A 57,048-nucleotide genomic window follows, 5' to 3' on the forward strand; every position below is an offset into this window, starting at 1 on the left:
ATATGGTGATTAAACGTCGGCTGACTGAATTGTGCACAATCATGTGCAATACCGGATGGAAATAGTCCAGTTTTTGGGCATCCGTCCGGTTCTTCCGTGGGGTTCCGATGACGAATGTCACCAAAAGCCGGCCGCTCTCGCCGCACTTGCAAATCTACAAGCTAATTCCGACCATGGTCATGTCGATTGTGCACCGCATTACCGGCGCCGCACTCTATTTCGGCACCATCCTCGTCGCCTGGTGGCTGATCGCCGCTGCGACCGGGCCGGAATATTACGACTGGGTCATGTGGGCCTTCGGCACCATCATCGGCCAGCTTATCCTGTTCGGCTATACTTGGGCTTTGGTACACCATCTTTTCGGCGGCCTGCGCCATTTCATCTGGGATCTCGGCTATGGCTACGAGAAGCATTTCGCCACCAAACTCGCCATCGCCAATCTGGTCGGTTCGGTCGCGGTGACGCTGCTGATCTGGATCATCGGCTATACGGTTCGCTGAGGGGAGAATTTCCATGGATATGCGCACTCCCCTCGGCAAGGTTCGCGGTCTCGGTTCGGCCAAGGAAGGCACCGATCATTTCTGGCGTCAGCGGCTGACGGCGGTCGCCAACGTGCCGCTGATCATCTTCTTCGTGCTGTTCCTGATCAGATATGCCGGCGCGCCGCATGCGGATGTCGTCGCTGCCATGTCGAACCCCTTCGTCGCGGTCATCATGGGGCTAATGGTCATCTCCGGACTGATCCACATGAAGATCGGCATGCAGGTCATCATCGAGGATTATGTACACGGTGAGGGCACCAAGATCGGGCTTCTCATGCTCAATACGTTTTTTGCGATCGCAGTTGGCGGGCTCTGTCTTTTCGCCATCCTGAAGATCGCGTTTGCAGGGTAATTCAAAATGGCACCCAACATGTCGCCTGTTATCAACGGCAGAGCCTACACCTACGTCGACCATGCCTATGACGTGATCGTCGTCGGTGCCGGCGGTGCCGGACTTCGCGCAACGCTCGGCATGGCCGAACAAGGCTTCAAGACGGCCTGCATCACCAAGGTCTTCCCGACGCGCTCCCACACGGTCGCAGCGCAGGGCGGCATCGCGGCCTCGCTGCAGAACATGACGCCGGATAGCTGGCAGTGGCATCTCTACGATACCGTCAAGGGCTCCGACTGGCTGGGCGACGTCGATGCCATGCAGTATCTCGCCATGGAAGCGCCGAAGGCCGTCTATGAGCTCGAGCATTACGGCGTGCCCTTCTCGCGCAATGCGGAGGGCAAGATCTATCAGCGTCCGTTCGGCGGCCACATGCAGAACTACGGCGAAGGCCCGCCGGTACAGCGCACCTGTGCCGCCGCCGACCGTACCGGCCACGCCATCCTGCACACGCTCTACGGCCAGTCGCTGAAGCACAACGCCGAATTCTTCATCGAGTATTTCGCGCTCGACCTGATCATGTCCGACGACGGCAGCCGTTGCACCGGTGTCGTTGCCTGGAACCTCGACGACGGCACGATCCATCGCTTCGCCGCCAAGATGGTGGTGCTGGCGACCGGCGGTTACGGCCGAGCCTATTTCTCGGCCACCTCCGCCCATACCTGCACCGGCGATGGCGGCGGCATGATTGCGCGCGCCGGCCTTCCGCTGCAGGACATGGAGTTCGTGCAGTTCCACCCGACCGGCATCTACGGCGCCGGCTGTCTCATCACCGAAGGTGCGCGCGGCGAAGGCGGCTATCTCGTCAATTCCGAAGGCGAGCGCTTCATGGAGCGTTATGCCCCGTCGGCCAAGGACCTTGCCTCGCGCGACGTGGTCTCGCGCTGCATGACGCTGGAAATCCGCGAAGGCCGCGGCGTCGGCAAGAACAAGGATCATATCTACCTGCATCTCGACCATCTTGATCCGGCCGTCCTGCACGAGCGCCTGCCGGGCATTTCCGAGAGCGCCAAGATCTTTGCCGGCGTCGATGTCACCCGCGAGCCGATCCCGGTCCTTCCGACCGTCCACTACAACATGGGCGGCATTCCGACCAACTACTGGGGCGAGGTGCTGAACGCCGACAGTGCCAATCCGGAGCGGATCATCCCCGGCCTGATGGCCGTCGGCGAAGCCGGCTGCGCCTCGGTGCACGGCGCCAACCGTCTCGGCTCCAACTCGCTGATCGATCTCGTGGTCTTCGGCCGAGCCGCCGCGATCCGCGCCGGCGAAGTGATCGACCGTGCTTCCGCGATCCCGGCGATCAACGAGAAGGCAAGCGAAAAGATCATGACGCGCTTCGACAGGCTGCGCCATGCCGATGGCGGAACGCCGACCGCGGTGCTGCGTGAAAAGATGCAGCGCACCATGCAGGAAGACGCCGCCGTGTTCCGCACGCAGGAATCGCTGGAATCCGGCTGCAAGCGCATGAGCGCGATCTGGACGGAACTGCCGGATCTCAAGGTCACCGACCGCTCGATGATCTGGAACTCCGACCTGGTGGAAACGCTGGAACTCGAAAACCTGATGGCCAACGCCATCACCACCGTCTACGGCGCCGAGGCCCGCAAGGAAAGCCGCGGCAGCCACGCCCGCGAAGACTATGCCAGCGGCCCCTTTGCCGGCCGCGACGACGTCAATTGGCGCAAGCACACGCTGTCCTGGGTGAACGAGGCGGGCGAGGTCAAGCTCGACTACCGTCCGGTGCATACGGAGTTGCTGGCCGAGGGCATCGATCCGTACAAGATCGAGCCGAAGGCGCGTGTGTATTGAGGCGGGTTGTGGCAGGATGGCCGGCAACGGCCAGCTGAGACAGGATGCGTTGTTATGGGCGAAATGAACGTGAAGATCGATGAGAGCTTGTTGATGCGGCTTGAAGATCGCGCCCGTGCTCATAATCGCTCGCTGGATGACGAGGTGAAGTTCCTTCTTGAGCGGGCTCTCGAAAAGCCCGAACGGGAAAGCCTCTACGATGCAGCACGTCGGATTGCGGCGATGACTCCGAAGGGCATCAAGCAAACCGACAGCGTGGAGATGCTGCGAGAGGATCGCGATCGGTGATCTACGTCATCGATGCCTCGGTTGCCATGAAATGGTTCGTCGACGAGGGGGATCAGGCGATGGCAATGGAAATAACCAGGTATGAGGGCCGCCTCATTGCACCTGACGTGATATTTGCTGAAGTCGCAAATGTTTTGCGAAGAAAGATCCGTCTCGGGCAGGTAACCGAAATTCAGGCGAAGGAATCTTTGCAAATCCTGCTTAGAACCTTTCCTGATGCAGTACCATCCGCTGATTTGCTGGAAGATGCATTCGCGATTTCCTCGCAACTGGATCATTCGGTCTATGATGTGCTGTATCTGGTCTGCGCGCTTCGAAAAGGTGACGCGAGCCTGATCACGGCGGACAGGAAGTTTGCGGCAAAAGGTGCCGATGCCGGTTTCGGCGAAAAGATTTTAAGTTTGGAAGCCGCTTATGCGCGCCTCGTGACGGGACAGGAAGACAGGAATGGTTGAACTCGCTCTCCCCAAGAATTCGCAGATGACCGAAGGCAAGGTCTGGCCGAAGCCGGCTGGCGCCAGGAACACCCGCGAATTGCGCGTCTATCGCTGGAGCCCGGACGACGGCAAGAACCCGTCGATCGACACGTTCTACATCGATGTCGACGATTGCGGCCCGATGGTGCTGGATGCGCTGCTCTATATCAAGAACAAGATCGACCCGACGCTGACGCTGCGCCGCTCCTGCCGCGAAGGCATCTGCGGCTCCTGCGCGATGAATATCGACGGCACCAACACGCTTGCCTGCACCAAGGGCATGGACGAGGTGAAGGGAACGGTAAAGGTCTATCCGCTGCCGCATATGCCTGTTGTCAAGGATCTGGTGCCGGATCTCACCAATTTCTACGCCCAGCACCGCTCGATCGAGCCCTGGCTGAAGACCGTTTCGCCGACGCCGGCCAAGGAATGGAAGCAGAGCCACGAGGACCGCCAGAAGCTCGACGGTCTCTACGAATGCATCCTCTGCGCCTGCTGTTCCGCCTCCTGCCCGAGCTACTGGTGGAACGGCGACCGCTATCTCGGCCCGGCGGTTTTGCTGCAGGCCTATCGGTGGCTGATCGACAGCAGAGACGAGGCCAAGGGCGAGCGCCTCGACAACCTCGAAGACCCGTTCCGCCTCTATCGCTGCCACACCATCATGAACTGCGCCCAGACCTGTCCCAAGGGCCTGAACCCGGCCAAGGCGATCGGCGAGATCAAGAAGATGATGGTCGAGCGGCGGGTTTGATTGTCAGGCGACGGTTCCCTGCAGTCCGATCGCCGGGTATTGCCCGGCGTTTTACTGTCCGCCAATCGGCCGAAATTCGAGAGTTCGAATTGAAATTCCTGCATTGCGGCATAGGTTTCGCCGGAATGAGCGGCGTCAAACGTGCTGACGAGTCGTCTCGACAACCTCACGACGTAGCAGGATCAACCGTTTCAATCATGTCACAGGCGTCAAAGAATTGCCGTTCTCTTGAATTGAAAGGTGGTTTTAAGTTAATTCCGCCTATATGTCAGTCGATAACGCGGTGGCAGAGATGATCGGGAGCAGGAATATGCGGACAATACATGCGGTGGCGGGACTGGCCGTGGTGCTGGCGCTGGCTGGATGTCAGAGAACGTCCATGAGCGATTTCGGCGGCAACAGCATGTCGCCGGCGCCGTTGCAGGCGCAGCCTGTGCCGACCGTGTCTTCCGGGCAGCTTGACGCCCCGGCGACGACGGACACCTCGCAGTTTCCGGCAGCACCCGTCAGCGGCACCGCGACGGTCGGTGGCGTGCAGCAGCCGGCAGGGACCGAGGTCGCGGCGGCCACCAATGCGCTCGATGTCACCAAGGAATCGATGGTCGGCAACTGGCGCGTCTCGAATGCCGGCAGTTCCTGCGACATGTTCCTGACGCTCACCAATCTCGGCAGCGGCTCGCGCGGCGGCACGCGCGGTTGCGCCGGCGAACTGACGGCCATGGGTTCCTGGGAAGTCGCCGGCAAGCAGGTCTTGCTCAAGGATCGCAACGGCAATCCGCTCGCTCGCCTGTTCAAGACCGCCGATGCGCGTTTCGACGGCTCGACCAATAGCGGTCAGCCGGTCAGCCTCAGCCGTTAATCATTAGAGCCCGGCATTCGCCGGGCTTTTTCGTGTCGCCAGCCTCTAGAGCATTTCCGCTTTTCTCCGAGTCACGAAAATGCTCTATCTCTTTGTTTTTACGCATTTCCGGACGGAAAACCGTTTCACACTTTTCCTGGAAATGCTCTAACCGGTCGAGCGCGTGCCAAATCCCGAAGACAGCATTTCGCGAAAACTCGAGGCCTTGATCGCCGCTGAAACCGTGCGTCACGATCCGGCGCAGCTCGGCATCGCCAGGCGCTTCGACCATCTGCTGATGGAGCTTGCCGGGAACCGCGCGCAGCGCAAGTCGAATGCGCTCGGCTGGTTGTTTGCCTCGCGCAAACACGAGCATCCGCCGCTCAAGGGGCTTTATCTCTACGGCGGCGTCGGTCGCGGCAAGACCATGCTGATGGATCTGTTCTTCGAAACGGTGCCGATCCAGCGCAAGCGCAGGGCGCATTTCCATGAGTTCATGGCCGATGTGCATGAGCGCATCTTCAAGCACCGGCAGAAGCTGAAGAACGGCGAGACGCGCCAGGCCGACCCGATGCCGCCGGTTGCTTCTGAGATTTTCGCCGAGGCCCGTCTCCTCTGCTTCGATGAGTTCTCCGTCACGGACATTGCCGATGCGATGATCCTGTCGCGGCTGTTCAGCGAGCTTTTCGCCAAGGGCTGCGTGCTCGTCGCCACCTCGAATGTCGAGCCGGGCAATCTCTACAAGGACGGTCTAAACCGCGGGTTGTTCCTGCCGTTCATCGATCTGTTGAAGACCTACACCGAGATCGTGCCGCTGGATGCCGGGACGGATTATCGCCTGGCAAAGATGGAGGGCTTGCCGGTCTGGCTGTCGCCGATGGGGCCGCAGGCTGACGCCGCGCTCGGTCGGGCCTGGATCCATGCGACGGCCGGGCTTTCGGTTGCTGCCAGCGAGGTTGCGCACAAAGGCAGGAAGATCAAGGTTCCGGCGGCGGCCAACGGTTGCGCCCGGTTCTCCTTTTCAGACCTCTGCGAGCGGCCGCTGGGAGCAGCCGACTACCTCGCCATCCTCTCGCATTACCGGACGATTTTCATCGATCATATCCCGCATCTCGGGCCAGAGCGCCGCAACGAGACCAAGCGCTTCATCATGCTGGTCGACACGATCTACGATCACGGCGCTCGTCTTTTCGCCACGGCGGCCTCCGCGCCGATCGATCTTCTGACGGCAAAAAAAGGCACGGAAGGCTTCGAATTCGACCGTACGGTCTCGCGCCTGATCGAGATGCAGAGCGAGGAATATGCGCGAAATCATCGTGCGGAAACAGTCACTTCGTGACAATATTGAGACGAAATTTCTTACGTTTACGTAAGAATTTATTGATCTAACCGATTGAAATTGTTCCACCCAAAAGTATCGGTTGATATTTTAGATTTTGAAGGTTAATTCCTTGCGCCGAAAGGTTTGCCACAGCTCGCGCCTCAAGGCGCCACGTCAGGCCTTGTCAGATTTGGATCGCAAGAGGGAAGCACTTTCATGGCGCGCAACAAGATCGCACTTATTGGTTCTGGAATGATTGGTGGCACGCTGGCGCATCTCGCCGGCCTGAAGGAGCTCGGCGATATCGTCCTGTTCGACATCGCTGACGGCATACCGCAGGGCAAGGGCCTTGATATCGCCCAGTCCTCCCCCGTCGAAGGCTTCAACGCCAATCTGACCGGCGCCAGCGACTATTCGGCCATCGAAGGCGCCGATGTCTGCATCGTCACCGCTGGTGTTGCCCGCAAGCCCGGCATGAGCCGCGACGACCTGCTCGGCATCAACCTGAAGGTGATGGAACAGGTTGGCGCCGGCATCAAGAAATATGCCCCGAACGCCTTCGTCATCTGCATCACCAACCCGCTCGACGCGATGGTCTGGGCGCTGCAGAAGTTCTCCGGCCTGCCGAAGAACATGGTCGTCGGCATGGCCGGCGTGCTCGATAGTTCGCGCTTCCGCCTGTTCCTGTCCCAGGAATTCAACGTTTCGGTCCAGGACGTCACCGCCTTCGTTCTCGGCGGCCATGGCGACACGATGGTGCCGCTTGCCCGTTACTCGACCGTCGGCGGCATTCCGTTGACCGATCTGATCAAGATGGGCTGGGTTACCAAGGAGCGCCTCGAAGAAATCATCCAGCGCACCCGTGACGGCGGCGCTGAAATCGTCGGCCTCTTGAAGACCGGCTCGGCCTACTACGCCCCGGCTGCATCTGCGATCGAAATGGCCGAATCCTTCCTGAAGGACAAGAAGCGCGTTCTGCCCTGCGCCGCACACCTCACCGGCCAGTATGGCGTCAAGGACATGTATGTCGGCGTTCCGACGATCATCGGTGCCGGCGGCGTCGAGCGCATCATCGAAGTCGAGTTCAACAAGGCCGAGCAGGAAGCCTTCGACAAGTCGGTCGCTTCGGTTGCCGGTCTTTGCGAAGCCTGCATCACCATTGCTCCAAGCCTGAAATAATGGCCCTGAAATAATTGCCGTTCGGCTTAAACAGGAAATTTCCCCATGAACATTCATGAATATCAGGCCAAGGCCTTGCTGAAGAGCTTTGGCGCACCGGTCGCGGAAGGTGTCGCCATCTTCTCTGCCGATGAAGCCGAAGCCGCTGCGAAGTCGCTTCCAGGCCCGCTCTATGTCGTCAAGAGCCAGATCCACGCGGGTGGCCGCGGCAAGGGCAAGTTCAAGGAACTCGGCCCGGATGCCAAGGGTGGCGTTCGGCTCGCCTTCTCGATCGAGGAAGCCAAGGCGCATGCCAAGGAAATGCTCGGCAACACGCTGGTGACCAAGCAGACCGGTGAAGCCGGCAAGCAGGTCAACCGCCTCTATATCGAGGACGGCGCCGACATCGAGCGCGAACTCTACCTGTCCATCCTCGTCGACCGCGCGGTCGGCCAGGTCTCCTTCGTGGTTTCCACCGAGGGCGGCATGGACATCGAGACCGTCGCGCATGACGCGCCGGAAAAGATCATCAACGTCGCGATCGATCCGGAAACGGGCGTCACGGCTGAAAATCTCAAGGAACTGACTTCGGCCCTGAAGCTCGAAGGCGAAGCCAAGGCCGATGCCGAAAAGCTCTTCCCGATCCTCTACAAGGCCTTCGTCGAAAAGGACATGAGCCTGCTGGAGATCAACCCGCTGATCGTCATGAAGAACGGCCGCGTGCGCGTCCTCGACGCCAAGGTCTCCTTCGACGGCAATGCGCTCTTCCGTCATGAAGACGTCGTCGCACTCCGCGACAAGACGGAAGAAGACGAGAAGGAAATCGAAGCCTCCAAGTACGATCTCGCCTATGTCGCCCTCGACGGCAACATCGGCTGCATGGTCAATGGTGCGGGCCTTGCCATGGCAACCATGGACATCATCAAGCTCTATGGCGCCGAGCCGGCGAACTTCCTTGATGTCGGCGGTGGCGCCTCCAAGGAGAAGGTCACCCATGCCTTCAAGATCATCACCGCCGATCCGGCCGTGAAGGGCATCCTGGTCAACATCTTCGGCGGCATCATGAAGTGCGACGTCATCGCCGAAGGCGTGATCGCAGCCGTCAAGGAAGTCGGTCTTCAGGTTCCGCTCGTCGTGCGCCTCGAAGGCACCAATGTCGAACTCGGCAAGAAGATCATCAACGAGAGCGGGCTGAACGTCATTTCCGCAGACGACCTGGACGATGCCGCCCAGAAGATTGTAGCCGCTGTGAAGGGTGCCTGATTCATGTCCATTCTGATCAACAAAGACACCAAGATCCTGGTTCAGGGTCTGACCGGCAAGACCGGTACCTTCCACACCGAACAGGCGCTCGCTTACAACGGCACCAAGATGGTCGGCGGTATCAACCCGAAGAAGGGTGGCGAGACCTGGGAAGGTTCCAAGGGCGAAAAGCTGCCGATCTTCGCAACCGTTGCGCAAGGCAAGGAAGCGACCGGCGCTGATGCATCGGTGATCTATGTTCCGCCGGCGGGTGCCGCGGCTGCGATCCTCGAAGCCATCGAAGCGGAAATCCCGCTGATCGTCTGCATCACCGAAGGCATTCCGGTTGCCGACATGGTCAAGGTCAAGGCCCGTCTCGACAGGTCGCAGTCGCGCCTGATCGGCCCGAACTGCCCTGGCGTTCTCACCCCGAACGAATGCAAGATCGGCATCATGCCGGGCAACATCTTCAAGAAGGGCTCGGTCGGCGTTCTCTCGCGCTCCGGCACGCTCACCTATGAAGCCGTGTTCCAGACCACCAACGAAGGCCTCGGCCAGACGACAGCGGTCGGCATTGGCGGCGATCCGGTCAAGGGCACGGAGTTCATCGATATCCTCGAAATGTTCCTCGCCGACGACGAGACCAAGTCGATCATCATGATCGGCGAAATCGGCGGCTCGGCCGAGGAAGATGCGGCCCAGTTCATCAAGGACGAAGCCAAGCGCGGCCGAAGCAAGCCGATGGTCGGCTTTATCGCCGGCCGCACGGCTCCTGCCGGCCGCACCATGGGCCATGCCGGCGCGGTCATTTCCGGCGGCAAGGGCGGCGCGGAAGACAAGATCGCTGCGATGGAATCGGCGGGCATCCGCGTGTCGCCGTCGCCGGCGCGCCTCGGCAAGACGCTGGTCGAAGTCCTCAAGGGCTGAGACACTGCGATGCGATCGGGCCTGCCATCGCGGCCGGCCCGGTTGCCTCCACCCGAAGAAGGGCAGCGGCGCTTCCGGCGCCGATGCCACCCAGGTCGACCGGGACCAAAAGAGCCGGCAAGAGTTAACAAGTCAGGAGGCGGACGGACAGGTCCGCGAAGCACCATGGCAAGGCAAGAAGCCAACGAGCAATTTCTGCTGACCTCGTTCCTCGACGGAGCGAATGCCAGCTATATCGAGCAGCTTTACGCGCGCTACGAAAGCGATCCCTCGTCGGTCTCCGGCGAATGGCAGTCGTTCTTCAAGGCACTGCAGGACCAGCCGGATGACGTGATCAAGGCGGCCAAGGGCGCCTCCTGGAAGAAGCCGAACTGGCCGATCGTCGCCAATGGCGAACTCGTCTCGGCGCTCGATGGCAACTGGGGCACGGTCGAGAAGGTCATCGAAAAGAAGGTGAAGGCCAAAGCCGAGGAACAGGCCGCCGTCACCGGCGTCGCGCCGAGTGCTGCCGATGTCCACCAGCAGACCCGTGACAGCGTTCGCGCCATCATGATGATCCGCGCCTACCGCATGCGCGGCCATCTGCACGCCAAGCTCGACCCGCTCGGCATTGCAGCGCCTGTCGAGGACTATGACGAGCTGTCGCCGAAGTCCTACGGCTTCGAGGAAAGCGACTACGATCGCCGGATCTTCCTCGACAACGTGCTCGGCCTCGAATACGCGACCATCCGCGAGATGCTCGAAATCCTCGAGCGCACCTATTGCTCGACGCTCGGCGTCGAGTTCATGCATATCTCCGATCCGGAAATCAAAGGCTGGGTCCAGGAGCGCATCGAAGGTCCCGACAAGGGCGTCGAATTCACGCCGGAAGGCAAGAAGGCGATCCTGCAGAAGCTGATCGAGGCGGAAGGCTTCGAGCAGTTCATCGACGTGAGGTACAAGGGCACCAAGCGTTTCGGCCTCGACGGCGGCGAATCGCTCATCCCGGCGCTGGAGCAGATCATCAAGCGCGGCGGCCAGGTCGGCCTCAAGGAAATCATCCTCGGCATGGCCCATCGCGGCCGTCTGAACGTTCTGACCAACGTCATGGGCAAGCCGCACCGTGCCGTTTTCCACGAGTTCAAGGGCGGTTCCGCCGCACCGGACGATGTCGAAGGTTCGGGCGACGTGAAGTACCATCTCGGTGCCTCCTCGGACCGCGAGTTCGACGGCAACAAGGTTCACCTGTCGCTGACGGCGAACCCGTCGCATCTCGAAATCGTCAATCCGGTCGTCATGGGCAAGGCGCGCGCCAAGCAGGACCAGATGGCGAAGGTCTTCGAGGGCGACATCATTCCGCTGTATGAGCGGGCCCAGGTCATGCCGTTGCTGCTGCATGGCGATGCCGCATTTGCGGGCCAGGGCGTGACGGCGGAAATCCTCGGCCTGTCGGGCCTGCGCGGTCATCGCGTTGCCGGCACTGTGCATTTCATCATCAACAACCAGATCGGCTTCACCACCAATCCGGCCTTCTCGCGCTCGTCGCCCTATCCGTCGGATGTGGCCAAGATGATTGAAGCGCCGATCTTCCACGTCAACGGCGACGATCCGGAAGCAGTGACCTACGCGGCCAAGATCGCCACCGAATTCCGGATGAAGTTCCACAAGCCGGTCGTCATCGACATGTTCTGCTACCGCCGCTTCGGCCATAACGAAGGCGACGAGCCCTCGTTCACGCAGCCGAAGATGTACAAGGTCATTCGCGCCCATAAGACGGTCGTCCAGCTCTATGGCGAACGCCTGATCGCCGAGGGCCTGATTACCGAAGGTGAACTTGAGAAGATGCGCGCCGATTGGCGCGCCCATCTGGAACAGGAATTCGAGGCGGGACAGGCCTACAAGCCGAACAAGGCCGACTGGCTGGACGGCGTCTGGTCGGGCCTGCGCGCTGCCGACAACCAGGACGAACAGCGCCGCGGCAAGACCTCGGTGCCGATGAAGACGCTGAAGGAAGTCGGCCGCAAGCTGTCGGAAGTCCCGGCAGGCTTCAACGTGCACAGAACCATCCAGCGCTTCATGGATGGCCGCGCAGGCATGATCCAGAGCGGCGAGGGCATCGACTGGGCGATGGCGGAGGCGCTTGCTTTCGGCACGCTCGCCACCGAAGGCACCAAGATCCGCCTCTCGGGCCAGGACTGCGAACGCGGTACCTTCTCGCAACGCCATACGGTTCTCTACGATCAGGAGACCGAGGAACGCTATATCCCGCTTGCCAACCTGTCGCCGACCCAGGCGCGTTACGAGGTCATCAACTCGATGCTCTCGGAAGAGGCAGTCCTCGGCTTCGAATATGGCTATTCGCTCGCCCGTCCGAATGCACTGACCCTTTGGGAAGCGCAGTTCGGCGACTTCGCCAACGGTGCGCAGGTCGTCTTCGACCAGTTCATCTCGTCGGGCGAACGCAAGTGGCTGCGCATGTCCGGCCTCGTCTGCCTCTTGCCGCATGGTTACGAAGGCCAGGGTCCGGAGCATTCCTCTGCCCGCCTCGAGCGCTGGCTGCAGATGTGTGCCGAAGACAACATGCAGGTCGCCAATGTCACCACGCCGGCGAACTACTTCCACATCCTGCGCCGTCAGGTGAAGCGCGACTTCCGCAAGCCGCTGATCATGATGACGCCGAAGTCACTGCTGCGCCACAAGCGCGCCGTCTCTTCGCTGTCGGAAATGGCCGGCGAGACGTCCTTCCATCGCCTGCTTTGGGACGATGCAGAAGTCATCAAGGATGGTCCGATCAAGCTGCAGAAGGACGCCAAGATCCGTCGCGTCGTTCTCTGCACCGGCAAGGTCTATTACGACCTTCTGGAAGAGCGCGAAAAGCGCGGCATCGACGATGTCTACCTCCTGCGCGTCGAGCAGCTATATCCGTTCCCGGCCAAGGCGCTGATCAACGAACTCTCGCGCTTCCGCAATGCGGAAATGGTCTGGTGCCAGGAAGAGCCGAAGAACATGGGTGCCTGGTCGTTCATCGACCCGTATCTGGAATGGGTGCTTGCCCATATCGATGCGAAGTACCAGCGCGTGCGCTACACCGGCCGCCCGGCCGCTGCCTCTCCGGCGACGGGCCTGATGTCCAAGCACCTCGCCCAGCTCGCCGCCTTCCTCGAAGACGCGCTCGGCGGTTGAGAGGCAGCGCGACATGGCCTATTTTCATCTGAAACTAGCGCCACCCCGCAGCACATTTCCTCAGGATGCAACGTCCGAGGAAATGGCCGCGATGGAGCGTCATTCCGTCTATTGGCGAGCGCAAGCCGATGCGGGACGCGCGATTGCGGTTGGTCCGGTCTTCGCCAAGGACGGCGCCTGGGGCATGGCTCTGGTGGAGGTCCCCGATGAGGAGACTGCCCAGGCCCTTGCCGATGGCGATCCGGTCATTGCCGCCCGCCTGGGCTTCCAGTTCGAAATTGCCGCCATACCCTCACTCATTCTCCGGCATGTCGCCGCACCTGCCGCATAAACGATAACGATCAAAGTCAGGATCTGAAAATGACCACAGAAATCCGCGTTCCTACCCTGGGAGAGTCCGTCAGCGAAGCGACCGTCGGGACATGGTTCAAGAAGGTGGGCGACGCCGTCAAGGCCGATGAGCCGCTGCTCGAACTCGAAACCGACAAGGTGACCATCGAGGTTCCGGCGCCTTCTGCAGGCACGCTTTCCGAAATCGTTGCCAGCGCCGGTGAAACCGTCGGTCTCGGCGCGCTGCTCGGCCAGATCGCCAACGGTGCCGCCGGCGCCGCTGTTGCCGCGCCCGCGGCGGAAAAGAAGGTTGCCGCTCCGGCCGCCGCTGCCGCGCCTGCCGCTCCGCAGGTCGCGTCTGCCATGCCGGCTGCTCCGGCTGCTGCCAAGATGCTCGCCGAAAACAACCTCACCGCCGACCAGGTCGACGGCTCCGGCAAGCGCGGCCAGGTGCTGAAGGGCGATGTCATCGCCGCTGTCGCCAAGGGTGTTTCGGCGCCGGCGGCTTCCGAACCGGTCAAGATTGTCACCCGTGGCCCGTCGCCGGCCGAGGACGCACCGCGCGAAGAGCGCGTCAAGATGACCCGCCTGCGCCAGACCATCGCCAAGCGCCTGAAGGATGCCCAGAACACCGCCGCCATGCTCACCACCTATAACGAGGTGGACATGTCGGCCGTCATGGACCTGCGCAACCGCTACAAGGACCTGTTTGAAAAGAAGCATGGCGTCAAGCTCGGCTTCATGGGCTTCTTCACCAAGGCGGTGACGCATGCGCTGAAGGAGATCCCGGCCGTCAACGCCGAGATCGACGGCACCGACATCATCTACAAGAACTTCTGCCACATCGGCATGGCCGTCGGCACCGACAAGGGTCTGGTCGTTCCCGTCATCCGCGATGCCGACCAGATGTCGATCGCCGAAATCGAGAAGGATCTCGGCCGTCTTGCCAAGGCTGCCCGTGACAGCTCGCTGTCGATGGCCGACATGCAGGGCGGCACCTTCACGATCACCAATGGCGGCGTCTACGGCTCGCTTATGTCCTCGCCGATCCTCAACGCGCCGCAGTCCGGCATTCTCGGCATGCACAAGATCCAGGAACGTCCGGTCGTCGTCGGCGGCCAGATCGTCATCCGTCCGATGATGTATCTGGCGCTCTCCTACGATCACCGGATGGTCGATGGTAAGGAAGCCGTGACCTTCCTCGTCCGCGTCAAGGAAAGCCTGGAAGATCCGGAACGCCTGGTTCTCGATCTCTGAGAGGCGCTGAAACATGGACGCGGCAGCGCTGGCGGCATCGCCCTTCCTTTCGCTCCTCGCCTGGAGCGTCGTGCTGCTCGTCTTCCATGTCAGCCTGCAGGGCATGATGGCGACATTGGAACTCGGATCGGCCTGGAATGCCGGTCCGCGGGATGAGGAAAAGAAGCCGTCCGGCAAACTCGCCGGGCGGTCCGAACGGGCCTCGGTCAATTTTCAGGAAACCTATCCGGCCTTCGTCGGGCTGGCGCTCGCGCTTGCCATCGCCGGTGATCCGACCGGCTGGGGCCTGACCGGCGCCTGGACTTGGTTCGTCTTCAGGATTGTCTATATTCCGCTTTATCTGGCGGGCGTTTCCTACGTCCGCTCGCTCATCTGGCTTGGCTCGCTCGCCGGGCTCCTCATCATGGTATCGGCGCTCGTTTTCTGACAGGAAAGCGGTCGCCTGACAGCGATAACCGGAGACGTGCCGTGCATCCCTATCTGTTTGAACTCGCATCGCTGATGGCGATCTTCTCCTTCGCCATCGTCTCTCCCGGCGCCGATCTTGCCATGGTCATGCGCCAGTCGCTGGTTCACGGCCGCCGCTCGGCGATCGTCACCTCCTTCGGCATCGGCACCGCGCTGATGTTCCATGTAACCTACACGATCCTCGGGCTCGGGCTGATCATCTCGCAGTCGATCTACCTGTTCAACATCGTCAAATGGTGCGGCGTGGCTTACCTGCTCTACATCGGCATCAAGTCTCTTCGTGCCGGCAGGACGGATATCACGGTTGAGGCCGAAGGCGCGGATGCGAACGAAAAGCGCCAGCCGGCACTGAGGGCCTTCGGTCTCGGTTTCGCCGCTAATGCGCTGAACCCGAAGCCGGTCTTCTTCTTCCTGTCGATCTTTTCGACGGTGGTCGGCGCCCATACGCCGATCGCGGTGAAGTTCGGCTATGGCCTGGTCATGGCAAGCAGCCTGATCCTCTGGTTCGTCGGCGTCAGCCTGTTCATGACGACGCCGAAGATGCGCGCCGCCTTCTCGCGCGCCAGCCAGTGGATCGATCGCGTCAGCGGCCTCGTCTTCATCGCGCTTGGCCTGAAGCTCGCCACGGAAAAGGCAGCCTGAGCATGCGCCTTACCGCTCCCGCATCGATCCTCGGTATCCTGCTGGCGGCGACGCCCGTGGCTGCGGCGGATTGCCTGCAGGAGCAGGCGATCTATGGCGATGCGGACGGCGCCTATGAATTGCGGTTCGAGCCCGTCGGCTCGGCCAGCGCCGCAACAAGCAACCATTTCAAGGTCAAGGTGGCGAAGACCGATCTGGTGCTCGACGGCATAGTCATGCAGTCCGGCGAACCCGTCCGGCCGAACAGCATGATCATGAACAATTGCCCGGAGGGCGACGCCACCGGCGACGAGATCGCTGCCTGCACCGTCTGGGAAGGCGTGATCTATTCCATCGGTGCCGACGGCAAGGTTGGTTCCCTGCCTGAGGAGGGCAGGCAAGCGGCGGCGCAATTGCTTCTGCCCGATTTCGGTCCCGCCGTGCGCAACTCGTCCATCTGGGGCAAGGCGACTGTCGCTCCCTGGGATGTTCTGACCTTGAAGGGATGTGCCCAATGAAGATCAGCGATCAACCCGTCCTTCTGGTGACCGGCGGCAGCCGCGGTATCGGTGCAGCCATCTGCCTCTCGGCAGCCGAACAGGGCTGGGCCGTTGCCGTCAACTATGCCTCGAACCGCCCGGCCGCAGATGCGGTCGTCAAGGCGATCGAGGCGGCCGGTGGCAAAGCAATCGCGATTGAAGGCGATGTCGGCAGCGAAGCCGGGATCACCGCGATCTTCGGCGCGGTGGACAAGGCTTTCGGCCGTCTCGACGGGCTGGTCAACAATGCCGGCATCGTCGGTTTGCCGGCCAGGATCGACGAGATCACGCCCGAGCGGCTCGAACGCATGCTGCGCGTCAATGTTTCCGGCTCGATCCTTTGCGCGGCGGCGGCTGTCCGGCGCATGTCTGTCCGTCACGGCGGCAAGGGCGGCGTCATCGTCAATATTTCTTCGATGGCCGCCGTTCTCGGCTCCGCGGGACAATATGTCGACTATGCAGCCTCCAAGGGCGCGATCGATACTTTTACCATCGGCCTGTCGCGCGAAGTGGCTTCGGAAGGTATCCGTGTCAACGCGGTCCGTCCGGGCGTCATCGACACGGAGCTTCACGCCTCTGGCGGATTGCCGGATCGAGCCCGCGAGCTTTCGCCGACCATTCCCCTGAAACGGCCGGGCACCGCGCAAGAGGTCGCCGATGCCGTTCTCTACCTGCTTTCCCCTTCGTCGTCCTATGTAACGGGCGCCATTCTCAACGTCAGCGGCGGACGATAGCCGCTCTCAGGAAGGACCATTCATGGCTTATGATCTCATTGTTATCGGCACCGGACCCGGCGGCTATGTTTGCGCCATCAAGGCAGCCCAGCTCGGCCTGAAGGTCGGCGTCATCGAAAAGCGCGCCACCTATGGCGGCACCTGCCTCAATGTCGGCTGCATTCCCTCGAAAGCCCTGCTGCACGCCTCGGAAGTCTTCCACCAGACCGCCCACGGCATCGACGCACTCGGCGTTGAGGTACAGGCTCCGAAGCTGAACCTTGAGAAGATGCTTGCCCACAAGGATGCGACGGTAAAATCGAACGTTGATGGCGTCGCCTTCCTCTTCAAGAAGAACAAGATCGACGCCTTCCAGGGCACCGGCAAGGTGCTTGGCGAAGGTAAGGTTTCGGTGACCAACGACAAGGGCGAGGAGCAGGTCATCGAGACCAAGAACATCGTCATTGCCACCGGCTCCGATGTTGCCGGCATTCCCGGTGTTGAGGTCGAGATCGACGAGAAGGTCATCATCTCGTCCACCGGCGGTATCGCGCTGGAGAAGGTTCCTGCCACCATGATCGTCGTCGGCGGCGGCGTCATCGGCCTCGAGCTCGGTTCGGTCTGGTCGCGCCTCGGCGCCAAGGTGACCGTGGTCGAATATCTCGACATGATCCTCGGCGGCATGGACGGCGAAGTCGCCAAGCAGTTCCAGCGCATGCTCGCCAAGCAGGGCATCGATATCAAGCTCGGCGCCAAGGTGACCGGCGTTGAAAAGCAGGGTTCCGGCGCCAAGGTGACCTTCGAGCCGGTCAAGGGCGGCGATGCCGTGACGATCGACGCCGATGTCGTTCTGATCGCCACCGGCCGCAAGCCGTTCACCGATGGCCTCGGCCTTGCCAAAGCCGGCGTCGTCATGGACACGCGCGGCCGGGTCGAGATCAACAACCATTTCCAGACCAGCATTCCCGGCATTTATGCGATCGGCGACGTCGTGCGCGGCCCGATGCTCGCCCATAAGGCGGAAGATGAGGGTGTCGCCGTTGCCGAGATCATCGCCGGTCAGGCGGGCCACGTGAACTACGATGTCATTCCGAGCGTCGTCTATACCCAGCCGGAAATCGCCTCCGTCGGCAAGACCGAGGAAGAGCTGAAGGCCGCGGGCATCGCCTACAAGGCCGGCAAGTTCCCGTTCACTGCCAACGGCCGCGCCCGCGCCATGCTGGCGACCGACGGCTTCGTCAAGATTCTCGCCGATCAGGCCACCGACCGGGTTCTCGGCGGTCATATCGTCGGCTTCGGCGCCGGCGAGATGATCCACGAAATCGCCGTGCTGATGGAATTCGGCGGCTCCTCGGAAGACCTCGGCCGCACCTGCCATGCCCACCCGACCATGTCGGAAGCGGTCAAGGAAGCCGCACTCGCGACCTTCGCAAAGCCGATCCATATGTAATGAACATGCGCAGGGGGGCCGTGACAATCGGCCCCTTTGCACCTCCCGGTCGGGCGGCCTACCATCGCCGCATCGATGGAGAGCATGCCAATGGCACCGCGCAATTATCCGGTTCCCGTTACCTTGCCGCATCCGGCGCTGCCTTTGGCCGACTGGGCGGATTGTTACGAACTGCGGGTTCAGGGCAGGGCATTGACGGCCAGATCCGCAGCCGAGCGGACATTGGGTGATTTTCCGGCCTGGGTCCGCGCCCTGATGTGGCTGCGAAATGCAGCCGTCCGCCCCTTCGGTCTCAAGGGATCGGGTCCGCCAAATACGCGCGAGATGATCGGCATTTTCCCCATCCTTTCCCGCTCTGACGAACAGATGGTCCTCGGTTTCGACGACGCGCATCTGGATTTTCGCATCGTCGTCGATGTCCATCCGGCCCGCGAAACGGGTCAGACGGTCAGCGTGACGACGCTGGTCCGCCGAAAGATTCTCCTCGGTAAGCTCTATCTCGCGGTGATCACGCCTTTCCACCGGCTGATCGTCCGCACGATGCTGGACCGTCTGTCCGGTCCGGCTGTTGTCGCAAGCTGACGGCATGCGCTCGCGGCTTCTGCTTCGGCATTGCCCGGCGCGAGTCCGCTGATTCGGGAACGGGCCGAGTTCGCTGCTGAAGGGCTCTGGACTCTGACGAACCTTCCGGTGAACATGCTGCATGAGCACCACAAAACTCCTGCTGATCCTGCCGCTGACGGTGGCCTTCGCGTATATGTTGCTTGTTGGCGTGGTGTATCTTTCACAACGTGCCCTCCTCTTTCCCGGCACGAGCGCGGCACTTGCTCCAGAGCACGCAGACTGGGGCGAGAACGCCTCCATCAAGACGCCCGACGGGGAGACGCTTCATGGACTCTACAGCCAGGGCACATCCGGCAAGCCGTGCGTTCTGCTCTTTTTCGGGAACGGTGACCGCGTCGCCAATTACGGGTTTCTCGCACAGGCGCTGGCCGCGCGCGGCATTGGATTGCTGGCGATATCCTATCGCGGCTATCCGGGATCGACCGGCTCGCCGAGCGAGGAGGGACTGCTGACCGACGGCATCACGGCGTTCGACTGGCTTTCAGCACGCTCCAAAAGCGAGATCGTTGTGCTCGGTCGCTCGCTGGGCACCGGCATCGCCGTGAACACGGCGGCGCAGAGGCCGGCCGTCGGTTTGGTTCTTGTGTCCGCATACCTGTCGGTTCTGTCGGTCGCGGAGACGCGCTATCCGTTCTTTCCCGTCGCGCTTCTCGTCAAGGATCCCTTCCGCTCGGATCTCAAAATAGCGAAGGTGAGCCAACCAAAGCTGTTCATTCACGGTCGGCGTGACGACAGCATTCCGCTATCTTCGGGCGAGGCGTTGTATCACATCGCTCCCGAACCCAAGCGGATGCTGATCGACGACGGCTCGGGTCACAATGATATCTGGAACGACAGCACGGTTGGCGATGTCATCCGCTTTGTGGAGGCGCTGAAATGAACCACGCCGGAGCCCGGTAAGCAGCGGCGACCGTCCGTGTTTCCACGCCGTGCCGCTACCGAGCGGGAAGCGCTTGCGCCCGCTCGGCAAACAGTCTGGATTTTACTGCAGCGTCCGCACTTGCGCCGGTTGAGCCGCAACACCGGCGACGTCGCCTGTTGTCAGCGCCTGTGAATCCAGACCTGTGGCCACGACTGAAACGCGGAAGACGCCGTCCAGGCCCTTGTCGAAGATTGCGCCGACGACGATGTCGGCGTCCTCGCAGACCTCCTCGCGGATGCGGGTCGCTGCCTCGTCCACTTCGAACAGCGTCATGTCGGAGCCGCCGGAAATCGAGATCAGCACGCCCTTGGCGCCCTTCATCGACACTTCGCTCAAGAGCGGATTGGCGATCGCCGCCTCGGCCGCCTTGGAGGCGCGGCCGTCGCCGATCGCCTCGCCCGTTCCCATCATCGCCCGGCCCATGCCCTTCATCACCGATTTGACGTCGGCGAAGTCGAGGTTGATCAGGCCTTCCTTGACGATCAGGTCGGTGATGCAGCCGACGCCGGAATAGAGAACGCGGTCGGCGATGACGAAGGCATCGGCAAAGGTGGTCTTCGCATCGGCGATACGGAAGAGGTTCTGGTTGGGGATGACGATCACGGTGTCAGCCGCTTCGCGCAGCCGTTCGATGCCTTCCTCGGCTGCCTGCATGCGCCGCTTGCCTTCGAAGCTGAACGGCTTGGTGACGACCCCGACGGTCAGGATGCCGGCTTTGCGCGCGGCCGCGGCGATGACCGGCGCCGCACCCGTTCCCGTGCCGCCGCCCATGCCGGCGGTGACGAAGCACATATGCGTGCCGCCAAGATGATCCATGATCTCGTCGATCGATTCCTCCGCCGCCGCGCGGCCGACTTCCGGAAGCGATCCGGCACCGAGCCCCTCGGTCACCTGCGCGCCAAGCTGGATCAGCCGCGGCGCCTTCGACATGGTCAGCGCCTGCGCATCCGTGTTGGCAGCAATGAAGTCCGCGCCCTGAAGGCCTTCGGCGATCATGTTGTTGATGGCGTTGCCGCCGCCGCCGCCGACGCCGATGACAGTGATCTTCGGTCTCATCTCCGAAATCACGGGTTTCTTGATCTCTGACATCTCGTCATCTCCTTGAACGTGGTCGCCGCCCCGGCACGTATGGAAGCGCGTTCCGGGAGCTGCAATCGAATGCGAAGCGGAGCGGGCGCGAATCAGGCCGCCGCAGGTTATGTCCGCAAAAAGGCAGAGAGACGGCGCCGGTGCAAGAGAGTAAGGCGGACTATTGTTGGCCGCTGCGTCGGCATCAGTGCGGAAAGCACCGCCACTTCGGTGCACTCTGCAGCTTCACCCCCCTCTGTCACTTCGTGACATCTCCCCCTCAAGGGGGGAGATCATTCTTTTCCTTCGCAAGTTTTGGTAGGGCTAGGCATGAAAGCATGTGGCAATCTCCCCCCTTGAGGGGGAGATGTCCCGGAGGGACAGAGGGGGGTATGCTCTTGATAATCCGGCTTTAAGCAACACGTTGCCGAAAGATCGGGGACGAAGAAGCTGACAGCACCGCTTCGTCGAGATTATTGGCCGCGAGAAATTGTCATCCCCACTGATCCCCGCCTGGAAAAGCCGTGTCATGATCATGGTGTCCTGTCACGGATACACCGCAAGACGTTTGCGGCGAGGCAGGGCTGGCGCTCCACGGGAAGCCTCGTGGCCTTCGATCAGGAGGCCGCGAACGTCAGGCGGACCGGAAGGAGAGCCCCCGGAAAATGGATCCCCTCCGTCCTTCTGGGGCGGGCGCATCTGTGGGATGCACATGTCGGGACAGGACACGTGACGTACCGGAACCGTGATGCTTAATGCCGGAACCGGAAGCCTGCGCCACGAAGTCGTCCCGAGGCAGAGGGTCCGAAGTCGGGGTCTGTAGGGAGGAAAGCTCCCGAGAACGCCAAACGGGGCGCTGGAAGGCGTCACATATGTTTATTCGTTAGAGACGGTTTCCAGTGCCCCGTCCGGATGAATGCATTTTCGAAAACCACGGCGGCAGCGCGCGGGGAGGTTTACGGCTGCGTGGAAGCGTCAGTTCCCGGAAGACATGCTGGAGACCGTAAAGCCGTCCTTGCGCAACAGTTCGATCACGCCTTCATTCCCCGGCAGGTGAAGCGCGCCGACGGCCATGAACACGCTTCCGCCGTCGAGGATCGGCTTGGCACGGCTTGCCATGGTCTTGTTGCGGTCGATGACGATGCGCTGCTCGAAATCCGCGTAGTCGGTGCTTTTGTCGGCCGACGTTTCTTCCGAAACGGCCTTCATCAGCGGCATGACCATGCCCGTATCGCCGGTGAGATAGAGTTCGGTCGTCGTCTCCATCACGTCGGCGACGGTGTCGCCGAGATCAAGCGTCTCGATCAGCGCATCCAGGTGAAACTGAACCGGCAGCGCATCCATGGCCTTCAACTGCTCCACCAGTGTTTCCAGACCCTTGAGCGCCTTGCCCTGTTTCAGCGCATCCTCTGCCAGCTTCTTGTCGAGAAAGGAGGCGCCGGCCGCCTTGCGGCTCATCTCGCAGGCGGGAAGGGCAACGAAGCTGGCGATCATCCAGGGCTTCATCTTCGCAACCAGCGTCAGAGGAATGCCGCGCTGCTTCAGGCCGGCCGCCAGTTTCTCCTGTTCGTCGGCTTTGAGAAAGTCCTTGATCGACTTGCCATCGGTGAACATCGTCAGTTCCGGCTGCATCATGAGAGCCGCGGCCGCCTTGCGGTCGTCAACGATCTCGTCGGATTCGACGATCACCGTCTGTGCCGTTTCATAGGCTGCGTCCGCTCCCTTCGGCATGGCGAGCACGCGCGGATCGGTGACATGCATGGTGCCGAGCAGGTAGGAGGGCGCGACCCCCGCCTTCTCGATTTTCCAGAAGATGCCCTTGCCGTTCGGCACGGCAGCGGCTTGCCTTTCAAGCGCCGCAAACCGCGCGGGGTCCGACGCCCGCATGTCGGCGATCAGGTTCTTGCCGCCGCAGGCATCGTCTGCCGCATGGGCCGGTGAGAGGGAGAGAAGCGTGACGATCAGGCTGAGAGCAAACAGCACATGCAGCGTTGCGATCAGGGCAAGGATAGTGTCGCCCAGTTTTCCCGCGATAGTGCGTGCCGGCTTTGCCAGATGCTGAAACATTGTCGATCCTGTTTGCGATAGGCTCATCGCACCGACCCTAACCGTGCAAGCCTCACGGCACGTTTAACAAAGCTGGTTAATGCTCCTACGAAGGCGAAATTCAGGCGCGCGGATGCGCCCGGTCGTAGATTTCCAGAAGCCGGGCGGAATCGACCCCGGTATAGACCTGGGTGGTCGAGAGGCTGGCATGGCCGAGCAATTCCTGGATGGTCCTCAAGTCGCCGCCGCCGGCCAGAAGATGCGTGGCGAAGGAGTGGCGCAGCGCATGCGGCGTCGCGGTATCCGGCAGGCCGAGCGCACCACGCAGCCTTTGCATCTCGCGCTGGATGATCGCCGCCTGCAGCTTGCCGCCCTTGGCACCGCGAAACAGCGGGCCGTCTTGCATGAGGCGATAGGGGCAGAGTTTTTCGTATGCCCGCACGGCATTGATCGCAGCCGCGATCAGCGGCACCACGCGGGTCTTGCCACCCTTGCCGTGAATGCGCAGCGCCGTCGGCGCGCCTGAAAAATCTGATGGTGTCAGGTCGAGCGCTTCGGAGATGCGCAATCCGCAGCCGTAAAGCAGGGTGAGCACGGCGGCGTTGCGCGTGGCGATCCAGGGCTCCTCGGCAAGCTGCGCCTCGCTGGTGACGACGATCAATGCGTCCTTGTCCGTCAGTGGTTTCGGCAGCGACTTCGGCTGTTTCGGCGACCGAACGGCAGCAGCTCCGGCTGCATTGGCAAGCCCTTTCTTTTCCAGATGCCGCAAGAAGGAGCGAAGCCCCGCAAGCCCCCGCCCGAGCGTTCTCGCCCCCGCACCGTCGCGGCGTCGCGCGGCGAGAAAGCCGCGCAGATCGGCCGGTCGCAGGGAACTGATGTCGCTCAGGCGTGCCGGGCCGGCCAGATGTCCTGTCAGAAAATGCAGGAACTGCCGCGTGTCGCGTTCATAGGCCTCGACGGTCTTGTCCGACAGGCGCCGCTCCTCGCTAAGCCCCGCCAGCCAGCGCTGGCGCTCCTCCATCAGTTCCGGATGGCCGATGATCAGCAGTTCGTTCAAAGGCGTACTCCGAGACATTTAACTGAGGCGACTCTGCTCGCAAGGCCCTTAGGTTTTTCCTAACGGCCCTTGGAAATTGTCATGTTGGGATCATATTCAACTGCAATAGCTGAGGGCGGACGAGGCGGGAAAAAGATGGCAAGACGCGATTCGGCAACCGGTTTCACGTATTTTGCGGAGGCGATCGCCCTGGTTTCGCAGGGCCAGCCGGGCCATATCGTCGATACGCTGATTGCCGAGCGCGGACGGCGCATCGTCAAGCATCCGCTCTGGCCCGTGATGCGGCCGTTTCTCTATACGGTCTTGAACTATCGCAAGGCCATCGAGTTTGCCGATGGCGTCGCCAACCTGCCGGGCTTTCACGCCTTCCAGTATCTGAGCGATATCCTCGCGCTCGATATCCGCGTTCGCAACGCAGAGCGTATTCCGAAAAAGGGCGGCTTCCTGCTGGTCAGCAACCATCCGACCGGGATTGCCGATGGCGTCGCCGTCTTCGATCTCCTCAAACAGCGCCGTCCCGACATGATGTTCTTCGCCAATCGCGATGCCATCCGGGTCAATCCGCGTCTCGTCGAAATGGTCATTCCGGTCGAATGGCGCGACGACTACAAGACGAAGCTGAAGGCGCGCGAAACGCTGCAGGTCACCAACCGGGCGATCTCGGAAGGCAAGGCGACAGTGCTTTTCCCCTCGGGCCGCATCGCCTACTGGGGGGACGGAAAGCTCAACGAGCGCCCGTGGAAGACTTCGGCCATTGGCTTTGCCCGCAAGTACAATCTGCCGATCCTGCCGGTCCATATGTCGGCGCGCAATTCCGGCCTGTTCTATTGGCTTGCGAAGTGGTCGACCGAACTGCGCGACATGACGGTGTTCCACGAACTCCTGAACAAGAAGGGCGACGTCTTCGATTTCACCATCGGCAGTCTCATTGAGCCGGATACGCTCGATGGCGATCCGGCCGAAGTGACGCGGGCGCTGGAGCGGCACACGGTGTTCGATCTGGCGCGGGAGGGCGATGCCCGCTTTGAGCTCTGATGCTTCGCCGGGATAGCACTCGCTTAAGCCTCAACGTGAAGATCGCGTCGCGTCTTCAAAGGCATGGAAACTATGCTGTCAAAAAAGCTGGCGTGGCTACAAGCGCCTGTAAGGACAGCATAAATTCCCCGTGATTAATAACAGCGTAACAATTATCATATAATTTAACGTTCATATGAGGACGTTGCCGTAGCTACCCCTTCCGAGGGCGGCTGGCCGCATGAAGCCTAACGGTCCCCGCCGGTGAAATCCGGAATCTTTTCAAGCTGATATTTCATTATTGTCCCGTCGCCGGGGCCGCTTTCGCGCGGCAGAAGCCTGTTTTATTGGAGGATTGTATGAAGCTCACCATTGCTCGCGGGCTGTTGATTTTCGGCGCCATCGTTATTGCCGGTCTAGTGCTGTCCATCGGCATCAAGACATATGCTTTCAACAAATTGCGCGTGAACGGACCGGTCTATACGCAAGTCATCTACGGCAAGGATCTCATTGCGGACATCCTGCCGCCGCCTTTGTACACGGTCGAGTCCTATATGCTGGCGATGGAGGCCGCTGCGAACCCTGAATTTGCCAAGGCGAATCTCGACAAGATCGCCGCATTGAAGAAAGCCTTCGATGATCGGCGCGTCTACTGGAAAGCCTCGACGGCCCCCGCCGCACTGATGGCGAAACTTGAAAACGACGTCGTGGCGCGGGGCGATCTCTATTGGGAGGTCATGGAGAAAAAATTCGTGGCCCCCCTCCAGGGCGGCGACGCAGCCACGGCCGGACAAGCGCTGGCGGAACTCAAGACGAGCTTCCATCACCACGAGACTGCGGTGAACGACCTCGTCGCCATGGCCGACGCATTTTTGAAAGAGCAGGAAGCGGGCGCTACTGCCGAAACCGCGGTGCTTTCTGCCGCCGCCCTGATCAGTTCGACCGCTTCCGTTTTCCTGCTGCTTGCCGGTCTCTGGTTCTTCCGCCGCCGTGCGGTACAGCCGCTGGCGGCGATGTCGTCCTACATGCAGACACTTGCCGCCGGCGATGACGGCCGGGACGTTCCCTATGCGGGCCGCTCGGACGAGATCGGCGCGGTCGCAAAATCCGTTGCCATCTTCCGCGAGGCGGCGATCGAGCGGCGCAATGCGCGCGAGCGCGCCGACGAGGAGCGCCGGCAACAGCACGAGCGTGACGCCGTTCTTAACCGTCAGAAGAATGCCGAGGAGGCAAGGCGCCTGCAGGTGATCGAGCAGCTGACGCGCGGGCTGGAGCGCCTGTCGAACGGCGATCTTTCGATCCGCATCGAACAGCCATTTGCCGCGGAATACGAAGAGCTGCGGACGGAGTTCAACGGTGGCGTCGAACGCCTGGCCGAGACGATTTCCACTGTTCTGCACACCTCCGCGCGGCTGAGGACCAATTCCTCCGAAATTGCCGGTGCAACCGACGATCTGGCGAAACGGACGGAGTTGCAGGCAGCCTCCCTCGAGCAAACCGCGTCGGCCTTTGACGAAATCACCGTCACGGTTCGCAATTCCTCGGAGCGTGCGCGTGAAGCAAGCACGGTGATGGCCGCGGCAAAGGACGGCGCCGAGAAATCGGCCCTCGTCGTGCGGGACGCGGTTGCCGCCATGGAGCGGATCGCCGGCTCGTCGACGCAGATTCGCCAGATCATCACCGTCATCGACGAGATAGCCTTCCAGACCAACCTGCTTGCACTGAACGCCGGTGTCGAGGCCGCGCGGGCCGGCGATGCGGGCAAGGGCTTTGCGGTCGTCGCCCAGGAAGTGCGCGAACTGGCCGGCCGTTCGGCAAACGCAGCAAGGGAGATCACGACGCTCATCGAGTCCTCGGCCCGCGAGGTCGCCGGCGGTGTGCAACTCGTCAACCAGACCGGTGCCGCGCTGACCGGCATCGAAGGACACGTGCTGCAAGTAACTGGCCTCATCGGCGCCATCGTTACCGCCGCCGGAGAGCAAACGGCCGCACTTTCCGACATCAACGCCGCCTTGCACCGGATGGATCAGATGACCCAACAGAATGCGGCGATGGTCGAACAGACCAACGCCGCGTGCCGCGAACTCAGCGACGAAGTGCAGGACCTGAACCGCGTTGCCGGACGCTTCCAGGTTTCCGCATTAGCCGGGATGCATGCACGGCGGGCGGCTTAACGCTCCCGCCTGCAGCCGAAATCACTGGCGGCTGTCCAAACAGGAAGCCCCGCTATCATCCCGCGGGGCTTCCTTCATGATAGACTCGTAGTCGGTAGCGGCGACTTCGGTCGAAACCGGGCCATCGGCACGGTGAACAAAAATAATGCGGGTTCGAAGCACGCGGGACGGTGCCGATCATTGACTGCAGCCTGCGGAATACAATACTCACGGTTGTGTTGCTGCGGGACGAATCATGAAACTCCTTTGCTTTGTCATTTTGGCGTTCTGCCTGCCGGTTGCTCCGGTTTTTGCCCAGTCCGCGAAGGCCGGTTCCACGGAACTGGCGCCTGCGGTGGAAGCGCTTTTCGCCCCGGGCCGCGATCTGCTCGACGTCAAGCTCACCGTCGATTCGATGGTCGATCCGTCCGCCAATGCGCAGGCGGTGGAAGCCGAAATCGCGCGTATGGCGGATGCCATAAGGATCATGGCGGGAGAGACGGCGCGAAGTGCCGAAAAACTCACGGCCCTGAAACGCTATCTCTACGAAGGCGGCGACTGGAACGGCAAAAAGCCGTTTCAATACGACCTCGATGATCCGCTCGGCGAGAAGCCGGCACATCGCTTGCTGCAACGCTATCTGACGACCCGGCGCGGCAATTGCATCACCATGCCGATCCTGTTCCTGGCGCTCGGTCAGCGCCTTGGGCTGACCATGACGCTCGCCGAGGCGCCGCTGCATGTGTTCGTCAAATATACCGATGATGACGGCGCAGTCTGGAATCTGGAGGCGACCAGCGGCGGCGGCTTCACCCGCGACGTCTGGTACAGGCAGAAATTGCCGATGTCCGATAAGGCGGTGGAAAACGGCATCTATCTGCGGCCGCTGTCGCACGATGAAGCCGCCGCATTGATGGCCTCGTTCCTGGTGGAGCATCAGATCGAAGCGGGTGCGTTCGAAGAGGCCATCGCCACCGCGGATGTCCTTCTCCGCCATTATCCGAACTTCGCCTACGGGCTGGTGAAGAAGGGCAGCGCCTATAGCGGCCTGTTGCGGCGGGAACTGGCGGGCAAATATACGCGGATGGAAGACATTCCGCCCGACCTGAAGGCGAAGGCCGATCGGTGGTACGCGGAGAATATCGAGGCTTTCGCCAAGGCGGAAGCATTGGGGTGGCGGCCGCAGGACGGCCAGACGCAATGAAAATCTGATGCGAGTGGGGACTTGTTCATGAAATGCTTTTCCGGCGGGTTTCTGACCCGCATTCTCAGCCTGCTGTTGATCTGCAGCATGCTGTCCGCCTCATTCGGCTCGGCGGCCAATGCCCGGTTTATTTCGCCGGACACTTGGGATCCGACGATGGAGGGGGTCGGTACCAACCGGTATGCGTATGCGGGGAATGATCCGGTCAATAAGAGTGATCCGAATGGGCATATTGCCGAGACGGTCGGAGGGTTTTGGGGCGGGATAGCTGAGACAATCCACGGATGGCTTACAGCTGCAGCCGCTTCCGCTGGGGCAACTTCTGCCGGACTTGCGGTTGGTGCTGTTGGGGCCGTGGCAGTTCTGACGATGCCAACGAACCAGATGGCTCCTGACTCAATGTGCCCTGGTGGATGCAATTCTTCCAACATGGCAAAGAACAGGGATGAGAATTTTTCTGCTTCCGGAGAAAAAAACGACGAAGCTGCGGATGAGACAAAGAAGGAAGAAAAAGATGTCACCAAACGTCCGGGCCGCGTCCGAAAAGGGACTGAGAAGGCGAACTGGGACAACGCGGCCGATGGGGAGGCTGGGGGTAAGGTATGTCCGGATTGTGGCGACGAAGTTAATTCTCTTCCGGGCACAAAAAACAAAGATTGGGACAATGATCACATCCCTCCATGGCGTAGCCGTGATCTAACCGGCAGGGATCGAAAAGGTGTCCTTGACGAGTATAATGACGGCACACGACTACGCTGCGTAGGTTGCAATAGGTCTGACAATGGAAGATTCTAAGAAAAACTCTTTGCCTGCACACCTCGAACGATTTCTCGGGGAAATTTCGCAAGGCTGGGCTGACCCAAACCCGCATACGATCCAAGTGGCGTGTTTTGACAATCAACCTCAGCAGGGAATTACGACCTACGTGACGCTTGGCTTGAGCGATATGGCGCTACCGATGAAGGGAGGCCGTACAATCAGGCAGGAACTTGTCACATCCGCACATACGTCGTTAACGCGAGAGGAGGTCGCAGGATATCTTCTTTATTGTGCAGAGAAAGTTCAGCAACGAGGGTATGCGCTGCTGCGCGGAGAGACCGTTAACATGCGCTATCCGTTGATAGAAGGCGCAACGGTAACTGCGCTTTATGCCACCAATCCAACTCCTTTCGAAGATGGTTTTGCCGAGTTTTCCGGCGCATTTCCTTCGGTGATCTTTGTCTTAATGATTCCAATTACGGGAAATGAGCTTTCGCTTATTGCCGACCGTGGTTGGAACCGCTTCGAGGACATGCTGGAATTTCAGAATCCGGATATCTGGGATTTGAAACGCACTCAAGAAATTGCACTTTAGCCAGTGATCGGCATGGTTACCCCATCTTGGGGCGCCAACATGGCGACCAGACTTCAAGGGGCCGGTTGGGTTGACGCCAAGTGATTACAACAAAAAGCCCCGCGATCGTCTCGCGAGGCTTCCACTTCTTCGTTCCATGCCCAAAAAATCAGGCGATCTTCTGGCCGGTCTTGGCCCAGTCGGCGAGGAAGGTTTCGAGGCCCTTGTCGGTCAGCGGGTGCTTGACGAGGGCCTTCAGCGTTGCCGGCGGCGCGGTGATAACGTCGGCGCCGATCAGGGCTGCTTCCTTGACGTGGTTGACGGTGCGGATCGAGGCGGCGAGGATTTCGGTCTCGTAGCCGTAATTGTCGAAGATCTGGCGGATTTCGCGGATCAGGTCCATGCCGTCGAAGGCGATGTCGTCGAGGCGGCCGACGAAGGGCGACACGAATGTCGCGCCGGCCTTGGCGGCGAGCAGGGCCTGGTTGGCCGAGAAGCACAGCGTCACGTTGGTCTGGTGACCGTCGGAGGAGAGGTTCTTGCAGGCCTTGAGGCCGTCGAGCGTCAGCGGCACCTTGATGCAGATGTTGTCGGCGATCTTCGAAATGACTGCCGCTTCCTTCATGATCGATTCGTAGTCGGTAGCCGCGACCTCGGCCGAAACCGGGCCTTCGACAATGCCGCAGATTTCCTTCGTCACTTCGAGGATGTTACGGCCGGACTTCAGGATCAGCGACGGATTGGTCGTCACGCCGTCGACGAGTCCGAGGTCGTTCAACTCCCGGATTTCATTCACATCGGCTGTATCGACAAAAAATTTCATGGGATTCTCCCTTGGGATACACGGGCTGCTTTGTTGTTTCGGGGGTTTTCTTTAACCCAATCCGCAGGCAAGGTCACGGCCGATGACCGAAGATTCGACCGATTTGTTTGACGGCCAGTTTGTCCGCAGGGTCGTGCCCGTTCTGGTGCCGATGCCTGCCCCGAAGGCATACTCCTATGCCGTGCCCGAAGGAGTGGCCGTCGAACCGGGATCGATCGTGCAGGTGCCGCTCGGCCCCCGCCAGGTGATGGGCGTGGTCTGGGACGGCACGGATGACGGCGGCGTCGATCCGAAGAAACTCAAAGCCATCACGCATGTCTTCGATTGCCCGCCGCTGGCGAAAGACATGCGCACTTTCCTCGACTGGGTCGCCGCTTATACCGTCTCGCCACCCGGCCTCGTCGCCCGCATGGCGCTGCGCGCCCCCGCCGCCTTCGATCCAGAGCCGATGGTCGAGGGGCTGCGGCTGACCGATACGCGGCCCGAGCGCATGACATCGGCGCGCGAGCGGGTGATCGCTGCCGCCGACAACGGGTTTGCCTGGACGCGGTCGGGCTTGGCGCATGCTGCCGGCACGTCTTCGAGCGTCATCGACGGGCTCGTGGCGCAGGGCGTCTTCGAAACTGTCTTCATGGCGCCGCCGCCGGTGGTGGCAGCGCCCGATCCGGACTATGTCGAGCATCGCCTTGAAGGACCGCAGAAACAGGCGGCGCAGGACCTCTTGGAGAGTGTCGAGACCGGTGGCTTCTCCGTCTCGCTGATCGACGGCATCACCGGCTCCGGCAAGACCGAGGTCTATTTCGAGGCGATCGCCGCGACGCTGAAGGCCGGCAAGCAGGTGCTGATCCTCCTGCCGGAAATCGCGCTGACGGCAAGCTTCCTCGAACGGTTCCAGGATCGCTTCGGCTCGAAACCGGCCGAATGGCATTCCGACCTCGCCCCGCGAACGCGCGAGAAGGTCTGGCGGCAGGTGACGGAGGGCGGCGTGCGCGTCGTCGCCGGAGCCCGCTCCGCGCTTTTCCTGCCGTTCGAGAATCTCGGCCTGATCGTCGTCGATGAGGAACATGATCCCGCCTACAAGCAGGAAGACCGCGTCTTCTATAATGCGCGCGACATGGCGGTCGTGCGTGCCCGCATCGGCGATTTTCCGATCGTGCTGGTCTCGGCGACGCCGTCGGTCGAAAGCCGGGTGAACGGCGATCTCGGCCGCTACAGGCCGATCCACCTGCCGACGCGTTTTGGTGATGCGGCTCTGCCTGATCTCGGCGTCATTGATATGCGCCGGCATCCGCCGGAGCGCGGTGGCTTCCTCTCTCCTGTGCTCCTGAGCCAGATCGGCAAGGCCGTCGGGCGCGGCGAGCAGGCGCTGCTGTTCCTCAATCGCCGCGGTTATGCGCCGCTGACGCTGTGCCGCGTCTGCGGCCATCGTTTCCAGTGCCCGGATTGTTCGAGCTGGCTGGTCGAGCACCGTTTTCGCGGTCAGATCCAGTGCCATCACTGCGGCTATTCGGAAAGGACGCCGGAAGCCTGCCCCGAATGCGGCACCTTCGATCATCTGGTTGCCTGCGGTCCCGGCGTCGAGCGCATCGCCGAAGAGGTCGACCGGCATTTTCCCGATGCCCGCACCATCGTGCTGTCCTCCGACCTGATGGGCGTCAAGCGGCTGCGGCTGGAACTGGACGCCATTGCCCGCGGCGAGGCGGATATCGTCGTCGGCACGCAGCTTGTCGCCAAGGGGCATAATTTTCCGATGATGACCTTCGTCGGCATCGTCGATGCCGATATCGGGCTTGCCAATGGCGATCCGCGGGCGGCTGAGCGAACGTTTCAGCTCTTGAGCCAGGTCACGGGCCGGGCAGGGCGCACGGGCCTGAAGTCACTGGGTCTGCTGCAGACCTACCAGCCGCAGCATCCGGTCATGCAGGCGATCGTCTCCGGCGATTCGGAGGCCTTCTACGAGCGCGAGATCAACGAGCGCGAGAAGGCGCTGCTGCCGCCATTCGGGCGGCTCGCCTCCGTCATCGTCTCGGCGGATACCCGCGCTGATGCGGAATGCCATGCGCGGGGTCTGCGGCAGGCTGCACCCCGCGTCAGCGGCATCAGTATTCTCGGGCCCGCCGAAGCGCCGCTCGCCCTGATCCGTGGCCGTCACCGCTTCCGGCTTCTGGTCCACGGCCGCCGCAACAGCGACATGCAGGCGTTTGTGAAGACGATGATGGCGGCAGGGCCAAAGGCGCGCGGCTCGGTCAGCGTTCAGCTCGATATCGACCCGCAGAGTTTTTTGTGAGGTGGTGTGTGCAACACACCTTCCGTCATCCTCGCCCTTGTGGCGGGGATCCAGCGCGCTCACGTCCGTGAGCGGAAGACTCTTTCACGCGACGGACGTCGCGTGGCTGGATTCCTGTGACAAGCACAGGAATGACGGGGGAGTGACTACGCGGGATCACGTTGACATCTCACCGATCGTTCGGAACTCGAGCCGGCATCGAAATTCAGTTCGCCCGATTCCCTTTCATACGCACTTGCGTTAGATCAGAAAACCAGGCTGAAGCGAGGGCGCAACATGGAGTTCTATATTCCGACGGAAACGGGAGAATTCCTGGCGTTCTGCGCGGCCGTGGTCACCGCTTTGATCGGGCTTCTGTTTCTCTTTGCCCCGGGTATCGCCTTTCGTGCCGTGGGTATTGATCTGCGTGAAGGCCGGCGGGGCGGTTATGCCGAGGCGCGCTCGACCATGGGCGGCTTTCATCTCGGGCTTGGTATCGCCGCCCTGCTTCTCGCCCAGCCGATGGTCTATTTGGCGCTCGGCGCCGCCTTCGTGCTCGCTGCCTTCGGCCGCATCCTGTCGATGCTGTCGGATAGCGGCAATACAGTTGTGAACTGGTTGTTCCTGATGGTTCAGATCGTGCTTGCGGCCTTACCCCTGGCCTATGTCTTCGGCCTCATCTGAGGGCGTTTTGGGGCGGGCACACGCAGGCCTCGTCAACTCATACCCTATTTTTGGCGAAATTCGGCCAAAAGGATGCAGACTTATCGCGCATTCGTGCGGTTCGCGTGTTGCGAGTCCAGATATCCTATGCTAGACGAACCGCGACTTGTGGGGGAAGCAGGCCGCCCGGCCTGTGTAGCTCAAAAAATATCGCAACAAATTCAAGGTGTTGGGTTTACGGTTCTCCGCAGACATCGCCCTTGGATTAAAATCAGAGAAGCTTGTGCCCGTGGCAGACACATCCCAGCTTATATCCGGTGTTGCAGAAAGGTACGCGTCTTCGCTTTTCGATCTCGCGCTGGAAGCGGGATCGGTGGAGAGCGTTGGGTCTGATCTGGATACGTTCCAGCGCATGATCGATGACAGTGCCGATCTGAAGCGCCTCATTGTCAGCCCGGTCTTTTCCGCCGACGACCAGTTCAAGGCCATTTCCGCGATCGTCGCGAAGGCCGGCATCACGGGTCTGGTCGGCAACTTCCTGAAAGTCGTTGCGCGCAATCGCCGCCTGTTCGCGGTGCCCGGCATCGTCAAGTCGTATCGCGAAACCGCCGCCCGTCATCGGGGCGAGGTTGCAGCTGAAGTGACTTCGGCCCATGCGCTGGACGCAGCGCAGCAAACTGAATTGAAGGCGGCGCTCAAGGGCGTCACCGGCAAAGACGTGGCGGTCAACGTCACCGTCGATCCGTCTATTCTCGGTGGTTTGATCGTCAAGGTCGGGTCCCGCCAGATTGACACTTCCCTTCGCACAAAGCTCTCGAGCCTTAAGCTTGCACTGAAAGAGGTCGGCTGATGGATATCCGCGCCGCGGAAATTTCCGCAATTCTGAAAGATCAAATCAAAAACTTCGGCCAGGAGGCAGAAGTCTCCGAAGTCGGTCAGGTGCTTTCCGTCGGTGACGGTATTGCCCGCGTCTACGGTCTGGACAACGTCCAGGCCGGCGAGATGGTTGAATTCCCGGGCGGAATTCGCGGCATGGCGCTGAACCTTGAAGCCGACAACGTCGGTGTGGTTATTTTCGGCGCCGACCGCGGCATCAAGGAAGGCGACACCGTCAAGCGGACCGGCGCCATCGTGGACGTTCCGGTTGGTCCGGAACTGCTCGGCCGCGTCGTTGACGCGCTCGGCAACCCGATCGACGGCAAGGGTCCGATCAATGCCAAGCAGCGCTCGCGCGTTGACGTCAAGGCTCCGGGCATCATCCCGCGCAAGTCGGTTCATGAGCCGATGTCGACCGGCCTCAAGGCCATCGACGCTCTGATCCCGGTTGGCCGCGGCCAGCGCGAGCTCGTCATCGGCGACCGCCAGACCGGCAAGACCGCCATCATTCTCGACACGATCCTCAACCAGAAGGCCATCCACGACAATGGCCCGGATGCTGAAAAGCTGTATTGCGTCTATGTCGCTATCGGCCAGAAGCGTTCGACGGTTGCCCAGTTCGTCAAGGTGCTCGAAGAGCGCGGTGCGCTGAAGTATTCGATCATCGTCGCTGCGACGGCTTCCGATCCGGCTCCGATGCAGTACCTCGCACCGTTCGCCGGTTGCGCCATGGGCGAATACTTCCGTGACAACGGCATGCACGCCTTGATCGGCTATGACGACCTGTCCAAGCAGGCTGTGTCCTACCGCCAGATGTCGCTCCTGCTGCGCCGCCCGCCGGGCCGCGAAGCCTATCCGGGCGACGTTTTCTACCTGCACTCCCGCCTTCTCGAGCGCGCTGCAAAGCTGTCGGACGAAAAGGGCGCTGGTTCGCTGACGGCTCTGCCGGTCATCGAAACCCAGGGTAACGACGTTTCGGCGTTCATCCCGACCAACGTGATCTCGATCACCGACGGCCAGATCTTCCTTGAAACCGATCTGTTCTACCAGGGTATCCGCCCGGCCGTGAACGTCGGTCTGTCGGTTTCCCGCGTCGGTTCGGCCGCTCAGGTCAAGGCGATGAAGCAGGTTGCCGGCTCGATCAAGGGCGAACTCGCCCAGTATCGCGAAATGGCAGCCTTCGCCCAGTTCGGTTCCGACCTCGACGCTGCGACGCAGCGCCTCCTGAACCGCGGTGCACGCCTGACCGAACTCCTGAAGCAGCCGCAGTTCTCGCCGCTGAAGACGGAAGAGCAGGTCGCGGTCATCTTCGCTGGCGTGAACGGTTACCTCGACAAGATCGCCGTCAACAAGGTTGGCGCGTTCGAGCAGGGTCTGCTGTCGTACATGCGTTCCGAAGGCAAGGACATTCTTGAAGCTATCCGCAAGGACAAGGCAATCAGCGACGACGTGAAGGGCAAGCTCAAGGGCGCGCTCGACACCTTCGCGAAATCCTTCGCCTGATCGGGTTCCATTTAGGACGGATAACGGATGCCTTCACTTAAGGATCTGAAAAACAGGATCGCCTCCGTCAAGGCGACGCAGAAGATCACCAAGGCGATGAAAATGGTCGCCGCGGCGAAGCTTCGGCGTGCCCAGGAGGCGGCCGAGGCCGCCCGGCCTTATTCGCAGCGGATGAGCGCGGTTCTCTCGAACATCGCTCAGGCTGTGGGCTCGGACGACAGCGCGCCGCGGCTGATGACCGGCAACGGCCGCGACCAGACGCACCTGCTCGTGGTCTGCACGGCGGAACGCGGTCTTTGCGGCGGCTTCAATTCGCAGATCGCCCGCTTCGCGCGTGACCACGTGCGCAAGCTGCTTGCCGGTGGCAAGACGGTGAAGATCATCTGCGTCGGCAAGAAGGGCTTCGATATCCTGCGTCGCGAATTCGCCTCGCTGATCATCGACCGCGTCGACCTGCGCGAAGTCAAGAAGATCGGCTTCGAGAATGCCGACCAGATCGGCAAGAAGATCATCGGCCTGTTCGAAATGGACGAGTTCGATGTCTGCACGCTGTTCTATTCGGAGTTCAAGTCGGTTATCAGCCAGGTTCCCTCTGCGCTCCAGCTGATCCCCGCTGCCGTTCCGGCAGAGGCGGCTTCGACCGAGGCAGGTGCGGCTGCGATCTACGAATACGAGCCCGACGCGGGCGAGATCCTCAGCGATCTCATTCCGCGCAACATTTCGGTGCAGGTTTTCCGGGCTCTGCTCGAAAATGTTGCCGGTGAAATGGGTGCCAAGATGAGCGCGATGGACAACGCCACGCGCAATGCCGGTGAAATGATCAACAAGCTGACGCTCTCCTACAACCGTCAGCGCCAGGCTCAGATCACCAAGGAACTCATTGAAATCATTTCGGGCGCGGAAGCGCTCTAAGGTTACGGAAAGAGGGTAAGGATTATGGCTAAGGCAGCTACCCCCACAGATACAGCAGCGGCTAAGAAGCCCGCCGCTCCGAAGAAGGCAGCAGCCGTCAAGGCTCCGGCCGTTGTTGCTGCAACCGGCGCCGTCGGTCGCGTGACGCAGGTCATCGGCGCCGTTGTCGACGTGACTTTCGAAGAAGGTAAGCTGCCGCAGATCCTGAACGCGCTGGAAACCGACAACCACGGCAACCGCCTCGTTCTCGAAGTTGCCCAGCACCTCGGCGAAAATGCGGTCCGCACGATCGCCATGGACTCGACCGAAGGTCTGGTTCGCGGTCAGCCGGTGACCGATACGGGTTCCCCGATCACCGTTCCGGTTGGTCTCGAAACCCTCGGCCGCATCATGAACGTCATCGGCGAGCCGGTTGACGAAGCCGGCCCGCTGGTCACCTCCGGCAAGCGCGCCATCCACCAGGAAGCGCCGAGCTACGTCGAGCAGTCGACCGAAGCGCAGATCCTCGTTACCGGCATCAAGGTCGTCGACCTTCTGGCTCCCTACGCCAAGGGCGGCAAGATCGGCCTGTTCGGCGGCGCCGGTGTCGGCAAGACCGTTCTCATCATGGAATTGATCAACAACGTCGCCAAGGCGCACGGTGGTTACTCGGTGTTTGCAGGCGTGGGTGAGCGTACCCGCGAAGGCAACGACCTCTACCACGAAATGATCGAATCCGGCGTGAACAAGCATGGCGGCGGCGAAGGCTCCAAGGCTGCGCTGGTGTACGGCCAGATGAACGAACCGCCGGGCGCCCGCGCTCGCGTTGCTCTGACGGGCCTGACGATCGCCGAGCAGTTCCGCGACGAAGGTCAGGACGTTCTGTTCTTCGTGGACAACATCTTCCGCTTCACCCAGGCAGGTTCCGAAGTGTCGGCTCTTCTCGGCCGTATTCCTTCGGCCGTGGGCTATCAGCCGACGCTCGCCACCGACATGGGTCAGATGCAGGAACGCATCACCACGACGACCAAGGGCTCGATCACCTCGGTTCAGGCCATCTACGTTCCGGCCGACGACTTGACCGACCCGGCGCCGGCAACCTCGTTCGCCCATCTGGACGCAACGACCGTTCTGTCGCGCTCGATCGCCGAAAAGGGTATCTACCCGGCCGTTGACCCGCTCGACTCGACCTCGCGCATGCTCGACCCGATGGTTGTCGGCGAAGAGCACTACGAAGTGTCGCGCAAGGTGCAGACGACCCTGCAGCGCTACAAGTCGCTCCAGGACATCATCGCCATCCTCGGCATGGACGAACTGTCGGAAGAAGACAAGCTGGCCGTTGCCCGCGCCCGCAAGATCGAGCGCTTCCTGTCGCAGCCGTTCTTCGTCGCCGAAGTCTTCACCGGTTCGCCGGGCAAGCTGGTTGCTCTCGAAGACACGATCAAGGGCTTCAAGGGCCTCGTCAACGGCGACTACGATCACCTTCCGGAAGCCGCCTTCTACATGGTCGGCTCCATCGAGGAAGCGATCGAAAAGGCCAAGAAGCTGGCTGCAGAAGCCGCTTGATGAATTTCGAACGGGGCGCCCGAATGGCGCGCCCCGTTCGTCAATCGCTGCGGCTGGCAAGATCCGGCTGCGCCGAACGGAATTCTCTGCCGGCGGGTTTGAGCCGGTAGCTCCAAAAGAAGCGAATGATCATGGCTGATTTCAATTTCGAACTCGTCTCTCCGGAACGCCTTCTGCTGTCCGAGCGCGTCAGCGAAGTCGTCATTCCGGCAACGGAAGGCGAGATGACCGTCATGGCCAATCATGCGCCGACGATGACGACGATCAAGCCGGGTGTTGTGACCGTCAAGGCCGCCGACGGCAAAGTGAGCCGTTACCTCGTGTTCGGCGGTTTCGCCGACATCCTGCCGACGGGCTGCACGCTGCTCGCCGAATCCGCCGCGCCGGTCGAGGATCTTGATCGCAACCTCATCGAAAGACGGATCGAGGCGGCAAAGGCCGACCTCGAGAACGGTGGACTTAGCGACGAGCGCAGGACTCAGGAGGAGCACTTCCTCGCCGAGCTCACACGCTTGAATGGCATTCTCGTTGCCTTCTGATTGCTTCCAGTGACTTTCCAACCCCGCTCCGGCGGGGTTTTTTAATGCCCGCCATTTCGATTTTCACCATACGTGCTACAAAGCCGGTGTTCTTTTCGGGCCGGTCGCCACTGTGTTAACACTTTGATTTCATAAATTCTCACATCTGCGAAATGAATTTACATACCTTCGTTTTCCGTTAGGCTGCGCGCGTCGCAGGCATTTTTGATATATCGGGCGGATGGCCCGACAAGAGACAAGAGGATGCGCATGTCGTCGAAGATCGTGCCGGTCATCATGGCTGGCGGCAAGGGAACGCGGCTGTGGCCGCTGTCGCGCTCGGCGGCGCCCAAGCAGTTTCTCCAGTTTCTCGGCGATCATTCGCTGTTCCAGAAAACCTTGCAGCGCGTCGCAGACCCGGAGTGGTACACGCCGGCCGTCATCGTCACCAATTCCGAGTTCCGCTTCATCGTGGCCGAGCAGGCTCGCGCGCTCGAAGCGCCGCTGTCGAGCATCCTCCTGGAACCGATTGCCCGCAACACGGCGCCTGCGCTTGCCGCCGCCGCCTTCGTCGTCCTGCGTGAATATGGCGATGAGGCGATCATGCAGGTTCTGGCTTCGGATCACGAGATCGATACGGGCGAGCACTACTTCGATTGCATCCGCATTGCCCGCGAGACCGCGAAGGCCGGAAAGCTGGTAACCTTCGGCATTGAGCCGACCGAAGCCGCGACCGGTTATGGTTACATCGAGACAGGCGAGGCGCTGGAGACCGGTGCGAAGACTGTCGCCCGCTTCGTCGAGAAGCCGAACCGCGAGCGTGCGGAGGAGTTGCTTGCGAGCGGCCGGTATCTCTGGAACTCCGGCATGTTCATGCTGCCCGTCGGCCAGTTCTTGGGCGAAATCCTGCGTTTCGCACCGGCCGTGCACGATGCGGCTCAGCGGGCGATACAAGAGACGAAGCACGATCTCGACTTCGACCGCCTTGACGAAGCTGCTTTCTCGCAGGCACCGGATATTTCGGTAGACTACGCGGTGTTTGAAAACACACCCGATGCGGCGGTCGTTCCATCGTCCTTCAGCTGGTCCGACCTTGGCAGCTGGGACTCCGTCTGGGCCATCGGCGAAAAGGACGAGCAGGGCAACGTCGTTGGCGAAAATGCTTCGGTGAGCAACACCCGCAACTCTCTCGTCCTGTCGCGAGATATTCATCTCGCCGTTCACGGACTGGAGGATGTCGCCGTTATCGCCAGCGAAGACGCTGTGTATGTTGGACACCTCAAGGACAGCCAGGACGTTGGCAAAATTGTCAAGAAACTTGCCCTGTCAGCTAAGACGCGTTCGCTGACGGAAACGCACCCGACCTCCTACCGCCCCTGGGGTGACGTCTCTTCGGTGCTGAGCGGCGAACGGTTCGAAGTGAAACGGCTGCATGTCAGGCCCGGACGCAAGATTTCTCTGCAGAAGCATCATCATCGTTCGGAGCACTGGATCGTCGTGCGCGGCACGGCGGAAATCACCATCAATGGCGAGACCCGCCTGCTGCACGAAAACGAGTCGGTCTATATCCCGCAGGGCGTCGTGCACCGGCTGACCAATCCCGGCAAGATCCCGCTGGAACTGATCGAGGTCCAGACCGGCTCCTATCTCCAGGATGACGACACCGTTCGTCTCGACGACGAATTTGGCCGGACATAGGGTTTTGACACCCCTTGCATGTTCAAACAATGGATGCCGTTTGAACATGTAAGCATCTGTGTTGCTTGTCTCCCTTCTCCCCGTTTACGGGGAGAAGGTGGCCGAAGGCCGGGTGAGGGGCAGCTCGCCGCATATACGCGGACAAGCTCACGCGAAAACGCCCGAGATCTTTCAATCCCGGGCGCTGCGGTCCATGGTCTTGTTAATGCCACCCCGCAGGTCAGCTTGCCATTTTGTCCGCGTAGGCTTTCTGCTCGTAGTGATGGCCGAAACGGCTCTTGAGGAAGGCGTCGAGCCCGATTTCTTCCTGACGGATAAAGCCCTTCGACGGCAGTTCGCCCTTCGCCAGCATGTCGAGCACGGCGCAGATGCTGCAGGCCGTGGTGATCTGGATGGCGCTCATCATGCGGCCGGCAACGACGGCGCTGTAGACCTTGTTGGCATAGGTTTCCTGAACCAGGCGGCCGTCCTTGCGACCGGCGACGGTCACGAAGATGATGACGACATCCTGCATGGTCGAGGGCAGCGCGTTCTCGAAGATATCCTTCAGCACTTCGCGGCGATGGCGCAGGCCGAGATCGTTGAGCAGCGCCTTCATGATCGCGGCATGGCCGGGATAGCGGATGGTGCGGTAGTTCAGCGTGCGAACCTTGCCCTTGAGGCTTTCGCAAAGCGTGCCGAGGCCGCCTGAAGTATTGAAGGCTTCATAGGTGACGCCGTCGAGCGAAAACTCTTCACGTTCTTCGAGAGCTGGAACTTCGATGAGCTGGCCCTCGACGATCGCTTCGCAGGGCTCGATATACTCGTTGATGACGCCGTCCGTGCTCCAGGTCAGGTTGTAGTTGAGCGCATTGGACGGATACTGCGGCAGGGCGCCGACGCGCATGCGCACGCTGTCGAGCGTGTCGAAATGGTTGGCGAGGTCATTGGCGACGATCGAGATGAAGCCCGGCGCCAGGCCGCACTGCGGAATGAAAGCGGTATTCGCCGTTTCGGCGATGGCCTTCACCCGGCGGGTTGATTCGACGTCTTCGGTGAGATCGAGATAATGGACGCCGGCCTTGGAGGCGGCTTCTGCGATCGCGATCGTCAGATGGAACGGCGCGGCGCTTAGGACCGCGAACTTGCCGGTGAGCAGGCCCACCAGTGCATCGCTGTCGGCGATGTCGATCTCGGCGGTGGCGATCGCGTCATGCGTTTCGATCATGGCGAGCTGTTCGGCGCTGCGATCGGCGAGCGTGACGTGATAATCGCCGGAATGGGCGAGAAGCCGGGCGATGGTCGAGCCGATCTTACCGGCTCCGATGACGACGATGTTTTTCATAGTGGGTCCCCCGAAACTTGAATCTGTCTGACGCAAGTATCGGCGTTCTGGCAGTTGATATGAAGCTCTGATATGATAGAAACGCCGCTCAATAATCGGCAGTTTGCCGTCAAGGATGATCAGAATGACGTTAGCAGACAAAGACCGGCAGCTTCTGGCAATTCTCAGCGAAAACGCCCGCATGCCAACCGCCCTTCTCGCCCGCAAGCTCGGCCTGTCGCGCACCACGGTGCAGGCGAAGATCGAGCGGCTGGAGCGCGACGGCGTGATCGCCGGTTATGGCGTGCGGCTTTCGGATGATTTCGAGAAAGGGCTCGTCAAGGCGCATGTGCTGATCACGCTGGCGCCCAAGGCGCTGGCTCGGGTGACGCAGGAACTGTACGCCATCGAGGACGTGCGGACATTACATTCCGTCAGCGGCAGTTTCGATCTGATCGCCATCGTCGCCGCATCCTCGATCAGCGAACTCGATCTCGTCATCGACCGGATTGGCGAGATCGACGGCGTCGAGAAGACCCTGTCGTCGATCATCCTGTCGACGCGAATCAATCGCTGAAGCCAGCCTCCAGCATGGCCGGATCGATGGCCTCGGGCGGTTCGGAAGGTTGTGACGGACTGCCGGGACGTTTGATGAGGTCGGCGGCTGCGATCACGATCGGGTCGAAACCTGCATCGCCTTGTTCGACAAGCTCGAAGAACGCCGTGCGCATCCGCGGCTCCCAGAACTTGTTGATGTGCGTCGCCACGCCGTGGGTGCGCTCGTCTTCCGGCTGCGACTTGAAAAAGGTGGCGATCTGGTTTGCCATTCGCACGAGTTTGGCATTGGTGTGATCAAGCGACATCGGCGATGGCTCCGGACTGGATACGGTCTGAATGGGTGAAAATCTCGAAGTCGGCGCCGCGCACCAGCGCAATCAGCGTCATGCCGGCTTCCTCCGCCGTGCGGATGGCAAGCGCCGTCGGGGCGGAAATGGCGATAATGACGGGGCTGCCGATGATCGCCGTCTTCTGCACCATCTCGACCGAAACGCGGCTGGTGACGACGACGGCGCCGCTTGCGCCGGAATAACCGGCCCGCGCCGCGGCCCCCACCAGCTTGTCCAGCGCATTGTGCCGGCCGACGTCTTCGCGCACGGCGATCAGCCCCTTGCCGGGCACGTAGAAGCCGGCGCCGTGCACGGCCCGCGTCTCGAAATGCAGCGGCTGCTGGCCGTTCAGAAGCGCCACCGCCTCGACGATCTGCTGTTCCGACAGCCGCAGCGGCGAAGCGGACACTGACGGTGTCTTGCGCACCGCCTGTTCGATCGATTCGATGCCGCAGAGCCCGCAGCCGACCGGCCCGGCCATATGACGTCGGCGGGCGGTGAGCGCGTCGTTTTGCTCGTCCTTGAGGATGATCTGCAGATCGATGCCCTTCTCGTCGGGAACGGCTTCGATCGATTCGATCTCGGAGGGATCGGTGATGATCCCTTCCGTCAGGCTGAAGCCGATAGCGAAATCCTCGAAATCGCCCGGCGTCGCCATCATCACCGCATGGGTGGAGCCGCCATAGGAAAAGGCGATCGGGGTTTCTTCGGGAACGACGCGAGAACCGGTGCCAAGTTTGCCGTTGCGGCGGGCGGTCTCGGGGACTTTCCGGGTGAGTTTGAATTTGGTCATGTAGCAACGGAGTGCGGGGCACCCCCCTCTGTCACTGCGTGACATCTCCCCCTCAAGGGGGGAGATTGGAGCATGCGGATTGCTCGGTTTAACCCTCCCCCTTGTGGGGAGGGTCGGAGCGAAGCGGAGGGGAGGGGTTCTCTTTCGCTGAAAAGAAAGTCCCCTCCCCAACCCCTCCCCACAGGGGGGAGGGGCTTGATCGAGGCACGCCCCAGCCAATCTCCCCCCTTGAGGGGGAGATGTCCCGAAGGGACAGAGGGGGGTATGCGCGGCAAATTCAGCATTGCGATGACCTACTCCGCAGCCTCCATCTTGCCCGCGATGCGGCGGGACTGGCGGGCCTGCTCGTCGTAATCGACCTGCCATTGCGATGGACCGTTCGACGGTGAGACCTGCACGGCTGTCACCTTATATTCCGGACAGTTGGTTGCCCAGTCGGAGAAGTCGGTGGTGATGACGTTCGCCTGCGTCGTCGGATGGTGGAAGGTGGTGTAGACGACGCCGGGGGCGACGCGTTCGGTGATCAGCGCTCTCAGCGTCGTGTCGCCGGAACGGCTCATCAGCTTCACCCAGTCGCCATCGCGCACGCCGCGCATCTCGGCATCGTTCGGGTGGATTTCCAGCCGGTCCTCCTCGTGCCACACGACATTGTCCGTGCGCCGCGTCTGGGCGCCGACATTGTATTGGGACAGGATTCGGCCGGTGGTGAGGAGCAGCGGGAAGCGCGGGCCGGTCTTTTCGTCGGTCGCAACATATTCCGTGCGGATGAACTTGCCCTTGCCGCGCACGAAACCGTTGACATGCATGATCGGCGAGCCGAGCGGCGCCTTCTCGTTGCAGGGCCACTGCACCGAGCCCATCTTTTCGAGGTAGTCGTAGGACACCATGGCGAAGCTCGGCGTCGTCGCGGCGATCTCGTCCATGATCTGCGACGGATGGCCGTAATTCCAGTTCAGGCCCATCGCCTGCGCCAGCTTCTGCGTCACTTCCCAATCGGCATAACCGTTGCGCGGCGTCATCACCTTGCGCACCCGGTTGATGCGGCGCTCGGCATTGGTGAAGGTGCCGTCCTTTTCGAGGAAGGTCGAACCGGGCAGGAAGACATGGGCGTAGTTGGCCGTCTCGTTGAGGAACAGGTCCTGCACGACGACGCATTCCATCGCGGCGAGACCGGCCGAGACGTGCTTGGTGTCCGGGTCTGACTGCAGGATGTCCTCGCCCTGGATGTAGATGCCCTTGAACGAGCCATCGACGGCGGCGTCCAGCATGTTGGGGATGCGCAGGCCCGGCTCGTTGGAGATCGTCACGCCCCAGAGTTTTTCGAAGATGTCGCGGGTCGCGTCGTCCGACACGTGGCGATAACCCGGCAGTTCGTGCGGGAAGGAGCCCATGTCGCAGGAGCCCTGGACGTTGTTCTGGCCGCGCAGCGGGTTCACCCCGACACCAGGACGGCCGATATTGCCGGTCGCCATGGCGAGATTGGCGATCGCCATGACCGTGGTCGAACCCTGGCTGTGCTCGGTAACGCCGAGGCCGTAATAGATCGAGCCGTTGCCGCCGGTGGCAAACAGGCGGGCGGCGCCGCGGATTTCCTCGGCCGGGACGCCGGAGAGCTTTTCCACGGCTTCGGGGCTGTGATGCGGTTCGGCGACGAAGGCTGCCCAGTCCTCGAATTCCGACCAGTCGCAGCGCTCGCGGATGAATTTCTCGTCATAGAGGCCTTCAGTGACGATGACGTGTGCCAGCGAGGTGACAACGGCGACGTTGGTGCCGGGGCGCAGCGGCAGGTGATGCGACGCCTTGACGTGCGGCGAGGAGACCATGTCGATGCGGCGCGGATCGATGACGATCAGCTTTGCGCCCTCCTTACCTGCAGAACCGCGCAGCCGCTTCTTCAGCCGCGAGGCAAAGACCGGATGGCCGTCGGTCGGATTGGCGCCGATGATCATGACGACATCGGTGTGTTCGACCGAATCGAAGTTCTGCGTACCGGCCGACGTGCCGAATGTGGCGCCGAGGCCGTAGCCGGTCGGCGAATGGCAGACGCGGGCGCAGGTGTCGACATTGTTGTTGCCGAAACCGGCGCGGACCAGCTTCTGGACCAGATAGGTCTCTTCATTGGTGCAGCGCGAGGAGGTGATGCCGCCAACCGAATCGCGGCCGTGCTGGTACTGGATGCGCCGGAATTCGGCGGCCGTGTGGGCAAGCGCCTCTTCCCAGGTGACTTCGCGCCAGGGATCGCTGATCTTCTCGCGGATCATCGGGTTGAGGATGCGTTCCTTGTGGGTCGAATAGCCATAGGCGAAGCGGCCCTTGACGCAGGAATGGCCGCGATTGGCCTGGCCGTCCTTCCACGGCACCATGCGCACCAGCTCTTCGCCGCGCATTTCCGCCTTGAACGAGCAGCCGACGCCGCAATAGGCGCAGGTGGTGACGACCGAATGCTCCGGCTGGCCGATATCGATCACCGATTTTTCGGTGAGCGTCGCCGTCGGACAGGCCTGCACGCAGGCGCCACAGGAGACGCATTCCGACTCCAGGAAATTCTCATGCATGCCGGCGGAAACGCGGCTGTCGAATCCGCGTCCTTCGATCGTCAGCGCAAACGTGCCCTGAACCTCTTCGCAGGCCCGCACGCAGCGCGAGCAGACGATGCATTTCGCCGGATCGAAGGTGAAATAGGGGTTGGATTCGTCCTTCGGCGCCCAGTTGACGTTGATGCCGCCATTGTCGCGCGCCTTGACGTGGTTTGCGCCGTCATAGCCGTAACGCACATCGCGCAGGCCGACCGCGCCGGCCATGTCCTGCAACTCGCAATCGCCATTGGCGGCGCAGGTCAGGCAGTCGAGCGGGTGGTCGGAAATATAGAGTTCCATGACGCCGCGGCGGACATCCTTGAGCCGCGGGGTCTGGGTGGAAACATTCATTCCGGGCGCCACCGGCGTCGTGCAGGAGGCTGGCATCCCGGCCCGGCCTTCGATTTCCACCAGACAGAGCCGGCAGGAGCCGAAGGAGTCCATCATGTCGGTGGCGCAGAGCTTCGGCACTTCGATGCCGGCCTCCATCGAGGCGCGCATGATCGAAGTGCCTTCCGGAACAGTGATCTCGTTGCCGTCGATCGTGAGCGTCACCATCTTTTCCGAACGGGAGGCGGGGGTGCCGAAGTCGATTTCAGAAATGAGGGGCATGGGCGGCCTCCGGTGCGGAAAGGACGGAAAATCTTGCGCGCGGGGAGGCTTTACCCCCCTCTGTCACTTCGTGACATCTCCCCCACAAGGGGGGAGATTGTTCTTTTCCCTCGGGCATTCCGAGCAAAGAGGTACTGTTTTTGGCAATGGGACGGAGCCGCATGCGATCTCCCCCCTTGTGGGGGAGATGCCCGACAGGGCAGAGGGGGGTATGGTGCAGCAAACTCATCATTCCGCCGCCTCCACCATCGGAGCCGGTGAAAAATCGTCCGGGAAATGGGTCATGGCGCTCATCACCGGATAGGGCGTGAAGCCGCCGAGCGCGCAGAGCGAGCCGAATTTCATCGTGTTGCAGAGGTCGGCAAGCAATTCTCGGTTTTTCTCCGGCTCGATCCCCTGGGCGATCTTGTCGGCCACCTCGACGCCGCGCGCCGAGCCGATGCGGCAGGGGGTGCACTTGCCGCAGCTTTCGACTGCGCAGAACTCCATGGCGAAGCGGGCCTGCTTCAGCATGTCGGCCGTGTCGTCGAAAACGACGATGCCGGCATGGCCGATCAGGCCGTCCTTGGCGGCGAAGGCCTCGTAGTCGAACGGCGTATCGAACAGCGCGCGCGGGAAATAGGCGCCGAGCGGGCCGCCGACCTGCACGGCTTTCACCGGACGTCCAGACGCGGTGCCGCCGCCGATGTCGTCGACGATCTGGCCGAGTGTCAGGCCGAAGGCGGCCTCATAAAGCCCGCGATGCTTGACGTTGCCGGCGATCTGGATCGGGATCGTGCCGCGCGAGCGGCCCATTCCGAAGTCCTTGTAGTAGACCGGCCCCTTGTCCAGGATGATCGGCACCGAGGCGAGGGAGATGACGTTGTTGATGACGGTCGGACAGTCGAACAGGCCCTTATGGGCCGGCAGCGGCGGCTTGGCGCGGACGATGCCGCGCTTGCCTTCGAGCGAGTTCAAAAGCGCCGTTTCCTCGCCGCAGACATAGGCGCCGGCGCCAGTGCGGATCTCGATGTCGAACGCGTTGGCCGAGCCGAGTACCGAGGTGCCGAGCACGCCCGCCCTGTGGGCGATCTCGACGGCCTGCGTCATCGTCGCGATGGCATGCGGATATTCCGAACGGATATAGACGAAACCCTTGGTGGCGCCTGTCGCGATGCCGGCGATCGCCATACCCTCGATCAGCACGAACGGATCGCCCTCCATGATCATGCGGTCGGCAAAGGTACCCGAATCGCCCTCGTCGGCATTGCAGACGATGTATTTTCGCGCACCTGGGGTATCCAGAACCGTCTTCCATTTGATACCGGTCGGGAAGCCCGCGCCACCGCGGCCGCGAAGACCGCTCTCGGTCACATGGGCGACGATATCGGCCGGCGTGAGCGTCACGGCTCTTTCCAGGCCTTTCAGCCCGTCATGCGCCCGGTAGTCGCTAAGCGACAACGGATCGACGATGCCGCAGCGGGCAAAGGTCAGCCGCGTCTGGCTTTTCAGGAACGGCAGTTCCTCGGTTTTCCCGAGACAGAGCGCATGGTTGCCACCCGTCGCCAGCCCGGCATCGAGCAGGGAGGCGACATCGGATGCCTTGACCGGACCATAGGCGATCCGGCCTTCGGGTGTCTCGACCTCGATCATCGGCTCCAGCCAGTGCAGGCCGCGCGATCCGTTGCGCACGATCGTGGCGTCGATGCCGCGCGCTTCGATTTCGCCTGCGAGCGCCTTGGCGACCCGCTCGGCGCCAAGCGCCAATGCCGCCGCATCTTTGGGAACGAAAATCTTGACGGTCATGCGCGCACCTCCGCAACGAGGTTATCTACCGCATCCGCATCGAGCCGCCCGTGCACCTCGCCGTCGAGCATTGCGGCGGGTGCGGCGGAACAGAGCCCAAGACAATAGACGGGTTCCAGCGTCACCGCCCCGTCGAGCGTCGTCTGGTGGAAATCGATGCCGAGCAGCGCCTTCACCCGTTCGGCAAGCCGGTCGCCGCCCATCGACTGGCAGGCTTCGGCGCGACAGAGTTTTAAGACGTGCCGGCCTGCCGGGTGGTCGCGATAGTCATGATAGAAGGTGACGACGCCGTGGACCTCGGCGCGCGACAGGTTGAGCTCGCGCGCAATGATCGGCAGGGCCTCTTGCGGCACATAGCCGAACTCGGCCTGGATCTCATGCAGGATCGGTAGAAGCGGCCCCTCGAGCGACTTCATCTCGCTGACGATATCCAGCGTCCGGACGCCGATATCGCGGCTTGATAGATGCAGGTTCAACGTTCAGACCTCCCGAACTGAAACGAATTTCGCTTGGCGATGATGGGGTATCTGCCGAGACCGTTTTGGCCGACGCTCCTCCAAGAACATCCGGCCGGTCAGGGCAAAGCCACCATCACGCTTCGCGCAGGAAATGAGCTTCGCAGCAGCTACGGAAGGGGTCAATACGCCTGTTTCGTTGAGCGATAGATATTTTCTATCGGAACGACTGCGCCTCGGCCAAAATGCGGGCTTCATGCAAAAGAGCGGAGACGAGCGGGGTGAACGGCTCGCGATGTGTTGCAACCAGGCCGACCGTGTGTTGCGCGTCCGGCTCGACGATCGGGATCAGGCGGATGTCATCGTGAAAACCGAATGATTTCCCGACGTTATAGGGCATGATGCTGGACCAGTGACCCGTGCGAACATGCGAAAAAAGCACGATCATCGAGTTGGATTCGAGTGTCGGCGCGACGGTTACGCCGGCCTCGGCGAAATGCTGGTTGATGATGCGCCGGTTCTGCATGTCGGCGGTCAATAGACAAAGCCGAATACCGCCGACTTCCTTCCAGGTCACGGTTTCTCGATCCGCCAGCTCGGTTCCGGCGGCCGTGACGAGATGATAGCGCTCCACCTGCAGCGGCACGCTGGTGACGCGCCCGAGCGGTTCGTTCTCGAGATAGGTGAGGCCGGCGTCGATCTCGAGATTTTCGAGCAATCCGAGGATCTTGAGAGATGTCGTCGAAAGAACCGAGAAAGTCACCTCCGGGTGCTTCTCCTGGAAGGGTGCAGTAATGCGCGGCACCATGGCAAGCGTCGTCGGTACCGCCGCCAACCTTATGTGTCCGACGAGGCCGCGCCGGGCCGCGCGCATTTCCTCGTGCATGGTGCGCGAATCGCCGACGATCCGGCGTGCCCATTCCAGCACGCGCTGACCTTCCGGCGTCAGGCTTTGGTAGCGCGAGCCGCGATTGACGAGCATGACGCCCAGTTGATCTTCCAGTTGTTTGATCGCGGCCGAAAGCGTCGGCTGGGTGATGCCGCATTGTTCGGCGGCCCGGCCGAAATGCCGCTCCTGGGCGAGTGCGATGAAGAATTCCAGCTTGTCGATCACGCGCCACCCCTCCCAAATGCCGTCCTGTCTGCTCTCAGCAGATCAATTGTCCGCCGTTCACTTCGAGAACCTGGCCCGTGATATAGCCGGAGAGCGCGTTCGAGGCGAGGAAGAGATAGGCGGGTGCGCAGTCTTCCGCCGTGCCGAGCCGCTGCAAGGGGATGGTCATGCGCGTCGCTTCCAGTTTCTCGACCGAGGAATAGCGTTCGTGGAAGTCGGTGGTGATCGTGCCTGGTGAAACGCAATTGACCCGAATGCCCGCCGGCGCCAGTTCGCGGGCAAGCGCCTTGGAATAGGTCGAAACGAAGGCCTTGGTCGCCGAATAGATGGCGGAACCGGCACTGCCGCCGGTCAGCGCCGAGATCGAAACGGTGTTGATGATGGCCGGATGCATGCCGCGCTTGAGAAGCGGCAAGAGGGCGCGGGTGGTCTGGACCACGGACGTCTGGTTCAGTTGCACGACCGTTTCATATTGTTCATCCGTCAGTTCGTCGGCCAGAAACCGCCCGACCATGGTGCCGGCATTGTTGACCAGCACATCGATGGCCTGGAACCGCGTGGCTATGCCTGCTGCGAGCATCTCGACACCGCCGGCGGTCGAGAAATCGGCATAGGACAGAAACGCCCGGCCTTCCATAAGTGCCGCGTCGAGAAAGTCGGGCAGTGGTTCACGCGCCATACGTCCACCGTGCAGATAGACGATTGCGCCGCAATCGAGAAACTGCCGCGCCACTTCCAGCCCGATGCCGCGGCCGGCGCCGGTGACGACGACGTTCATGCCCTTGAACAGCGATGGATGAAACATCTGAATTCCTCCTCAGCGACCACAGGCTGTCGCATCATGGCTTGAATTGCAACGCGGCAGAGTTCCCTTCTCAGGGGAAGGTTCATTTTCGAGCGCTCGCTGCGTTTATGAAATTGCGCTGCTTTCGTTTTTGCATATTATGAAAGAAAACGAAAACGACGGGGAGGGAATATTCATGTATCTGACGGGCCGGCAGTCGGAAATCCTCGAGCTTGCCAAGACGGACGGCCGGGTTCTCGTCGATGAACTCGCCGCGCGTTTTTCGGTCACCCCGCAGACCATCCGCAAGGACCTGAATGACCTTTGCGACGGCCGGGTGCTGACACGCATTCATGGCGGCGCGATTTTCCCGCGCGGCAATGAGAATGTGAAATACGAAGCGCGCCGTTCGATTGCAGCGCTCGAAAAGCAGGCGATCGGCCAGGCCGCGGCCGCGATGATCCCCAACAATTCTTCGCTGTTCATCAATATCGGCACGACGACGGAAGCGGTCGGCGAAGCGCTGCTTGATCACACGGAACTGATGGTCATCACAAATAACATAAATGTTGCCAATCGGTTACGGGTATTTCCCTCGATCGAGGTGGTGATCGCCGGCGGTGTTGTGCGCGGCGCAGATGGTGGCATCGTCGGCGAGGCGGCGGTCGATTTCATACGCCAGTTCAAGGTGGATTACGCCGTCATCGGCGCCTCCGCGATCGATCACGATGGCGCGCTTCTCGATTTCGATTACCGCGAAGTGAAAGTGGCGCAAGCGATCATCGCCAATGCTCGCCACGTCATTCTCGTTTCCGATTCGACCAAATTCGAGCGCACCGCCCCGGTGCGGATCGGCCATATCACCCAGGTTCACACCTTCATCACCGATATCTGTCCGGTCGAGAACGTGCGGGCCATCTGCCAGGAGCAGGACGTCCGGCTGATCGAGACCTCACGGTAAAATTACTTATTTTCCACGGGTCTGGTTTCCATAAACATTCGTTTGACATTCGTAAGATTTTCGTTTTAAGTGTTTTCACTTTCGCATGTGCTCAATATTGTGCAATGCGAAATGTGGGAGGGGAAGCAGTGCCTGCGCAGGACGTATTCGACATCTTCGTAATCGGTGGCGGCATCAATGGGTGCGGCATCGCAAGGGATGCCGCCGGCCGTGGTTTTACGGTTGCGCTTGCTGAAATGGACGATTTTGCGTCCGGCACATCCTCGCGCGCCACCAAGCTCATTCACGGCGGACTGCGCTATCTTGAACATTACGAGTTCAGGCTGGTGCGTGAATCGCTGATGGAGCGCGAGGTGCTTTGGGCCATGGCGCCGCACATCATCTGGCCGATGCGTTTCGTCCTGCCCTTCCACAAGGGCGGCGTCCGGCCGGCCTGGCTCATCCGCCTCGGCCTCTTCCTTTACGATCATATCGGCGGCCGCAAGCTGCTTCCCGCCACCCGCACGCTCGACATGCGCCGCGATCCGGCTGCCAAGCCGCTGAAGGCGCTGTTCGCCAAGGCATTCGAATATTCCGACGGCTGGGTCGATGATGCTCGGCTGGTGGTCTTGAACGCCCGCGACGCGGCGCAAAAGGGCGCCCGCATCATGACCCGCAGCCGCGTGGTTTCGGCCAAGCGCGAGGGCGGCCTCTGGTCGGTCGACGTCGAGGATGGTGCGACCGGTGCCGTCAATACGTTCAAGGCGCGCATGTTGATCAACGCAGCCGGCCCCTGGGTCGACGTCGTCCTGTCGAATGCCGTTCGCAAGAACAGTGTCCACAATGTCCGGCTGGTTCAGGGCAGCCATATCGTTGTGAAGAAGAAGTTCGACGATCCGCGCGCCTATTTCTTCCAGAATCCGGACAACCGCATCATCTTCGCAATTCCCTATGAGACTGATTTCACCCTGATCGGCACGACCGACAGCGATTTCACCGGCGACCCGAAAAACATCCACATCACCGAGGGCGAGATCAACTATCTCTGCAATGCGGCAAGCGAGTATTTCTCCGAACCGGTCAAGCCCTCCGATGTCGTCTGGACCTATTCCGGCGTGCGTCCGCTTTACGATGACGGCGCCTCGAAGGCGCAGGAAGCCACGCGCGACTACGTGCTGAAGATCGACGCCAACAATGGCGACGCGCCGCTGCTCAACGTCTTTGGCGGCAAGCTGACGACCTATCGGCGGCTCAGCGAACATGCACTGGAAAAGGTCGCCGGCGCGATCGGCGCCAAGGGTGGCCCGTGGACGGCTAAAAGCGTGCTGCCAGGCGGGGATTTCCCGGCGACCGGCTACGAGGCCGAAGTCTCAAAGCTCAAGGGCCGCTATCCCTTTCTGGCCGAGCGCCACGCGCGCCGGCTGGTTCGGCTCTACGGTACACTGGCCGCGACACTGCTCGGCAAGATCGATAGGCCCGAGGGCCTTGGACGGCATTTCGGCGCCGATCTCTATGAGGTCGAGGTGCAGTGGCTGATCAGCGAGGAATGGGCGCGGCGCGCCGAGGACGTGCTGTGGCGCCGCACCAAGCTTGGACTGAAATTGACCCAGGCGGAGGCCGCCGGGTTGGAGGAATACATGCGGGAGACCATCCGCAGGGTTGCCTGAAGGGCGCCGGGATGGCGCTGCCGATGGCTGGGAGGAAGCCTTAAGAATGCTTGAACTGAAAAACATAACCAAGGTCGTGGGTGCGGATACGCATATCCATCCGACCGATCTTGTACTGGAGCGGGGCTCGCTCAATGTGCTGCTCGGCCCGACGCTGTCGGGCAAGACGTCGCTGATGCGGCTGATGGCCGGCCTCGACAAGCCGACGACCGGCACCATCACCTTTGACGGAAAAGACGTGACCGGCGTGCGCGTGCAGGATCGCAGCGTTGCCATGGTCTACCAGCAGTTCATCAACTATCCGGCGATGACGGTCTATGAGAACATCGCTTCGCCGATGCGCATTTCCGGCAAGGATCACGCAACGGTCGATCGCGAGGTCCGCAAGGCCGCCGAGCTGATGAAGCTGACGCCCTATCTGGAGCGCACGCCGCTCAATCTGTCCGGTGGCCAGCAGCAGCGCACGGCACTTGCCCGCGCCATCGTCAAGAATGCGAGCCTCGTTTTGCTCGACGAGCCGCTCGCCAACCTCGACTACAAGCTGCGTGAGGAGCTGCGCGAAGAACTGCCCAAGCTCTTTGCCGCTTCCGGCTCGATCTTCGTCTATGCGACGACGGAACCGGCCGAGGCCCTTTTGCTCGGCGGCAACACGGCGACGCTCAATCAGGGCCGCATCAGCCAGTTCGGCTCGACCATCTCGGTCTATCGCAAGCCGGCCGATATCGTGACCGCAAAGACCTTTGCCGACCCGCCGCTCAACACCATCGATCTGGTGAAGTCCGGCAATACCTTCGATAGGGACGGCATCCCCGTTCTGCCGGTGCCCGCGCACCTGTCGGCGATTGCCGATGGCCGCTACACGGTTGCCTTCCATCCGCACCACCTGTCGGTCGCCCGTCCGCATGAAACGGCGGCGACGCTGAAGGCGCGGATCATCATTTCGGAAATCGCCGGCTCGGAAAGTTTCATCCACGTCGATTGTGCCGGTTCGCGCTGGGTCATGCTCGAACACGGCATTCACGACATCGAGCCGGACACGGCGATCGAGCTTTTCGTCGATACGCGCCATCTGATGGCCTTCGGGACGGACGGGCGCGCGATCGGCGGTCATGCCGGCGGTTCTGCCTTTCGGGCGGCGTGAGGAGGAAACCATGGCACGCATCAATCTCGACCATATCCGCCACGCCTACGGCCCGAACCCGAAATCGCCTTCGGACTATTCGCTGAAGGAAGTGCATCACGAATGGAATGACGGCGGCGCCTATGCGCTGCTCGGTCCGTCCGGCTGCGGCAAGACCACGCTTTTGAACATCATTTCCGGGCTGCTGCAGCCATCCGAGGGAAAAATCCTGTTCGACGGTCGGGACGTTACCAACCTGTCGACGCAGGACCGCAATATCGCCCAGGTGTTCCAGTTCCCGGTCATCTACGACACCATGACCGTTTACGACAATCTGGCTTTCCCCTTGCGCAATCGCCACGTTCAGGAACCGGAGGTTGATCGCCGCGTCAAGGAAATCCTCGAGATGATCGGCCTTGCCGACCGCGCAAGCAAGAAGGCGCAGGGGCTGACCGCCGACCAGAAGCAGAAGATCTCCCTTGGACGCGGCCTCGTGCGCTCCGACGTCAGCGCCATCCTGTTCGACGAGCCGCTGACCGTCATCGATCCGCATATGAAATGGGTGCTGCGCTCGCAGCTGAAGCGGCTGCACAAGCAGTTCGGCTTCACCATGGTCTATGTCACCCACGACCAGACCGAGGCACTCACCTTCGCCGACAAGGTCGTCGTCATGTATGACGGCGAAATCGTCCAGATCGGCACGCCGGCCGAACTGTTCGAGAAGCCGAAGCACACCTTCGTCGGTTATTTCATCGGCTCCCCGGGCATGAACGTGCTGCCCGCGAAGATCGATGGGTCATCTGTCGATCTCGACGGCCAGAAGATCGCCTTGTCCTTCGCGCCGAAGGTCGCTGCAGGAGCCAAGACCGAGCTTGGCATTCGGCCGGAGTTCGTTCGGCTCGGTCGCGAGGGCATGCCGGTGACGATCTCCAAGGTCGAGGACATCGGCCGCCAGAAGATCGTCCGTGCTTCCTTCGCCAACCGGCCGATCGCCATCGTCGTGCACGAAGACGGCGAGATCCCGGCGGAGCCGAAGATCACCTTCGATCCTTCTGCCATCAATATCTACGCCGATTCCTGGCGTGTAGGCGGGGAGGCCTGACCATGGAAAAAACCTGGAACAACAAGGCCTGGTTCATGGTCCTGCCGGTGCTGGTGCTGGTCGCCTTCTCGGCGGTCATCCCGCTGATGACGGTGGTCAACTACTCGGTTCAGGACACGTTCGGCAACAACGAGTTCTTCTGGGCAGGAACCGACTGGTTCACGGACGTCCTGCATTCGGACCGCTTCTGGGACGCGCTCACCCGCAACCTGATTTTCTCGGCGATCATCCTGACGATCGAGATCCCACTCGGCATCCTGATTGCGCTCAACATGCCGAAGAAGGGGCTGGGCGTTCCCGTCTGCCTCGTCCTGATGTCGCTGCCGCTGCTCATTCCGTGGAATGTCGTCGGCACCATCTGGCAGGTGTTCGGCCGCGTCGATATTGGCCTGCTCGGCTATACGCTGGCAGCGTTGGGCGTGAACTACAATTACGTCAACAACGTCTTCGACGCCTGGATCACACTGATCGTCATGGACATCTGGCACTGGACGAGCCTCGTCGTGTTGCTTTGCTACGCCGGTCTCGTCTCGATCCCGGACGCCTATTATCAGGCTGCCAAGATCGATGGCGCGTCGCGCTGGTCGGTGTTCCGCTACATCCAGCTGCCGAAAATGAAGCGCGTTCTGCTGATCGCCTTCCTGCTGCGCTTCATGGACAGTTTCATGATCTACACAGAGCCCTTCGTCGTCACCGGCGGCGGCCCCGGCAACTCCACGACATTCCTGTCGATCGATCTCGTCAAGATGGCCGTCGGCCAGTTCGACCTCGGTCCGGCAGCAGCACTTTCGCTCATCTACTTCCTGATCATCCTGTTGCTCTCATGGATCTTCTACACCGTGATGACAACCAGCGATGCGCAGAAGTGACGGCCGGAGGGAGGAAAAACAAATGACCACAGCCACTCAAGTCTCCGGCCGCAACCTGTCCTGGCTCGTGCCGACGATCTACATCCTGTTCCTGCTTCTGCCGATCTACTGGCTCGTCAATATGAGCTTCAAGACGAACACGGAGATCACCGGTGCCTTCTCGCTCTATCCGCATGCGCCGACGCTTCGGAACTACGCGGTGATCTTCACCGATCCATCCTGGTACAAGGGCTATATCAACTCGATCATCTATGTCGTCTTGAATACGATCATCTCGGTTTCGGTGGCGCTGCCGGCGGCCTATGCCTTCTCGCGCTACCGGTTCCTCGGCGATAAGCACCTGTTCTTCTGGCTGCTTACCAATCGCATGGCGCCGCCGGCCGTTTTCGCGCTGCCGTTCTTCCAGCTCTATTCCGCCTTCGGCCTGATCGACACGCACATCGCCGTGGCGCTCGCGCACTGCCTGTTCAACGTGCCGCTGGCCGTCTGGATCCTCGAAGGCTTCATGTCCGGCGTGCCGAAGGAGATCG

The 57,048-nt window shown here is 61.4% G+C and carries 53 protein-coding genes (1 of these 53 running past the window's edge); 41 read left to right on the forward strand and 12 right to left on the reverse strand.

The window, feature by feature from the left end:
* Positions 1 to 107: 107 nt before the first annotated feature.
* The 21 genes from sdhC to ACSQ3F_RS08095 all read left to right on the forward strand — a co-directional run bounded on the left by sdhC (position 108) and on the right by ACSQ3F_RS08095 (position 19,790).
* The gene (gene sdhC / locus ACSQ3F_RS07995; protein WP_436099733.1) at positions 108 to 500 is read left to right on the forward strand and encodes a succinate dehydrogenase, cytochrome b556 subunit; all 393 of its coding nucleotides are present in this window, start codon (positions 108 to 110) and stop codon (positions 498 to 500) included.
* A gap of 13 nt (positions 501 to 513) precedes the next feature.
* The gene (gene sdhD, locus ACSQ3F_RS08000; protein WP_436099734.1) at positions 514 to 894 is read left to right on the forward strand and encodes a succinate dehydrogenase, hydrophobic membrane anchor protein; all 381 of its coding nucleotides are present in this window, start codon (positions 514 to 516) and stop codon (positions 892 to 894) included.
* A gap of 6 nt (positions 895 to 900) precedes the next feature.
* On the forward strand, positions 901 to 2,745 hold the full coding sequence (gene sdhA, locus ACSQ3F_RS08005) for a succinate dehydrogenase flavoprotein subunit (RefSeq protein WP_436099735.1): 1,845 nt from the start codon (positions 901 to 903) through the stop codon (positions 2,743 to 2,745).
* A gap of 54 nt (positions 2,746 to 2,799) precedes the next feature.
* Positions 2,800 to 3,033, forward strand: a complete 234-nt coding sequence (locus tag ACSQ3F_RS08010; protein ID WP_436099736.1) for a FitA-like ribbon-helix-helix domain-containing protein — start codon at positions 2,800 to 2,802, stop codon at positions 3,031 to 3,033.
* Complete coding sequence (locus ACSQ3F_RS08015; protein ID WP_436099737.1) at positions 3,030 to 3,488, forward strand: type II toxin-antitoxin system VapC family toxin; 459 nt, start codon at positions 3,030 to 3,032, stop codon at positions 3,486 to 3,488. Before ACSQ3F_RS08010 ends, ACSQ3F_RS08015 begins: the two co-directional genes overlap by 4 nt.
* Positions 3,481 to 4,260, forward strand: coding sequence for a succinate dehydrogenase iron-sulfur subunit (locus tag ACSQ3F_RS08020; protein WP_349436179.1), 780 nt, complete (start codon positions 3,481 to 3,483; stop codon positions 4,258 to 4,260). The genes ACSQ3F_RS08015 and ACSQ3F_RS08020 overlap by 8 nt, the downstream gene beginning before the upstream one ends.
* Before the next feature lie 310 nt (positions 4,261 to 4,570).
* Complete coding sequence (locus ACSQ3F_RS08025; protein WP_436099738.1) at positions 4,571 to 5,119, forward strand: protease inhibitor Inh/omp19 family protein; 549 nt, start codon at positions 4,571 to 4,573, stop codon at positions 5,117 to 5,119.
* 163 nt (positions 5,120 to 5,282) lie between these two features.
* Entirely contained in the window at positions 5,283 to 6,437 is a 1,155-nt protein-coding gene (gene zapE / locus ACSQ3F_RS08030; RefSeq protein ID WP_436099739.1) for a cell division protein ZapE, read from the forward strand.
* Positions 6,438 to 6,635: 198 nt separating this feature from the next.
* On the forward strand, positions 6,636 to 7,598 hold the full coding sequence (gene mdh, locus ACSQ3F_RS08035; RefSeq protein ID WP_436099740.1) for a malate dehydrogenase: 963 nt from the start codon (positions 6,636 to 6,638) through the stop codon (positions 7,596 to 7,598).
* Positions 7,599 to 7,643: 45 nt separating this feature from the next.
* On the forward strand, positions 7,644 to 8,840 hold the full coding sequence (gene sucC, locus ACSQ3F_RS08040) for an ADP-forming succinate--CoA ligase subunit beta (RefSeq protein ID WP_436099741.1): 1,197 nt from the start codon (positions 7,644 to 7,646) through the stop codon (positions 8,838 to 8,840).
* Between the two features lie 3 nt (positions 8,841 to 8,843).
* The gene (sucD, locus tag ACSQ3F_RS08045; protein WP_436099742.1) at positions 8,844 to 9,746 is read left to right on the forward strand and encodes a succinate--CoA ligase subunit alpha; all 903 of its coding nucleotides are present in this window, start codon (positions 8,844 to 8,846) and stop codon (positions 9,744 to 9,746) included.
* A gap of 165 nt (positions 9,747 to 9,911) precedes the next feature.
* Complete coding sequence (locus ACSQ3F_RS08050; protein WP_436099743.1) at positions 9,912 to 12,908, forward strand: 2-oxoglutarate dehydrogenase E1 component; 2,997 nt, start codon at positions 9,912 to 9,914, stop codon at positions 12,906 to 12,908.
* 13 nt (positions 12,909 to 12,921) lie between these two features.
* Positions 12,922 to 13,239 (forward strand): YciI family protein, encoded by a 318-nt coding sequence (locus ACSQ3F_RS08055; protein WP_436099744.1) that lies wholly within the window; start codon positions 12,922 to 12,924, stop codon positions 13,237 to 13,239.
* A gap of 29 nt (positions 13,240 to 13,268) precedes the next feature.
* Positions 13,269 to 14,495: a 2-oxoglutarate dehydrogenase complex dihydrolipoyllysine-residue succinyltransferase gene (odhB, locus tag ACSQ3F_RS08060; protein WP_436099745.1), complete on the forward strand. Its 1,227-nt coding sequence runs from the start codon at positions 13,269 to 13,271 to the stop codon at positions 14,493 to 14,495.
* A gap of 13 nt (positions 14,496 to 14,508) precedes the next feature.
* Positions 14,509 to 14,922: an MAPEG family protein gene (locus ACSQ3F_RS08065; protein ID WP_436099746.1), complete on the forward strand. Its 414-nt coding sequence runs from the start codon at positions 14,509 to 14,511 to the stop codon at positions 14,920 to 14,922.
* 41 nt (positions 14,923 to 14,963) lie between these two features.
* Complete coding sequence (locus ACSQ3F_RS08070) at positions 14,964 to 15,605, forward strand: LysE family transporter (RefSeq protein WP_436099747.1); 642 nt, start codon at positions 14,964 to 14,966, stop codon at positions 15,603 to 15,605.
* A gap of 2 nt (positions 15,606 to 15,607) precedes the next feature.
* A complete protein-coding gene (locus tag ACSQ3F_RS08075) occupies positions 15,608 to 16,102 on the forward strand; it encodes a hypothetical protein (RefSeq protein WP_436099748.1) in 495 nt (164 codons plus the stop codon).
* A 2-nt stretch (positions 16,103 to 16,104) separates the two neighbouring features.
* On the forward strand, positions 16,105 to 16,857 hold the full coding sequence (locus ACSQ3F_RS08080; RefSeq protein WP_436102076.1) for an SDR family oxidoreductase: 753 nt from the start codon (positions 16,105 to 16,107) through the stop codon (positions 16,855 to 16,857).
* A gap of 22 nt (positions 16,858 to 16,879) precedes the next feature.
* A complete protein-coding gene (gene lpdA / locus ACSQ3F_RS08085; protein WP_436099749.1) occupies positions 16,880 to 18,286 on the forward strand; it encodes a dihydrolipoyl dehydrogenase in 1,407 nt (468 codons plus the stop codon).
* A gap of 90 nt (positions 18,287 to 18,376) precedes the next feature.
* Entirely contained in the window at positions 18,377 to 18,868 is a 492-nt protein-coding gene (locus tag ACSQ3F_RS08090) for a DUF2867 domain-containing protein (protein ID WP_436099750.1), read from the forward strand.
* Between the two features lie 121 nt (positions 18,869 to 18,989).
* On the forward strand, positions 18,990 to 19,790 hold the full coding sequence (locus tag ACSQ3F_RS08095; RefSeq protein ID WP_436099751.1) for an alpha/beta hydrolase: 801 nt from the start codon (positions 18,990 to 18,992) through the stop codon (positions 19,788 to 19,790).
* Positions 19,791 to 19,892: 102 nt separating this feature from the next.
* On the opposite strand, the gene ftsZ is transcribed toward ACSQ3F_RS08095, so the two are convergent.
* From ftsZ to ACSQ3F_RS08110, 3 genes are all read right to left on the reverse strand, one after another.
* Positions 19,893 to 20,921: a cell division protein FtsZ gene (gene ftsZ / locus ACSQ3F_RS08100; RefSeq protein WP_436099752.1), complete on the reverse strand. Its 1,029-nt coding sequence runs from the start codon at positions 20,919 to 20,921 to the stop codon at positions 19,893 to 19,895.
* Positions 20,922 to 21,875: 954 nt separating this feature from the next.
* Complete coding sequence (locus ACSQ3F_RS08105) at positions 21,876 to 22,967, reverse strand: TraB/GumN family protein (RefSeq protein WP_436099753.1); 1,092 nt, start codon at positions 22,965 to 22,967, stop codon at positions 21,876 to 21,878.
* A 100-nt stretch (positions 22,968 to 23,067) separates the two neighbouring features.
* Entirely contained in the window at positions 23,068 to 23,967 is a 900-nt protein-coding gene (locus tag ACSQ3F_RS08110) for a tyrosine recombinase XerC (protein ID WP_436102077.1), read from the reverse strand.
* A gap of 171 nt (positions 23,968 to 24,138) precedes the next feature.
* Here ACSQ3F_RS08110 and ACSQ3F_RS08115 point away from each other — a divergent pair, with 171 nt between their 5' ends.
* The 5 genes from ACSQ3F_RS08115 to ACSQ3F_RS08135 all read left to right on the forward strand — a co-directional run bounded on the left by ACSQ3F_RS08115 (position 24,139) and on the right by ACSQ3F_RS08135 (position 29,728).
* Complete coding sequence (locus tag ACSQ3F_RS08115) at positions 24,139 to 25,038, forward strand: GNAT family N-acetyltransferase (RefSeq protein ID WP_436099754.1); 900 nt, start codon at positions 24,139 to 24,141, stop codon at positions 25,036 to 25,038.
* 338 nt (positions 25,039 to 25,376) lie between these two features.
* The gene (locus ACSQ3F_RS08120; RefSeq protein WP_436099755.1) at positions 25,377 to 27,191 is read left to right on the forward strand and encodes a methyl-accepting chemotaxis protein; all 1,815 of its coding nucleotides are present in this window, start codon (positions 25,377 to 25,379) and stop codon (positions 27,189 to 27,191) included.
* A gap of 235 nt (positions 27,192 to 27,426) precedes the next feature.
* A complete protein-coding gene (locus tag ACSQ3F_RS08125; protein ID WP_436099756.1) occupies positions 27,427 to 28,374 on the forward strand; it encodes a transglutaminase family protein in 948 nt (315 codons plus the stop codon).
* A 27-nt stretch (positions 28,375 to 28,401) separates the two neighbouring features.
* Positions 28,402 to 29,169, forward strand: a complete 768-nt coding sequence (locus ACSQ3F_RS08130; protein WP_436099757.1) for an RHS repeat-associated core domain-containing protein — start codon at positions 28,402 to 28,404, stop codon at positions 29,167 to 29,169.
* The gene (locus ACSQ3F_RS08135) at positions 29,156 to 29,728 is read left to right on the forward strand and encodes a suppressor of fused domain protein (protein ID WP_436099758.1); all 573 of its coding nucleotides are present in this window, start codon (positions 29,156 to 29,158) and stop codon (positions 29,726 to 29,728) included. Before ACSQ3F_RS08130 ends, ACSQ3F_RS08135 begins: the two co-directional genes overlap by 14 nt.
* Before the next feature lie 148 nt (positions 29,729 to 29,876).
* Here ACSQ3F_RS08135 and fsa read toward each other — a convergent pair whose 3' ends face one another.
* The gene (fsa, locus tag ACSQ3F_RS08140; RefSeq protein ID WP_436099759.1) at positions 29,877 to 30,530 is read right to left on the reverse strand and encodes a fructose-6-phosphate aldolase; all 654 of its coding nucleotides are present in this window, start codon (positions 30,528 to 30,530) and stop codon (positions 29,877 to 29,879) included.
* An 82-nt stretch (positions 30,531 to 30,612) separates the two neighbouring features.
* On the opposite strand from fsa, the gene ACSQ3F_RS08145 reads away from it, so the two are divergent.
* From ACSQ3F_RS08145 to ACSQ3F_RS08180, 8 genes are all read left to right on the forward strand, one after another.
* Positions 30,613 to 32,817, forward strand: coding sequence for a primosomal protein N' (locus ACSQ3F_RS08145; RefSeq protein ID WP_436099760.1), 2,205 nt, complete (start codon positions 30,613 to 30,615; stop codon positions 32,815 to 32,817).
* A gap of 276 nt (positions 32,818 to 33,093) precedes the next feature.
* Entirely contained in the window at positions 33,094 to 33,480 is a 387-nt protein-coding gene (locus ACSQ3F_RS08150) for an AGROH133_08824 family phage infection protein (protein ID WP_436099761.1), read from the forward strand.
* Between the two features lie 262 nt (positions 33,481 to 33,742).
* Entirely contained in the window at positions 33,743 to 34,309 is a 567-nt protein-coding gene (locus ACSQ3F_RS08155; RefSeq protein WP_436099762.1) for a F0F1 ATP synthase subunit delta, read from the forward strand.
* On the forward strand, positions 34,309 to 35,838 hold the full coding sequence (gene atpA, locus ACSQ3F_RS08160; RefSeq protein WP_436099763.1) for a F0F1 ATP synthase subunit alpha: 1,530 nt from the start codon (positions 34,309 to 34,311) through the stop codon (positions 35,836 to 35,838). The genes ACSQ3F_RS08155 and atpA overlap by 1 nt, the downstream gene beginning before the upstream one ends.
* 27 nt (positions 35,839 to 35,865) lie before the next feature.
* On the forward strand, positions 35,866 to 36,750 hold the full coding sequence (locus ACSQ3F_RS08165) for a F0F1 ATP synthase subunit gamma (protein ID WP_436099764.1): 885 nt from the start codon (positions 35,866 to 35,868) through the stop codon (positions 36,748 to 36,750).
* 24 nt (positions 36,751 to 36,774) lie between these two features.
* Positions 36,775 to 38,295, forward strand: coding sequence for a F0F1 ATP synthase subunit beta (atpD, locus tag ACSQ3F_RS08170; protein ID WP_436099765.1), 1,521 nt, complete (start codon positions 36,775 to 36,777; stop codon positions 38,293 to 38,295).
* Between the two features lie 131 nt (positions 38,296 to 38,426).
* Positions 38,427 to 38,834, forward strand: a complete 408-nt coding sequence (locus ACSQ3F_RS08175; protein ID WP_436099766.1) for a F0F1 ATP synthase subunit epsilon — start codon at positions 38,427 to 38,429, stop codon at positions 38,832 to 38,834.
* Between the two features lie 249 nt (positions 38,835 to 39,083).
* Positions 39,084 to 40,511 (forward strand): mannose-1-phosphate guanylyltransferase/mannose-6-phosphate isomerase, encoded by a 1,428-nt coding sequence (locus ACSQ3F_RS08180; RefSeq protein ID WP_436099767.1) that lies wholly within the window; start codon positions 39,084 to 39,086, stop codon positions 40,509 to 40,511.
* A gap of 220 nt (positions 40,512 to 40,731) precedes the next feature.
* On the opposite strand, the gene ACSQ3F_RS08185 is transcribed toward ACSQ3F_RS08180, so the two are convergent.
* Positions 40,732 to 41,835, reverse strand: coding sequence for a saccharopine dehydrogenase C-terminal domain-containing protein (locus tag ACSQ3F_RS08185; RefSeq protein WP_436099768.1), 1,104 nt, complete (start codon positions 41,833 to 41,835; stop codon positions 40,732 to 40,734).
* 124 nt (positions 41,836 to 41,959) lie between these two features.
* On the opposite strand from ACSQ3F_RS08185, the gene ACSQ3F_RS08190 reads away from it, so the two are divergent.
* Positions 41,960 to 42,391, forward strand: a complete 432-nt coding sequence (locus ACSQ3F_RS08190; RefSeq protein WP_436099769.1) for an Lrp/AsnC family transcriptional regulator — start codon at positions 41,960 to 41,962, stop codon at positions 42,389 to 42,391.
* On the opposite strand, the gene ACSQ3F_RS08195 is transcribed toward ACSQ3F_RS08190, so the two are convergent.
* The 7 genes from ACSQ3F_RS08195 to ACSQ3F_RS08225 form a co-directional block, all read right to left on the reverse strand.
* Positions 42,381 to 42,677, reverse strand: a complete 297-nt coding sequence (locus ACSQ3F_RS08195) for a formate dehydrogenase subunit delta (protein ID WP_436099770.1) — start codon at positions 42,675 to 42,677, stop codon at positions 42,381 to 42,383. The genes ACSQ3F_RS08190 and ACSQ3F_RS08195 overlap by 11 nt on opposite strands.
* Positions 42,667 to 43,494: a formate dehydrogenase accessory sulfurtransferase FdhD gene (gene fdhD / locus ACSQ3F_RS08200; RefSeq protein ID WP_436099771.1), complete on the reverse strand. Its 828-nt coding sequence runs from the start codon at positions 43,492 to 43,494 to the stop codon at positions 42,667 to 42,669. The genes ACSQ3F_RS08195 and fdhD overlap by 11 nt, the downstream gene beginning before the upstream one ends.
* A gap of 293 nt (positions 43,495 to 43,787) precedes the next feature.
* On the reverse strand, positions 43,788 to 46,682 hold the full coding sequence (gene fdhF / locus ACSQ3F_RS08205) for a formate dehydrogenase subunit alpha (protein WP_436099772.1): 2,895 nt from the start codon (positions 46,680 to 46,682) through the stop codon (positions 43,788 to 43,790).
* Positions 46,683 to 46,910: 228 nt separating this feature from the next.
* A complete protein-coding gene (locus tag ACSQ3F_RS08210) occupies positions 46,911 to 48,467 on the reverse strand; it encodes a formate dehydrogenase beta subunit (RefSeq protein ID WP_436099773.1) in 1,557 nt (518 codons plus the stop codon).
* Positions 48,464 to 48,943, reverse strand: a complete 480-nt coding sequence (locus ACSQ3F_RS08215) for a formate dehydrogenase subunit gamma (protein ID WP_436099774.1) — start codon at positions 48,941 to 48,943, stop codon at positions 48,464 to 48,466. Before ACSQ3F_RS08215 ends, ACSQ3F_RS08210 begins: the two co-directional genes overlap by 4 nt.
* Positions 48,944 to 49,139: 196 nt before the next feature.
* Complete coding sequence (locus ACSQ3F_RS08220) at positions 49,140 to 50,036, reverse strand: LysR family transcriptional regulator (RefSeq protein WP_436099775.1); 897 nt, start codon at positions 50,034 to 50,036, stop codon at positions 49,140 to 49,142.
* Positions 50,037 to 50,070: 34 nt separating this feature from the next.
* Positions 50,071 to 50,841 carry an SDR family NAD(P)-dependent oxidoreductase gene (locus ACSQ3F_RS08225; protein WP_436099776.1) on the reverse strand — a complete coding sequence of 257 codons (771 nt, stop codon included), beginning with the start codon at positions 50,839 to 50,841 and terminating at the stop codon, positions 50,071 to 50,073.
* A 175-nt stretch (positions 50,842 to 51,016) separates the two neighbouring features.
* Between ACSQ3F_RS08225 and ACSQ3F_RS08230 the strand changes: the two genes are divergently transcribed.
* The 6 genes from ACSQ3F_RS08230 to ACSQ3F_RS08255 all read left to right on the forward strand — a co-directional run.
* On the forward strand, positions 51,017 to 51,781 hold the full coding sequence (locus ACSQ3F_RS08230) for a DeoR/GlpR family DNA-binding transcription regulator (RefSeq protein WP_436099777.1): 765 nt from the start codon (positions 51,017 to 51,019) through the stop codon (positions 51,779 to 51,781).
* 104 nt (positions 51,782 to 51,885) lie between these two features.
* Entirely contained in the window at positions 51,886 to 53,427 is a 1,542-nt protein-coding gene (gene glpD, locus ACSQ3F_RS08235; protein ID WP_436099778.1) for a glycerol-3-phosphate dehydrogenase, read from the forward strand.
* A gap of 46 nt (positions 53,428 to 53,473) precedes the next feature.
* Positions 53,474 to 54,568, forward strand: coding sequence for an ABC transporter ATP-binding protein (locus ACSQ3F_RS08240; RefSeq protein ID WP_436099779.1), 1,095 nt, complete (start codon positions 53,474 to 53,476; stop codon positions 54,566 to 54,568).
* 10 nt (positions 54,569 to 54,578) lie between these two features.
* A complete protein-coding gene (locus ACSQ3F_RS08245) occupies positions 54,579 to 55,649 on the forward strand; it encodes an ABC transporter ATP-binding protein (RefSeq protein ID WP_436099780.1) in 1,071 nt (356 codons plus the stop codon).
* Between the two features lie 2 nt (positions 55,650 to 55,651).
* The gene (locus ACSQ3F_RS08250) at positions 55,652 to 56,518 is read left to right on the forward strand and encodes a carbohydrate ABC transporter permease (RefSeq protein ID WP_436099781.1); all 867 of its coding nucleotides are present in this window, start codon (positions 55,652 to 55,654) and stop codon (positions 56,516 to 56,518) included.
* 22 nt (positions 56,519 to 56,540) lie between these two features.
* Positions 56,541 to 57,048, forward strand: the 5' portion of a protein-coding gene (locus ACSQ3F_RS08255) for a carbohydrate ABC transporter permease (protein WP_436099782.1). The gene runs 317 nt beyond the window's last position; only the first 508 of its 825 coding nucleotides appear in the window; it begins with the start codon at positions 56,541 to 56,543; its stop codon lies beyond the right edge, outside the window.

This window comes from Pararhizobium sp. LjRoot238, from assembly GCF_964252955.1.
Classification (GTDB): Bacteria; Pseudomonadota; Alphaproteobacteria; order Rhizobiales; family Rhizobiaceae; genus Pararhizobium.

Coding starts and splice junctions, on each gene's coding strand:
- ACSQ3F_RS08130 (WP_436099757.1), top strand. CDS start 28,402: ATGAAATGCTTTTCCGGCGGGTTTCTGACCCGCATTCTCAGCCTGCTG.
- mdh (WP_436099740.1), top strand. CDS start 6,636: ATGGCGCGCAACAAGATCGCACTTATTGGTTCTGGAATGATTGGTGGC.
- ACSQ3F_RS08125 (WP_436099756.1), top strand. CDS start 27,427: ATGAAACTCCTTTGCTTTGTCATTTTGGCGTTCTGCCTGCCGGTTGCT.
- ACSQ3F_RS08180 (WP_436099767.1), top strand. CDS start 39,084: ATGTCGTCGAAGATCGTGCCGGTCATCATGGCTGGCGGCAAGGGAACG.
- ACSQ3F_RS08020 (WP_349436179.1), top strand. CDS start 3,481: ATGGTTGAACTCGCTCTCCCCAAGAATTCGCAGATGACCGAAGGCAAG.
- ACSQ3F_RS08120 (WP_436099755.1), top strand. CDS start 25,377: ATGAAGCTCACCATTGCTCGCGGGCTGTTGATTTTCGGCGCCATCGTT.
- ACSQ3F_RS08225 (WP_436099776.1), bottom strand. CDS start 50,841: ATGTTTCATCCATCGCTGTTCAAGGGCATGAACGTCGTCGTCACCGGC.
- ACSQ3F_RS08145 (WP_436099760.1), top strand. CDS start 30,613: ATGACCGAAGATTCGACCGATTTGTTTGACGGCCAGTTTGTCCGCAGG.
- ACSQ3F_RS08165 (WP_436099764.1), top strand. CDS start 35,866: ATGCCTTCACTTAAGGATCTGAAAAACAGGATCGCCTCCGTCAAGGCG.
- sdhC (WP_436099733.1), top strand. CDS start 108: ATGACGAATGTCACCAAAAGCCGGCCGCTCTCGCCGCACTTGCAAATC.
- ACSQ3F_RS08190 (WP_436099769.1), top strand. CDS start 41,960: ATGACGTTAGCAGACAAAGACCGGCAGCTTCTGGCAATTCTCAGCGAA.
- ACSQ3F_RS08150 (WP_436099761.1), top strand. CDS start 33,094: ATGGAGTTCTATATTCCGACGGAAACGGGAGAATTCCTGGCGTTCTGC.
- ftsZ (WP_436099752.1), bottom strand. CDS start 20,921: ATGTCAGAGATCAAGAAACCCGTGATTTCGGAGATGAGACCGAAGATC.
- ACSQ3F_RS08230 (WP_436099777.1), top strand. CDS start 51,017: ATGTATCTGACGGGCCGGCAGTCGGAAATCCTCGAGCTTGCCAAGACG.
- odhB (WP_436099745.1), top strand. CDS start 13,269: ATGACCACAGAAATCCGCGTTCCTACCCTGGGAGAGTCCGTCAGCGAA.
- ACSQ3F_RS08065 (WP_436099746.1), top strand. CDS start 14,509: ATGGACGCGGCAGCGCTGGCGGCATCGCCCTTCCTTTCGCTCCTCGCC.
- ACSQ3F_RS08240 (WP_436099779.1), top strand. CDS start 53,474: ATGCTTGAACTGAAAAACATAACCAAGGTCGTGGGTGCGGATACGCAT.
- atpD (WP_436099765.1), top strand. CDS start 36,775: ATGGCTAAGGCAGCTACCCCCACAGATACAGCAGCGGCTAAGAAGCCC.
- lpdA (WP_436099749.1), top strand. CDS start 16,880: ATGGCTTATGATCTCATTGTTATCGGCACCGGACCCGGCGGCTATGTT.
- ACSQ3F_RS08105 (WP_436099753.1), bottom strand. CDS start 22,967: ATGTTTCAGCATCTGGCAAAGCCGGCACGCACTATCGCGGGAAAACTG.
- atpA (WP_436099763.1), top strand. CDS start 34,309: ATGGATATCCGCGCCGCGGAAATTTCCGCAATTCTGAAAGATCAAATC.
- ACSQ3F_RS08135 (WP_436099758.1), top strand. CDS start 29,156: ATGGAAGATTCTAAGAAAAACTCTTTGCCTGCACACCTCGAACGATTT.
- ACSQ3F_RS08010 (WP_436099736.1), top strand. CDS start 2,800: ATGGGCGAAATGAACGTGAAGATCGATGAGAGCTTGTTGATGCGGCTT.
- ACSQ3F_RS08050 (WP_436099743.1), top strand. CDS start 9,912: ATGGCAAGGCAAGAAGCCAACGAGCAATTTCTGCTGACCTCGTTCCTC.
- ACSQ3F_RS08075 (WP_436099748.1), top strand. CDS start 15,608: ATGCGCCTTACCGCTCCCGCATCGATCCTCGGTATCCTGCTGGCGGCG.
- ACSQ3F_RS08175 (WP_436099766.1), top strand. CDS start 38,427: ATGGCTGATTTCAATTTCGAACTCGTCTCTCCGGAACGCCTTCTGCTG.
- ACSQ3F_RS08250 (WP_436099781.1), top strand. CDS start 55,652: ATGGAAAAAACCTGGAACAACAAGGCCTGGTTCATGGTCCTGCCGGTG.
- ACSQ3F_RS08025 (WP_436099738.1), top strand. CDS start 4,571: ATGCGGACAATACATGCGGTGGCGGGACTGGCCGTGGTGCTGGCGCTG.
- sdhA (WP_436099735.1), top strand. CDS start 901: ATGGCACCCAACATGTCGCCTGTTATCAACGGCAGAGCCTACACCTAC.
- fdhD (WP_436099771.1), bottom strand. CDS start 43,494: ATGACCAAATTCAAACTCACCCGGAAAGTCCCCGAGACCGCCCGCCGC.
- ACSQ3F_RS08055 (WP_436099744.1), top strand. CDS start 12,922: ATGGCCTATTTTCATCTGAAACTAGCGCCACCCCGCAGCACATTTCCT.
- sucC (WP_436099741.1), top strand. CDS start 7,644: ATGAACATTCATGAATATCAGGCCAAGGCCTTGCTGAAGAGCTTTGGC.
- ACSQ3F_RS08195 (WP_436099770.1), bottom strand. CDS start 42,677: ATGTCGCTTGATCACACCAATGCCAAACTCGTGCGAATGGCAAACCAG.
- ACSQ3F_RS08095 (WP_436099751.1), top strand. CDS start 18,990: ATGAGCACCACAAAACTCCTGCTGATCCTGCCGCTGACGGTGGCCTTC.
- sucD (WP_436099742.1), top strand. CDS start 8,844: ATGTCCATTCTGATCAACAAAGACACCAAGATCCTGGTTCAGGGTCTG.
- ACSQ3F_RS08245 (WP_436099780.1), top strand. CDS start 54,579: ATGGCACGCATCAATCTCGACCATATCCGCCACGCCTACGGCCCGAAC.
- ACSQ3F_RS08110 (WP_436102077.1), bottom strand. CDS start 23,967: ATGGAGGAGCGCCAGCGCTGGCTGGCGGGGCTTAGCGAGGAGCGGCGC.
- ACSQ3F_RS08115 (WP_436099754.1), top strand. CDS start 24,139: ATGGCAAGACGCGATTCGGCAACCGGTTTCACGTATTTTGCGGAGGCG.
- sdhD (WP_436099734.1), top strand. CDS start 514: ATGGATATGCGCACTCCCCTCGGCAAGGTTCGCGGTCTCGGTTCGGCC.
- ACSQ3F_RS08210 (WP_436099773.1), bottom strand. CDS start 48,467: ATGACCGTCAAGATTTTCGTTCCCAAAGATGCGGCGGCATTGGCGCTT.
- glpD (WP_436099778.1), top strand. CDS start 51,886: ATGCGAAATGTGGGAGGGGAAGCAGTGCCTGCGCAGGACGTATTCGAC.
- fsa (WP_436099759.1), bottom strand. CDS start 30,530: ATGAAATTTTTTGTCGATACAGCCGATGTGAATGAAATCCGGGAGTTG.
- fdhF (WP_436099772.1), bottom strand. CDS start 46,682: ATGCCCCTCATTTCTGAAATCGACTTCGGCACCCCCGCCTCCCGTTCG.
- ACSQ3F_RS08090 (WP_436099750.1), top strand. CDS start 18,377: ATGGCACCGCGCAATTATCCGGTTCCCGTTACCTTGCCGCATCCGGCG.
- ACSQ3F_RS08185 (WP_436099768.1), bottom strand. CDS start 41,835: ATGAAAAACATCGTCGTCATCGGAGCCGGTAAGATCGGCTCGACCATC.